Here is a 56473-nt window from a genome sequence, read left to right on the forward strand (position 1 = left end):
AATCCTTCCGCGCTTAGCGCATTGCAATATTTCTGGTGTCACCCAGATGGATAGCGGGTAAAACAAGAAATGCAATTACAGACTGCCGAAAGAATTCGAATGCTTCTGAAACCGTGCTTACTTGCCAACCAACTGCGTCTACCGTGTCATGCTTGGCGGCCCGGGTCAAAGGCTTTCGCCATTTTCTCTTTCGGCACCTCTGTGGGAGGGCTGGCTTCGTGGCTGAAACCTTAACAGGCTATCGATTGTCGCAGACACGACGACATTACTCGTTAAGGAGTCAGCATGAGCCAGGAAACCGAATACGTACCGCCCAGGGTCTGGACCTGGGAGAAAGCCAGCGGCGGCACCTTTGCCAGCATCAACCGCCCAATTGCCGGGCCGACCCACGAGCAGTCGCTGCCGGTGGGCGCTCACCCCCTGCAACTCTATTCGCTGGCCACCCCCAACGGCGTCAAGGTCACGGTGCTGCTCGAGGAGCTGTTGGCGCTGGGGCACACCCAGGCCGAGTATGATGCCTGGCTGATCAAGATCGGTGACGGCGACCAGTTCGGTAGCGGTTTCGTCGAGATCAACCCCAATTCGAAGATCCCCGCTCTGGTGGATTACAGCACGCCCAAGCCGACTCGGGTATTCGAGTCCGGCTCGATTCTGTTCTATCTGGCAGAGCGCTTCGGCGACTTCCTGCCCAGGGATCCGGCCAAGCGCACCGAGGCGCTGAACTGGCTGTTCTGGCAGATGGGGAGTGCCCCCTATCTGGGTGGCGGTTTCGGCCACTTCTACGCTTATGCGCCAGAGAAGCTGGAGTACCCCATCGACCGTTTCACGATGGAGGTCAAGCGGCAGCTCGATGTGCTGGACCGGCGCCTTGCCGAGGTGCCTTACCTGGCCGGCGACACCTACACCATCGCCGATATCGCCAACTGGCCATGGTACGGGCAGCTCGCGCTGGGGCGGCTATATGATGCTGGCGAGTTTCTGCAGGTGCAGGACTACCAGCACGTGCAGCGTTGGGCGAGGGAGATCGATGCACGTCCGGCGGTACAGCGCGGACGCATGGTCAATCGCACCTTCGGCGATCCCGATATGCAGCTCCATGAGCGTCACGACGCCAGCGACTTCAAGCACAAGACCCAAGATAAGCTGACGTCCAGCGTTTAGGCTCGCTTTAAGGCCTCAATGCGACGCGCCCGTCACCTGGACAGGTTGGCGGGCGCGCTGCGTTATCCAGAGCGGCCCGAGGGCCCCAGGTCAATTCGGGGTGGCGATCGGCGTGACTTCGACTCGCGCTACGCCACGGTGGAGCATGTCGAGCTTCCTGGCGGCGCGTTTTGAGAGGTCGATGATGCGACCGTCGATGAAGGGGCCACGGTCGTTGATCAGTACTTCCACTTCCTTGCCGGTGTCGGGGCGGGTGACCACGACGGTGGTGCCAAGCGGCAGCGTGGGGTGCGCGGCGGTCAGTGCCTGCTGATCGAATGGCTCACCGCTGGCAGTGGTGGCACCCTGGAAGCGGTCGCTGTAATAGGAAGCGATGCCTAGCTCGGCGTCGGCAGCTGGCTCGGGCGAATGCGCGTAGGCATGGCCGGCGGCCAGCATGGCTGCCAAGCCGCAGATGAGCAGTAATCGGGATAGGCGTCCCATGATGATACCTCACGGTTCTCGTGTTGGCCGTGTGTCCATCGATGTGATGAGGGGCCATAGGGCCAGTGGATAGTAACCTCCTCGGACTGGCCTGACAACCTATCCTGAAGATCGACGATGATGGCAGCAAAATGGCGATGATCATGCGTGACGCTAAAAATGCTGCAAGTGCGAGATAAGTCCTTGATGCCAGGTGGAGAAAGGCTCAGCCAGTGTGCTCCTGGGCAATCAGGCCATGGGCCAGCAAGTCGTCGGCCAAGGCACGCGAAGCCAGGGAGAACTCGACCCGTGCGCTGGCCAGAGCGGTGTCGTCTCGCGAATGGGGCTGCTGTTCGAGGCGATCAAGACGCGCCTTGGCGTTGGCCAGACGCCGGCCGAGCGTGGCGTCGATCGCCAGTTGTGTAGCATCTAGCAGTTGGCAGTCGGTGACTGCCGGTTCGGCTTGCAGATGGCAAGAGACTTCTGAGATACCCATGTGCAGGTCACTCCTGGGGCAATGCTCTCAATTCTCACTATAGTGTGTAACATTCGGTTTCAGTAGATCCGGCAGACGAAGAGACCGGCGCTACTCCCGGAAGCGTTCGCCGGTCTGTCCCTTGGTCCGATACATGGCGCTGTCGGCCTGGCGCAGCAGCTCCTCGAAGTCGGGCGGGCCGCCGGTGTATCGGCTGCTGCCGATGCTCACGCCGACGCTGACGCGGTGACCGCTGGGCAGGTCGATGGGGGCGGTAATCGTCTCCAATAGACGCTGGCGTATCTCGGCCACATCCTGCTCAGTGCCGCAATTCTCGACCAGGACAATGAACTCGTCGCCGCCAAAGCGTGCGCAGTGGTCACCGGCCCTGGCCTGTTCGGTGATACGGCGGGCCACCTGCTGCAGCACCAGGTCACCGGCGGCATGACCGAAGCGGTCATTGATCGGCTTGAAGTCGTCCAGGTCGAGCATCAATAGTGCCGCAGGCTGCTGCGTCCGACGGCTGCGCTGCAGCGCCGATGATGCAGAGCGTGCCAAGCCAATGCGGTTCAATAGGCCGGTAAGCATATCGCTGGAGGCCATGGCTTCGAGTTTGGCGGTGCGCTCGGCTACCTTCTGTTCGAGTGCTGCTTCGTGACGCTTGAGTGAGGTGAGCATCTCGGCCTGGGCCTGCTCTTTCTGCCGCTTCAGCTTGTTGAAGCGCGCCGCTAAGGCGAAGGAGAGCAGCAACATCTCCAGCGCCGAGCCGATCTGGATGCCGTGCAGGGTAATGAAGTTGGACGGCAGGATACCCAGGTTGCGCAGTGCGAATACCGAGGCGCCAAGCAGCAGGATCGACCAGGCCAGCGTGAAGAGTCGTGCGCCGGGAACATGGCGTAGGCTGCTGCTGACGGCGCAGGCTAGCAGCAGCAGAGCGGCGCTGAAGCCTGTCACGTCCATGACTTGTAACGCAGCCTGCATAGGCAGTATCAGCGCCATGGCCACGGCCAGCCAGCACCATAGGCGGAATAGGCCGAGCATACGGTGCCAGCGAGGGCTGTAGGTGGCGGTGTCCAGGAAACTCTGCGCAAATAGCGTGGCCATCGCCGAGGCCAGGGTGAAACCCAGTGTGACCAGGCGGCCGCTGTGCTCTCCCAGCCCACTCCAGAAGATCAGCGTGCCGGTGCCGTTGAAGGTGAGAATCGCCAGAGTAAAACCGAACACAAACAGTGCGTAGTGCAGGAAGACGCGCTCCCTGAGGCCGAAGAACAGCAGCAAGTTGTAGACGCCTAGCGCCAACAGCATGCCGAAGTAGGTCGCCAGCCAGAAATTCTGACGGTCGTTGCTGGCGTAGAAGCGCTCGGGCTGCAGCACGTTGGCACTGAGCATTTTGCTGCCGTGGGCCTCGATCCGGGTCAGCAGGATGACCGTCTCCCCGGGGGCCAGGGGCAGCGGGAAGACCGCCTGCCGGTGGGGGAGCGCGCGTTGACTCACGGGTACCGCGCTGCCGCTCTCTAACACTTGCGTGTCCTGGTCGCGCACGACATGCAGGCGTACATAGTCGAGGAAGGGGTACTCGAACTGCACAATCCACTGCTGCGGCAGGTCGCTGGCGTTGCGCAGCTCGGCGCGCAGCCACATGGGAGCCGGGGTGTAGCCGAGGTGGAGGTCGCTGCGCTGCTGCGCGGGAGTGAAGACGATGGGGTCGGAAAGCAGCGCCTCGAGTGTCAGAGTGCGGTGCGGGTCGGCCACGTAGGCGGTGTAGGGGTCGAGGGAGTAGCGCTCCTGCTCACTGCTGAGAGCCAGCGTCGGGTGGTCGGCCAACGCCGCTTGGCTAAGCCAGCAGAGCGACAGCAGAACGCCGACGAACAGGCGCGGGGTCAATCGATAGCGCTCAGCGGGCATCAATAAACAGTCTCGCGATGGGGGCACGCAACATATAAGGGTTAACGGTCCCGGATGAACTATCTTTAGCACTTTTTGCTGAAAGACACAGCTTCTTGCATTACCCCTGGGGCCTGGGTGAGAGGTATGCTCTTTGTGCAGGAAGCGAGCGGGCGCGGACCAGAGAGGTGAGGATCAGCATGATCGGCAGTGGCGGCGGTAAGATGCGCGGGGCAAGGGCTCGACGCTGGATGCGGCAGTTAGGGAGCGTCATGTTGATGATGCTGGCAAGCGGTTGCGCGATGATGGCGCCTTCACCGCCCCAGGATCAGAGCAATATCTGTGAAATATTCCGTGAGCAGCCGCGCTGGTATGACTATGCCCGCGAGTCGCAACAGCAGTGGGGCACGCCGATTGCCACCCAGATGGCGTTTATTCAGCAGGAGTCATCGTTTCGTAGTCATGTACGCCCCCCGCGCAATCGCATACTCGGCTTCATTCCCGGCAGTCGCCCCTCCTCGGCGCGCGGCTATGCCCAGGCCCAGGATCCGGTATGGGGAGAGTATCGCGAGCAGGCCGGCAGTACCCTGGCAAGGCGCTCACACATGAAGCATGCGACCGATTTCATCGGCTGGTACAACGCTCGCACGCACCGCCAGGCCGGGGTCTCCTTGAACAACCCGGAACACCTCTACTTTGCCTATCACGAGGGAGTGGGTGGCTACCAGCGCGGCAGCCACCGCGGCAAGCCGCAGGTACTGCGGGCAGCCAGTCAGGTCAGTTCGCGCGCCGGTCGCTACCAGGCGCAGCTGGCCAGCTGCGAGGCGGAATTTCGCTGTCGGCGCTTCTATCAGGTGGGCCCGTTTTGCCGGGCGTGATGCCCAACCAAAACACCCCACGCTGAAGGCAGCGTGGGGTGATGTCACCGCGTTACATCGGATATTGACTGAGGTCAGTGCTGGACGTCTTCCTCGTACAGCTCGGCCTTGGCGTCGCGCATGACGTCTTCGCATGCGGCCTGGTGGGCGAGTTGCATTAACAAGCTCTGAGTGACTTCAAAGCCCTTGCCGAGGCAGCTATCCACGTCCTGACGGCTCACCTTGGGGGTGACGTCGCAGTCAATCTTGATCGTTCTTCCGCTCCCGTCCAGCCTGTCTGCGACATCTCGCATGAACCAGGCGATGCGCTCTTTCCAGCTGGCGGATTCCTCTGCGCTCTCGTTTACGCTAAACGTGCAGTGCCACTCAGGTTTATAGACCTTCATGAGAACCTCCGGTAGGGCTTGGAAAGAATGATCGATCGTGGTGTCTACTCCGTGCTTGACGATGTTGCCCGGCTATCATAGCAGGCTTACGGTCCTGAAACAGGCCCAAGTAGCTAGCGGCAGGTGTCGAGATATTCGCTCAAGGCTTGGGCAGCAGCATGCAGGCACAGTGCCTGGCTGAGCCAGTGTTCGAAGACATCGAGATCTGTCGGGTGGTTGGTAGTCGCGGTAAGCTGCATGGCGTTGACCCTCCTGAGGGTGACACTCTTACTCTAGTCGGGTTTTTGCTGCATTGCAGCATGGTATTGTGTGTCAGACTAAGAAAAATGTGGTTAGCCACGGAGCGTGCATCATGAGGTGTACTCAATGGATGGTGTGGTTGTTGCCGTTGGCGATGGTCTGGCCGGCGATATCAATGGCAGGGGAAGGCGAGGCATCCGTCAGCGGCACCAGTAGTGCAGTGGTCAGCAGTAGTTCATCCACGGGCGGTAGCTCACGGGCACAGAGTACGGTCAGTGGCCAGAATGCCTCGGTCACGGTCAACGGTCACCAGCTGGAGGTGAGCGGTGGTCGCCTGCGCCTGGACGGCGTGGCGTATGGTGAAGTGACGCCGGAACAGGCGGTGACCCTGCGCGTCGAGAACGGTGTGGTCACTCTGCTGGTCGATGGTGTCGAGCGCTTGCCCGACGACTGACGCGGCCGCAAGCTGTCTGCGTCGCCAGCGGCGCCCATGGTAACCTGCCAGGCGAGCGACGCTTGAGGAGCCCGTTAGACGATGATGCCGAACGCCGTGCTGGCCCTGGGGGCGAGTGCATGAATGCCAAGAACCCCTCCTTCGTGAGCCTGGTCAAGGCCGCGTTGCCGACCCTGCACCCCTCCGAGCGCCGGCTGGCCGAGTTTATCCTCACCTTTCCCGGCGAGCTGGCCAGCTATACGGCTACCGAGCTGGCTGGTCTGGCCGGCGTGTCCAATGCCACCGTTACCCGCTTCATCAAGAAGCTGGGGTATCGCTCCTTCGAGGAGGCGCGCCAGCACGTGCGCGACAATCGCGAGGAGGGGGCGGCGCTCCTGCGGGTTGAGGGGCATGCGCAGGCCGCCAGCGATGACCTGCTGCATCGGCATATTCATCAGGCGGTCAAGAACCTCGACCATGCCAGCCAGCACCTGTCCCAGGCGATGCTTGATGAAGTAGCCGCCGCGATGCTCGCGGCCCGCCGGGTGTGGGTGATGGGCTTTCGCAGCAGTCACCCGTTCGCGGAGTATCTTAATTGGCAGATCCTGCAGGTGATCGAGCATACCGCGCTGCTGCCGCGCGCCGGTGAGACCCTGGCCGAGAGCCTGGTCAGCATCACGCCCGACGATTGCGTGATCCTGTTCGGCCTCAAGCGGCGTACGGCGGATCTGGATGCCGTACTGGCACAGCTCGAGCGTAGTGGTGCCGAGGTGTTGTACATCACCGACGAGAGCGCCCCCAGCAACGAACGGGTGCGTTGGCATGCGGTATGTCGTACTGCGGCGGCGGGCCCACTGTTCAACCATGTGGCGGTGCTGGCGCTGTGCCATTTTCTGGCCACGCGGGTGATTGAACTGTCCGGGGCCGAGGGGCGGCGGCGGCTGACCGGCATCGAAGCCATCCATGAAGCCCTCGATGAGTTGCAGTGACCATTTGTGGTGCAGCGTGAGTAGATAATGCTCGTCGAGTGTGCAGATTTTTCCCTGTGTCGATCGATGTGCTCCCCCGCGGGCAAGACGATTTTTTCGCTATGTTGCTGCCGGCAAAGGTGAAAAAATATTTTCTTGATATGGTGGCATGAAAATTGGATTTCTTTTGGTGCTCGGTTACTACGTGCGACACCAACAAGAGGTCATCCCCATGTCCACACTTGCCTGTACTCCCCGCTTTACGCTTAAACAGCTGGTCGCTGCCACCTCCCTGGCGGCGCTGGCCACCGCACCGGCGGCCTTTGCCGACCCCATCGAGATCCAGATCAACAACACCCTGCCCACCGGCTCCTTCGCCCACACCTTTCTCGAGGAGTTCAGCGAGCGCCTGGAAGACGAGGCGCCCGGTCGCTTCAATGTCCGGCTGTTCATGGGCGGCACCCTGGGTACCGAAGAGGATGTACTTCAGGGACTCGGGATGGGGACGCATCACGCTTCCCTGGCGGCCTCGGCGGTGACGCAGTTCAACGCCCGCACCTCGGTGTTCGATCTGCCCTACCTGTTCGAAAATCGCGAAGACGTGGCCCACTTCATCGACAGCGAGGCCGGCGACATGCTGCGTGAGGGCTTCGAGGGCACCGGCATGCGCCTGCTGGCGATGTGGGATAACGGCTTTCGGGTGATCACCAACAATCAGCGCCCGATCGTGGCCCCTGAGGATCTCGACGGTCTGCGCATCCGCACTCCCAACAGTCGCCAGCGGGTGGCGATGTTCAATGCGCTGGGTGCCAATGCCACACCGCTGGCCTTTGGCGAGGTCTACTCGGCCCTTGACCAGGGCGTGATCGATGGACAGGAAAACCCGGCCCACGTTGCCGAGTCGGCGCGGCTCTACGAGGTGCAGGACTACCTGTCGGTGTCCAACCACATCTATCTGCCGACCTTCCTGGTGTTCGGCGAACCCTTCCTCAACCGCCTCGCGGATGAGGACCTCGAGGTGCTCGAACGGGTGGCCCAAGCGATGACCGCCTGGACCTTCGACTGGGGCGATGAGGCCGATGAATCGGTGCTGGCCGAGCTCGAGCAGTACCTGGAGATCAACGAGATCGACTTCACGGCCTTCCAGGAGGCTGCATTGCCGCTCTATGACGACCCGGTGTTCGTCGATGCCATCGGCCAGGACATGATCGATACCACCCTCGATGTCATGAACGCACGCTGAGGATATCGCCATGACACCGTCCGTCTTTACGCTCGTCGACCGCTGGGTGCTGCGGCTACTGGATACGCTAGTGATCCTGCTCGCAGGGCTGCTGCTGGTGCTGCTCAATTACGCCGTGTTCTCACGCTTCGTGCTCAACTCATCGGTGTCATGGGGAGAGGAGCTGCCGGCCAACCTGCTGGCAGTCCTCACCTTCATCGGTGCTGCCTACCTGACGAAAATCAACGAACACCTCGGCTTTGACAGCGTGTTGCGGCTGATGCCGATGCTGTGGCAGCGCATTGTGCTGAGCATCAATCACGCCTTCATGCTGGCCTTTGCCGTGGCCATTCTCTATTACGGCACCTTGGCCAGCCTGGGCTTTCATGGGCGCTCGCTGATCTCCATCGACCTGCCTCTGGCACTGTTTCGCTGGGCCATGCCGGTCGGTTTTGCGCTGATCGCGGTCATCTCAGCCTGGCGGCTACTCGGCCTGGTGAGCGGCAGAGTTCATCCCACCGACCTCTACCCGGAGACCGACTGATGCCCATGGATCCTGCCTATCTCATTCTAATGATGCTGGTGATCTTCCTGTTCAGCGGCATGCCGATCGCTTTTGTGCTGGGTGTGACCGCCATGGTCATGATCCTGCTCGACCCCAATGTCATGCCGCAGATCATGGGCATGGTGCCGTTCGGCGGGGCCAACAACTATCTGCTGGTGGCGGCGCTGCTGTTCATGATCGCCGGTGAGGTGATGAACCAGGGGCGTATCGCCGAGCGCCTGATCAACTTCGCAGGCTCCCTGGTAGGGCATATCCGCGGCGGCCTGGCTCACGTCAATATCCTTACGTCGCTGTTCTTCTCCGAAATCTCCGGCACGGCCACCTCGGATGCGGCGGCGATTGGCTCGGTGATGATCCCGCAGATGAAGAAGCGCGGTTACGACGTGGCGTTCGCCGCGGCGGTCACCGCTACGTCGGCGACCATGGCGATCATCGTGCCGCCGAGTCTTAACCTGATTCTCTACGCCTACGTCTCGGATACCTCCATCGCTCAGCTGTTTGCGGCGGGGATCGTTCCGGGGTTCGTGGTCTGCTTTGCGCTGATGTTTACTGCTTATCTTATCTCGGTGCGCAAGGGCTACCCCATCGAGGGCAAGTTCAACGTCAAGAACGTGCTCAGTACCGGCCGCGAAGCGATTATCCCGATTACCCTGCCGATCCTGATCCTGGGTGGCATCCTGGGCGGCATCTTCACGCCCACCGAGGCGGGGGCCGTGGCGGCGCTCTGGGCGATCCTGCTGGCCACGCTCTACTACCGGTCGCTGACGCTGCGCTCGCTGCTCGACACCCTGCGGGTGGCCGGCAAGCGCAGCGCGATGCTGATGTTCATCGTCGCCACCTCGACGCTGCTGGGCTGGTACATGACCAACCAGGGCATTCCTCAGGAGATTGCTGCCGGGATCCTGGGCATCTCCGATAGCTATTGGGTGGTGCTGCTGGCGATCAACGTCTTCTTTCTGCTGGCCGGCACCATCATTCACGGTACCCCGGCGATCCTGATGCTGGTGCCGATCTTTCTGCCGCTGGCCGACCAGCTGGGCATCGATCGCGTTCACTTCGGCTTGATCGTCACCATCAACCTGGGGATCGGCCAGCAGACCCCGCCGGTGGCGTCGGTCGTGCTGGTCACCTGCTCGATAGCGCGGATCAGCATCGGCGCGATCATCCCGGCGCTGATGTGGTTCCTCGGTGCGATGCTGGTGGTGCTGACGCTGATCAACGTCTTCCCGGCGCTGTCGCTGTGGTTGCCGTCAGTCATTCTTTAAAGGGACAGGGATAGGTCTATGCGACTTCTGGTCATCAACCCCAACTCGTCGTCCGGCGTCACGCGGCATATTGCCGCGGCGGCGCAGCAGGCCGCCGCCCCGGGCGACGAAATACTCGCCATCGAGGCGACTGGCGCACCGGCGCTGATCGTCGATGAGGCCGATGCCCGGCGCGCCGAGCAGGCGGTGGTGAATACCGTGCGCGGCGTCGAATCGCCGCTGGACGGCGTCATCGTCGCCTCCTTCGGCGACACCGGCGCGGATGCACTGCGCGCGTTCATGCCCTGCCCGGTGGTGGGCATTGGTCACGCCTCACTGCTTACCGCTGCGGCGCTGGGCGGCCCCTTCGCCATTGTGTCCTTTGCCCCGGCGGTCGTGCCCTCGATGCGCTGGATGGTCGAGGATTATCGGATGCAGCATCTGCTCAGCGGTATTCATACGGTCGATATTCCGCTGCCGGACGACCCCGGTGAGATCCAGGCCGCCACCGCCGAGGCGCTGGAGAGGCTATGCCGGCAAGTGGCCGAGCAGGGCGATTGTCGCAGCATCATCCTTGCCGGCGGGCCGCTGGCGGGGCTGGCACCACGGCTGGCGCCGGCGCTGCCGCTGCCGCTGATCGACCCGACCCAAGCGGCGGTGATGCTGCAGCACTCGCTGCAGGCGGCGAGGGCCGCTGGCTAGCCTCGCGTATCCGCGCTGGTGGCGGAGAAATATCCCCGCTGGGCGGCACCTGTCGCGCGCTTTCTGGTATTCTCGCCGCCCGCTTTCTCGCTGCAGGTACCAAGCCGTGTCCGACGCTCCCGCCGACGCTGATTTCAGCGCGCTGCCGCTGGCCCCCGAGCTGCTCGCCAACCTCGAGGCGCTGGGCTATCAGCGCATGACGCCGGTGCAGGCCGAGGGCCTGCCGCCGATGCTGGCCGGGCGCGATCTGATCGCCCAGGCCCAGACCGGTTCGGGCAAGACCGCGGCCTTTGGCCTGGGGCTCTTGTCGCGGCTCGATCTGGCGAGCTTTCGCGTCCAGGCGCTGGTGCTGTGTCCGACCCGCGAGCTGGCCGACCAGGTCGCCGAGGAGCTGCGCCGCCTGGCGCGGCTGCTGGCCAACGTCAAGGTGCTGACGCTGTGCGGCGGCGCGGCGCTGGGGCCACAGCTCAGTTCGCTGGCCCACGGCGCGCATATCGTGGTGGGTACCCCGGGGCGGGTCGAGGAGCATCTGCGCAAGGGCTCGTTGCACCTGCGCGGGCTCGAGACGCTGGTGCTGGACGAGGCCGATCGCATGCTCGACATGGGCTTCCAGGCGACGCTCGAGGCGATCATTGCCGAGACCCCACCACGCCGCCAGACCTGGCTGTTCAGCGCTACCTATAGCGATGCCGTGAAGGCGGTTGCCGAGGCGTTGATGCATGACCCGGCCCGGGTCGAGATCGCCTCGAGCCACGACGCCGGCAGCATCGACCAGCGTGTTTATCGCGTCGCCGACGAAGCGGCGCGCTTCGATGCCCTGCGGCGCCTGCTGCTGGCGCTGCGGCCCACGACCAGCGTGGTGTTCTGCAACACCAAGCGCGAGACCGACGAGGTGGCTGCGGCACTCTGCGATGCCGGGTTCAGTGCCCTGGCGCTGCACGGTGACCTCGAGCAGGCGGATCGCGACCGCTTGCTGGTGCTGTTCGCCAACCGCAGTGCGTCGATCCTGGTCGCCACCGACGTGGCTGCCCGCGGCCTCGATATCGACGCGCTGGATGCGGTCTTCAACTACCAGATTGCCCGCGACCTCGAGGTGCACGTCCACCGGGTCGGGCGCACCGGCCGGGCTGGTGGCTCCGGCGTGGCCTGCACGCTGGTCAGCCAGGCGGAAAGCTACCGCCTGGAACGCCTCACGGAATTTCTCGGCGAGCGGCTACACGAGGCGCCACTGCCGCCGCGCAGCGTGCTCGAAGATGAGCCGCTGATGCCGCCAATGGCCACCCTGCAGCTCGGCAGCGGCAAGCAGCAGAAGCTGCGGCCCGGTGATATTCTGGGTGCCCTGACCGGGGAGGGCGGCATCGCCGGTGATCAGGTCGGCAAGATCAAGGTGTTGGCGCGCAGCGCCTACGTGGCGGTCAGCCGCGAGGTGGTCGAGCAGGCGCTGACCAAGCTGAGTGCCGATTCCCTCAAGGGGCGACGCGTTCGCGTGCGCCGAATTCGCCGCTGATATGTCACACTAGGCTCATGAAAATACCTAAACGTCTACAGCCGCTGGTCGAGGACGGGATGATCGATGAGGTCGTCACCCAACTGATGAGCGGTAAGGAAGCCCAGGTCTACGTGGTGCGCTGCGGCGACGCCTTGCGCTGTGCCAAGGTCTTCAAGGAGGCCAAGCAGCGCAGTTTCAAGCAGGCGGTGCAGTATCAGGAGGGGCGCCGCGAGCGCAACACTCGGCGTGCCCGCGCCATGGCCAAGAAGACCCGCTACGGCCAACAGGAGCAGGAGCAGGCCTGGCTGAACGCCGAAGTGGATGCACTCTACCGGCTGGCCGCGGCAGACGTGCGCGTGCCGCAGCCGTATGGCTTCGTCGACGGCGTGCTGCTGATGGAGATGATTGCAGACGCCGAGGGCTACGCCGCGCCGCGGCTCGATGACGTGGAGCTGAGCCCTGAACTGGCCCTCGACTACCACGCCCGGGTGATGCGCGACGTGGTGCGCATGCTGTGTGCCGGCCTGGTGCACGGCGACCTGTCGGAGTTCAACGTGCTGGTCGATGCCCACGGGCCGGTGATCATTGACCTGCCCCAGGCAGTGGACGCGGCGGGCAACAATAGTGCCGCGAGCATGCTCGAGCGTGACGTCGACAACATGCGCCGTTACTTCGGCCGCTTCGCGCCGAGGCTGCTGGAAACCGACTACGGCAAGGAGATCTGGGCGCTGTATGCTGCTGGCGAACTGCAGCCGGACACGCCGCTGACCGGCTGCTTCACGCCCGATACCCGCGAGGTCGACGTCGATCAGTTGCTGGATGTCATCGAAGACGCTCGTGAAGCGCATGCCGAGCGCATGGCGGCGCTGGCCGATGAACAGCGTGACGATAACTAACGGATTATTAAACAGCCGAATAAACTCCCGTCCCAATACGTATAATAAAGTAGTAATGATTTATATAAGTTGGCCCTTGTTTACGGTATGCGGCTAGATTGATCAAGCCGCGTGCCGCCTTCCCTAACATATTCTTTTAACAGTCTTTCCAATACGCCTCTGGTGTGGGCTTAAAGTTTGTGCAGTGTGTGCCGATAGTTCAGGCAAGACCATCACCACGTCATAACAACGCACCCGGCAGCCCGGTCAATCCAGGCCTGCTGGGGCCTCGCCGACTCGCAGGGGAACCACGCCATGAATCAGATGCTGACGCCGTCTCCCGACGGTTATCACGACCATCAGGGTGGAGATAATAAAGTACAGGCTAATAAAACACGTCGACTGGGATTCAGCAGCCGTTTGACATTGATGATCGTGTCACTGGTGCTGGTGTCGGTGATCGTGGTCGCCAGCCTGGTGTATATCCAGTATCGCCAGTCCTATACCCAGGCAACGCTCAATCAGCTCCAGGGCACCGGTGAAATGATGACGGAGTCGTTCAGTCAATGGCTGGATGCCCGTCAGGACGAAATGCGCTATATCGCCGGACTCGATCCGGTGCGCCAGGTCGAGGTCGAGCAGATCGATCACCTGCTGGCGCAGGTCGCTGCCCAGGACGGCTACTACGACACCATCTTCTTCGTCGGTGCGGATGGCCGGGGGGTATCCGGGGTCGGCTACGATGACGGCGTCGAGGTGATGTCGCCGAGCGTGGCCGCGGAGTTCGATGTCGCCGATCGTGCCTGGTTCCAGCAGGCCATTCAGGGCGAGATGGTGTTCTCGCAGCCGCTGGTATCGCGGGCCACCGGCAATCAGGTCAGCAATGTGGTGGTGCCGGTCTATGACGGCGGCGGCGACGTGGTCGGGGTGGTGCGCGCCGCGGTACGTCTGGGGGTACTGTTCGAACGCATGGCCGAGATGTCGCGGGGCGGCAGCTCGGACACCTTCCTGCTAGCCAGCGACGGCACCCCGGTGACCCCGGTCGCCGCACTGGGTGGCGCTGAGGGCACGCTTACCACCCGCGCTGCCGAGGCGGTAGCGGCGGGCGAGGCGGGCGTTGGTCAGTACCGTGATGCGGCCGGCACGCCGGTGATCGGCAGCTTTACCTACCTGCCGCGTCTCGATTGGGGGCTGGTGGTGGAGATGCCCGAGGGCGAGGCACTGGCCGATGTGAACCGGGTGTTCTGGCTGCTGATAGCGATTACCGCGGTGATCGTGGTGGTGGCGGTGCTGTTCAGCCTTGGGGTGGTGCGCTCAGTGGTCAAGACCCTGGGCGGCGACCCCCAGCAGGCCAGCGACGTGGTGCGGCGCGTGGTCGATGGCGACTTGACCATGCGGGTACCGGTCAAGGCCGGTGATACCACCAGCCTGCTGGCGCATATCGACGAGATGCAGACCAATCTGCGGCGCATGATGGCCGACATCAAGGGCACCGCCGAGTCGGTGAGTACCGCCAGTGGCGAGATTGCCCAGGGCAACGAGGACCTGGCCAGCCGCACCGAGGAGCAGTCCTCGTCGCTGGTCGAGACCGCCACCAGCATCGAACAGATGACCGCCACCGTGCGCCAAACCGCCGATTCTGCGGGCCAGGCCGAGCGACTGTCGCGTGAACTGGACGACAAGGCGCGCCAGGCCGGCGGCGTGGGCACCGAAGCGGCAGCCGCCATGCAGGCGATCAAGGACGCCAACCAGCGGGTGGTAAGCATCATCGAGGCCATCGACGCGATCGCTTTCCAGACCAACCTGCTGGCCTTGAATGCCTCAGTGGAGGCGGCGCGTGCCGGCGAACACGGCCGCGGCTTCGCGGTGGTGGCCTCCGAAGTGCGCCAACTGGCCGGGCGCTGCGCCGATGAGGCCAATCAGATTCGCGAGGTGGTCAATACCAGCGTCGAGAAGGTCGACGAGGGCGAGGCGCTGGTCGCCGACGCCAGCCAGCAGCTGCTGGCCATCGCCGACGGCGTCAAGCAGGTCACCAGTTTCGTTGGCGAGATCGCCACCGCGGCCACCGAGCAGTCCACCGGGATCGAGCAGATCAACCAGGCGGTCAGCCAGCTCGAGGAGGTGACGCAGCAGAATGCGGCGCTGGTCGAGCAGGCCTCGACCTCGAGCCAGTCGCTCAAGGACCAGGCCCGCGAACTGGCACGGCTGATTCAGCGCTTCAAGGTCGAGGAGGGCCAGGCGGCGCTGCCGAGCTACTGAGGGAGGCGCGACGGACGGCGGTTTGCTGCTAAGGTGGAATATCACTAAGGGCCATGTCAGTTGCCTCTGAGCGAAGGACGCCGGGGACAGGCCGAAGAGGAGGTTTGCGCCATGGATGGCGCAAGGTAGCGCCCAGGGACGGGTTTACAGCGCCTCCTCGAAGACCTGTCGACGGATCAGTCCGAGCGGAACTGCCTATCTGCCATTGCCCTGTTATTAACTTGCCAACCTTGACAAGGAGCCGCCATGCGACTGCAGCACGCCACCTGGCAGGAGGTCGAGGCCTACCTGACCCGTCACACCGGCATCATCGTGCCGATCGGCTCCACCGAGCAGCATGGTCCCAACGGCCTGGTGGGGACCGATGCGATCTGCCCAGAAGCGATCGCCTGGGCCCTGGGGGAGCGCCACGATGTATTGGTGGCGCCGACCCAGAACATCGGCATGGCCCAGCATCATCTGGCTTTTCCCGGCACGCTGAGTCTGGCCCCCAGCACCCTGATCGCGGTGCTGCGCGACACCATCGTATCGCTGGCCCGCCACGGGTTCACGCATGTGTTCTTCCTCAACGGCCACGGCGGCAACATCGCCACCATCAAGGCGGCCTTCGCCGAGGTCTATACCCAACGCAGTCTGGACGGCGATGATCAGCCACTGAACCTGTCGCTGTACAGCTGGTTCAGCGGCCAACGCGGCCGCGAACTGGCAGCCTCCTTGTACGGCGACGCCGAGGGCAACCACGCCACGGCGTCGGAGGTGGCGCTGTCGTGGTATGCCGCTGGCGTTGAGAAGTCGGTGGCGATGTCGCCACGTCTGGCGCCCAAGGGCAGCGCCGATTGCGATGCCGATACCTTCCGCCGGCGCTTCCCCGACGGCCGCATGGGATCCGATCCCTCACTGGCCAAGGTCGAGCACGGCAAGCGCTTCCTGGAAACCGGGGTCGAGGATGCCTGGGAGGCCTATCGGGCGTTCCTGGCCGGCTGAGCACGCATTGCCAGGTGCCCCGCTTTCATTGGACCATGGCGCTTTACCGCTATCAGGAACACAGCATGCCGATCGTCACCATTCAGCAGTTCCCCCGCGATGTGGAGCAGAAGCGCGAGTTGGCCAAGCGCATTACCGCGGCGTTCGTTGAGGTATATGAGGCCAAGCCGGAGTCGGTACAGGTATTCTTCAGCGAAGTCGAAAGCGAGGATTGGGCCAAGGGCGGAGTGATGGGCTGCGACCTCACGTCGAATTGAGCACTGCGGCACCTAATGGCGCGGCCACGGTCACAGCGGTCATGCTTACCTTGCTAACAGACTCATGAATGTGACCCTCACGCTGGTCGCCCTTACGGTGCTCGTCTCGGCGCTGGGCTGGATGCAGCCTGCGCTCAAGCGGGCGCTGATCTACTGGCCGCCAGGCGTGGCGCAGGGGCAGTGGTGGCGCTTGATCAGCCACGGGCTGCTGCATGCCAATGTCACGCATCTGGCCTTCAACATGGTCACCCTCTACGTGTTTGGCACGGTGATGGAGCTGGTGCTGGTGCCGCATATCGGGGTGCTGGGGTTCGTGCTGTTCTATGTCGCGGGACTGCTGATTGCGATACTGCCAACCCATCTACGCCATCGACGTGATGCCAGTTACTTGAGCCTGGGCGCGTCCGGGGCGGTGGCGGCGGTGCTGTTCGCCTATATTCTGCTGCGGCCGTGGTCGCTGCTGTTCGTGTTCGTGGTGCCGGTGCCGGCGATCGCCTTTGCCGCGCTCTATGTGATCTACTCGCTGTGGGCGCAGCGCCATGCCGATGATAATGTCAATCACAGCGCCCATCTGTGGGGCGGCGCCTGGGGGTTAACGTTCATGCTCGGGCTGATGGCCTCGACCTATCCCAATGAGCTGATCTGATGATACGCGTACTGGTCTCGCTGGCGGCGATATATGGCTTGGTGGTGGTGTTGATGTGGGCTTTTCAGGAGCGCCTGCTGTACCTGCCCCACGCCGGTCGCGAGCACGTCAGCACCCCGGCTGATCGCGGTCTGGCGTGGGAAGAGGTGACCCTGACCACCCAAGACGACCTGGCCCTCGATGCCTGGTGGATCCCCGCCCCCGAACCGCGCGGCAGCCTGCTGTTCTTCCACGGCAACGCCGGCAATATCTCGCATCGTCTGGAGAGCATCGCTCAATTCCAGCGCCTGGGGCTGTCGGTACTGATCATCGATTACCGCGGCTACGGTCGCAGCGAGGGTCGGCCCTCCGAAGACGGTACGGCGCTGGATGCTCGCGCCGCCTGGCAGTGGCTGCGCGACGACGCCGGGCTGGCGGCCGAGGAGATCGTGGTGTTCGGCCGCTCGCTGGGTGCGGCGGTGGCCGCCGAGCTGACGGCGAGTCTCGAGGAGCAGCAGGCGCCCCCCGCGGCGGTGATTCTCGAGTCGCCGTTCCGCTCGGTGCCGGAGCTGGCCCAGCGGCTCTACCCGTTCCTGCCGGCGCGCTGGCTGGCGCGTATCGACTACCCGGTGGAGCGCTATGTGGCCCAGATTTCTGCGCCGCTACTGGTGGTCCACAGCCGTGACGACGAGGTGATTCCGTATGCAGAGGGGGAAGCGGTCTATGCGGCGGCGTCCCCACCCAAGCAGCTGCTGACCATTCGCGGTGGTCACAACACCGGCTTCGTGGATAGCGAAGCCGACTATCTGGCGGGCATCGACGCCTTCCTGGCCGAACAAGCCGACCTGCCCGCTACCCGCTGAGCTTCTACACTCTGGTGATAAGTGACTGGAGACCGCCATGGATTACACCGCCTATCGCCAGATCCTCGCCGAGACGCAGGCGCTCAGCGAGCTGCCGTTCAATGATGACGAGTATGAGGCGCGCCTGAGCAGGGTGCGCGCCGCGATGCAGCACTGGGAACTCGATGCGCTGCTGCTCACCGACCCCGCCGATATCAACTACCTCACCGGTTACCACACCTTCGAAGTCTCGGTGCACGCTTGCCTGGTGTGTACCGCCGAGCGCCTGGTGCTGCAGGTGGCGTCCATCGAGACCGGGGCGGCGGTGGTGACCGCCCGCGCCGACGAGATCCTCGGCTACCGCTGGGAAAATCCCGATGAGGTCATCGCGCCGCTGTGCGATCTGTTGATGCCCTGTGCAGCGGTGGGCATCGATGGCTGGCATGCCGGCTTGCGGCATGGGGTGATGGCGGCGCTGGCGGCGCGACTCGGCAGCGCGCGATTCCAGGAGGCGGGCGCGCTGCTCGACGGCGTACGTATCGTCAAGAGCGACGCCGAGCTTGCCTGTCTCAGGGAGAGCGCACGGATCACATCGGCCGGGCTCGAGGCGGCAATGGCGGTGATCCGTCCCGGAGTGACCGACAACGAGGTGGCCGCCGAAGGTGCCCGGGCGCTGCTGGCCGCGGGTAGCGAGTTCATGAGCCTGCAGCCGATCGTCACCAGCGGCGAGCGCATCGGGGTGATTCACGTCAATCACAAGCGCCGGGTCATTGCGGCGGGGGATCCGGTGTTCCTCGAGTTCGGCGCCGCCTATCAGCGCTACACCGCGCCGATGATGCGCACCGCCGTGGCCGGGCGCGCCAGCACCGAGATGCAGGCCGTCGCCGATCTGTGCCATGAGCTGTACGAGGTGCTGTGCCGGCATATGCAGCCGGGTGACTCCTTCGATGCCGCGGCTCAGGCCGCCGAGGCGGTGCTGTCACCCTGGCAGGCGCGGCTGTTCCACTCGGGGGTGTTTGGCTATGCGGTGGGCGCGCAATTTCCGCCCAGCTGGGTCGAGGGCAGCGGCTATATCGCCCGAGGGCAGGCGCGCCAGTTCGAGGTCGGGATGGTCTTCCACCTGCCGCTATGCCTGCGCCTGCCCGGGCAGTGGGGCGTCGGTCTCAGCGACACCGTGATGGTCACCGAGCGCGGCGGCGTGGCACTGACCGACAATGACTGGCGGCTCCACGAACTGCCTGTCTGAGCGAGACGTCAGGCAGGCGGGTCAGGGTTAGGCCTCGGCGGGCAGCTCGGCGTTATGGAAGACGTTCTGCACGTCGTCGAGGTCGTTGAGCATGTCGAGAAATTTCTCGAACATCGCCACGTCGTCGCCCTCTACCGGGGTGGTGGTCTGAGGGACGAACTGGATCTCGTCGACCTCGAAATCGAGCTCGCCGAAGGCATCGATCAACGCCTGCTTGGCCTTGGCATACTCGGTGTGCGGGGCGAATACGGTGATCTGGCCATCCTCGTTCTCGATGTCGCTGACGTCGACGTCGGCCTCCATTAGCGCTTCCAGGGCGGCTTCTTCGTCCTCACCGCGGTAGGCGAGAATCGCACAGTGGTCGAACATATGGCTGACGCTGCCGGGGGTGCCGATCTTGCACTTGGTCTTGGTGAAGCAGGCGCGCACGTCGCCAAAGGTACGGTTGGGATTGTCGGTCAGGCAGTCGACGATCACCATGCAGTTGCCCGGTCCGAAGCCTTCGTAGCGGGCCGGTGAGAAGTCCTCGCCGCCGGCGCCGCTGGCCTTGTCCAGCGCCTTATCGATGACGTGAGAGGGCACCTGGTCCTTCTTGGCGCGCTCGATCAGGCCGCGCAGGCTCAGGTTGCTGGCGGGATCGGTGCCACCCTGCTTGGCGACCACGTAGATCTCACGACCATACTTGCTGTAGACCTTGGTCTTGGCGGCGGCCGTCTTGGCCATGGATTCCTTGCGGTTCTGAAAGGCCCTGCCCATATCGTTGTCCTGTCTGCTCATCAATACGGCCAGAATGTTACTCAACAAGCCGCAGCGGGAACAGGGTTATTTGCCGCATGGCAGGCCCTGGCAATGAGTGCCATTCTGAACCCGAACACACCTTATGTGGCCTATACGATGACCGAGAGGGCCATCAAGGAGATTGCATGTTGAGGTTGCTACCACGACGCTTGTTGGCATCGCTGCTGACGGGCGTGATGTTGAGTGCCGCCGCCAGCCTGGCGGTGGCCCGAGATCTCGCCGCCGACCCCGATGACATGATCGAGGTGGAGATCGCCACCGTAGGGGTAGCAGGGGCGATGGGGCCGCCGGTGGTGCTGCTGCGTGAACCCGGCGGCGAGGACGTGATTCCGATCTTCATCGGCCCCAACGAGGCTGAGGCCATCCTGCGCGCACTGCGCGGTGATCGGCCGCGGCGGCCGCTGACCCATGAATTGCTCAATGACGTGATCGACGGCCTCGAGGCACGCCTGGCACGGGTCTACGTCGACGCGCTGCAGGACAATACCTTCCTCGGCATGCTCGAGCTGGAGATCGATGGCCGCGACGAGCCAGTACGCATCGACAGCCGCCCCAGTGACGCCCTGGCGCTGGCGCTGCAGGCCGGTGCTACCATCCATGTGGCGCCCGAGGTACGTGAAGCGGCGCGGCAAATCGAGTATGAGGGGCTGGAGGATAGCGTGGTGGCAGCGCTGGGTATCACGGTGACTCGCGTCAGTCAGGATCTACGTGACGCGCTTGGCCTGCCCGACGATGATGGCTTGCTGGTCAGCGACGTCAGCGGTGCCGCCGAGGAGGCGGGCATGGCGCCGGGGGCGCTGCTGCTGTCGGTCAACGATCAGGTGCCGTCGTCGCCGATGAACTTCCTCGAGCTGGTACGCGATACCCCTGCCGATGAAGACGCACAGCTGCGCTACTGGCAGGAGGGTGAGGTGCAGGAAATTGCCCTCTCCACCGACGTGCCAACGCCGCGGCCGCGAGGCCGTGGGGCGCAGGAGCCCGACGAGGAGCCGGGCATCCGGCTATAAACCGCGGCGTCGCGAAACATAGCGCGCTAATATAAACTGTTGACGCTTGGCGGCCGGCCTATGCCGGCCGCATGTCGTTCTCAGGAGTCATCGTGTCGCTGTTCGTCGGCGCGGCCTTTGTGGCCGTGGTATTTCTTACCTCGATGCTGTCGGGGGTATTCGGCATGGCCGGCGGCCTGGTGCTGCTGTGGTTCCTGCTGCTGCTGTTTCCGGCCACCACGGCGATCGCCGTCCACGGGGTGATCCAGATGACTGCCAATGGCGCGCGGGCCTGGCTGTCGAGGCAGTTCATCGTCTGGCGAGTCGTGGTGCTGATGACCCTTGGCGTGCTGGTCGCGGCGGGCCTGCTGCTGTGGATAGGCTACTCGCCGGATACGGCGACGGTGTCGATTCTTATCGGCCTGATGCCGATCCTGGTGTGGATGCCTCGCTACTGGTTCCAGCTCGACGCCAGCCGGCCCAGCCATGCGCTGACCTGCGGAGTGGTCTCCGGCGGCTTGACCATCGCCGCCGGGGTGTCCGGGCCGCTGATCGATATCTTCTTCGTGCGTTCGCGCATGGACCGCCGCCAGATCGTTGCCACCAAGGCGATGATCCAGGTCGTCTCCCACGCCATCAAGATCCTCTTCTATCTCGGTTCGGCGCTGGCCCTGAGCGCCGGCGAGTGGGGCATCATCCTCCTCGCCGCGCCCTTTGCGATGCTCGGCACCAACGCCGGTAACCGCATCCTGGCACGGCTTACCGATGCCAACTTCCGCGCCTGGACGCGCTGGATCGTCACCGCCATCGGCGCTTTCTATCTGGTGCAGGGGCTCTTCCTGATTGCCACGGGCTAAGTCAGTCGCGGACTCGGGTCAGCCCTTCTTGGGCGCTGGAGGCCACCAGCCGGCCGTGGCGGTCGTAGATGCTGCCGCGGGCAAAGCCACGCGCGCCGCCGGCCCAGGGGCTGTCCATGTCGTAGAACAGCCAGTCGTTGACCCTGACGTCCTGATGGAACCACAGCGCATGGTCGAGGCTGGCGATCTGCAGGCGCGGGTCGCCGAACTTGATACCCTGCGGCACCAGGCTGGTGGTCAGCAGGTTGAAGTCGGAGCTGTAGGCGAGCAGATAGCGATTGAGCGCGGCGTCGTCAGGCAGCTCGCCGGCAAGCCGGAACCACAGCTGCTTGTGTGCCGACTGGCCGGGCTGATAGCGATCGTCGAGATGCAGGAATTCGATGGGATGGCCGTCGAAGCTCAGTACCTTGGCGCCGTTGGCGATCAGGGTGTCGGGATCGTCGAGGGCAGGCATCTCGCGCTGGTGGGCGTGGCCCTGCTCCTCGCCGTGGAAAGAGGCACTGCAGAAGAAGATCGGCTTGCCGCGCTGGATGGCGGTGACGCGACGGGTGGTGAAACTGCCACCATCGCGCACCGCGTCGACCTGATAGACCACCGGGCGCTTGGGATCGCCGGGACGCAGGAAGTAGCCGTGCTGGGAGTGCACCCGGCGCGCCGGGTCGACGGTCTGGCTGGCCGCCGACAGTGCCTGGCCAAGGACCTGGCCGCCAAACAGCTGGGGAAAACCGAGGTCCTGGCTGTGGCCTCGGAACAGGTTTTCCTCGATCATTTCCAGGCCTAGCAGGGCAACCAGGTCATCCAGAGCGCGGGACATGTCAGACTCCTCAGGGTGGATCGGGGCGAAATGAGCGGCCGAGGGTGGCGCTCATACGGTTGTTTCATTTTATCAGGATTCGGGTGGCCAATGGCGATGCGCAGCGACGATTTCTACATGCACCGTGCCCTGGACCAGGCGCGCCTGGCGCTGGCGGCGGGCGAAGTGCCGGTGGGGGCGGTAGTGGTGGACCCCGCGGGTGAGATTATCGGTGCCGGCTTCAATGCGCCGATCGCTGAGCATGACCCCAGCGCCCACGCCGAAATGCAGGCGATACGGGCCGCCTGTGAGCGGCTCGGCAACTATCGTCTCGATGGCTGCACGCTCTATGTCACCCTGGAGCCGTGCATGATGTGCAGCGGTGCGCTGATTCATGCGCGCCTGGCACGGGTGGTCTACGGCGCTGCCGAGCCCAAGACCGGCATGGTCGAATCGCGGGCCAACCTGTTCGCGCAGCCCTGGCACAACCATCGGGTCGAGGTCGTGGGTGGACTGCTCGCGGTACAGGCCAAACGGCTGCTGCGCGATTTTTTCGCCGCGCGCCGCGATGCGCCGGACGTCTAGCGGGGTGAGAGCTGGCTGGATGGATCGCCGGGCGTGACCAGGGCGCGCCCGCTGACCACGCGATTGCGGCCCGTCGCCTTGGCGTCGTACAGCGCTTCGTCGGCGACCTGCATCAGCTGGCCGATATCCAGTTCGCCGTGGAACTGGGTAGCAATGCCGATACTGACGCTGAGGCGTTGGCCGTCGTGGTGATGCAAGTCAGCCGCGGTGATCGCCAGTCGCAGCCGTTCAGCGAGTCGCTCGGCCTGTTCGGCGTCTATCCCGGGCAGGCAAGCGACGAACTCCTCGCCGCCGTAGCGCGCGAACAGCCCGTCCCGCTCGGTGATGACCCGGCGGCCGATTTCGCCCAGATGGCGCAGATAGCGGTCTCCCGTCAGGTGGCCGAGGTGGTCGTTGATGCGTTTGAAATGATCGACATCGCAGATCATCACGCTCAGCGGACGTTGTTCGGCGTGGGTGTCGAGGGTCTCCATGAACAGCCGGCGATTGGGCAGTTTGGTGAGATCATCGTGACGCGCCAGCCACTCCACCTCACGCTGCAACACGCTGCGCGCCTGCACCTCACGGCGCAGCTCCTGATTGGCATGGTGCGCGGCGCGGTGCTGGTTGGCGAGGCGCTGGTAGGCAAACAGCACCATATACAGCAGGTAGGCGAAGGTCAGGCCCACCAGCAGCCCGACTTCGGGTAGCCGAGCGCGCTGCATCAGCAGCGTGGTACGCCCTGGCAGGGCATCGAGCTGCAGCGGCTGACCGCCGACGTCGATGGTGAAGCGGTGTCGCCAGGCAACCCGATCGTCGAGGGTGCCGACGCTGGCCAGCAGCTGTTCGCCAGCGTGCAGGCGCAACGCCTGGGCGCGCGTGTCGATGGCATTGAACAGGGTATCGAGCAGTGCCGGCAGGCTGACCACCATGGCGGTGGCGCCGAGGATCTCGTTGCGGGTGTTGCGTACCGGGAGGTAGTGGATGATGCCCGGTACGCCCTGCAGCAGGTCGATGGTGCCGGTGCTGCCCTCACGGCCATGAATCAAGGCCTCGCTGAGGGCGGCGCGCCCCTCAGGCTGATCGTCGAACAAACGCGCGCCGAGGGCATTTTCATTGCCTTGGAGCGGGTAGACGCGGGTGATCTCGCTGCTGGGCACGATGAAGGCGATATTCAGGAAATAGCGATAGTCGCGATGGTAGCGGCTGGCCTGGCGGGCCCAGGCCGCCTCGCTGGGCGGCGTGTCATAGAGCTCCCAGAAACTGACGAAACGTCGCATGGCGGCGAGATGGTCGGCGTTCTCGCGCTCGAAGTCCTCGGCCAGGGCCCGGCTCTGGTCGGCGCTGGCGTGAAACTGCCGGCGGTCCTCGAGGGTGGTCTGCTGGTGCCAGAACAGCAGCGCTACCAGGCTCAGCGTCAGGCCTGCCAGTAGGGGGCGGCGAAGCCGGGGAAGTTGCTGGCGACGGCGCTGAATCAGCAGGCTGGCTTGAGCTACAAGCAGGCAGCCGGCGGCGGCTAGCAGCAGCGGCGTTGCGGCGTGATCGAGTACCCAGATACTGGTTGCCCATTGCTGGTCGAGGGCCTGGGTAAGCAGCGTCAGTCCGGCCAGTGCCAGCAGCAGCGGGGCGCCGAGTGCCAGGCGCAAGTTAATCAGCAGGCTGACGGTGAGCAGGCCCAGACTCAGGACCATCAGCGCCGGTGGGCGCCAGTGGTAGGCATTGGTGCTATCGCCCAGCGCCTCGGGTAGCGGGCTAAGCCAGGCGTTCCAGTGGGCGATACTCAGCCAGTATTCGGGCAGCAGATAGCTGGCCATCGCCAGCAGTTGAACCAGCAGCAGGGGCGCGAGCAGCCAGACGCGGAGGCGCCATGGACGGTCGAAACGCCAGTGGGCCACGGCCAGCAGGGCCAGCAGCAGGGCACTGCTGTGGTGAGCTGGCGCGGTATCCTGGCCCATCAGGCCCAGCAGCGCGAGCGTCAGGGCCAGCAGGGGGGCGATTCGCGTCATGCTCCTCCTCTCGACGTGGTGGTATCAGAGCACCGGAGGGATGACGTCGAACAGATGGCTGTCGTCATCGTCGTCCGGTAGGCGCTCGTTGAGCTGATGAAACTGCTGCTGACTGCGGTCAACGTAGTCGAGAATCTCGTAGTAGCGGCGAATATTGCGCACATAGATCACCGGCTCGCCACCGCGGGCATAGCCGTGGCGGGTCTGGCTGTACCACTCGCTGTTCTGCAATAGCGGCAGCGCCTCGCGTACGTCGGCCCAGCGGTCGGGGTCGCCGCCGCGCTGCTCAGCGATACCCCGGGCATCATACAGATGGCCTAGCCCGACATTATAGGCGGCCATGGCCATCCACAGGCGATCGTCACCGTTGATCGACTCGGGTAGACGTTCCTTCATTTGACGGAGGTAGCGGGCGCCACCGTCGATGCTCTGCTGTGGGTCGAGGCGGTCGCTGACGCCGAGCTCCTCGGCGGTGGGGTTGGTCAGCATCATCAGGCCGCGCACCCCGGTGGGTGAGGTGGCCTCGGGGTCCCAGTGGGATTCCTGGTAACCCAGGGCGGCGAGCAGCTTCCAGTCGAAGCCACTATCACGGGCCGCCTGGCGGAACAGGTCGGCGTACTCGGGAAGCTTGTTGCGCACGTGGCTGATGAAGATCCGCGCCCCGACGTACTCCAGGTAGTCGTCATGACCGAAGTAGCGGTCGATCAGTTCATCGAGGGTGCCGTCCTGCTGCAGCATGTCGAGAAACTCGTGGGCGCGCTGCTGAAGCGCCGCGCCTTGGCCGGCGGGAAAGGCCCAGGCCATCGACAGCGGCTCGCCCAGTGGAAAGCCCAGCTCGACCTCGGGAAAGAACAGCCGATTGATCTTGAACTGGTGCTGATGGACGACCGCGGCGTCGAGGCTGCCGCTCTCGATACGCTGTAGCAGGTCGGCGACTTCCAGCTCATCGGACTCCTTCCAGCTCAGCTCGGGAAGCTCCTGCTGCAGCTCGCGCAGGATCCGCCCGGTACCCGAGCCGCGTAGGCTGGCAATGCTGAGGCCGCGCAGGTCATCGATATCGCGCACCGGTGGCAAACCGCGGCGATAGACCACTAGCGGCTGCAGGGTGAGAATCGGCCGGCTATAGATCAGCTCGGGTTGCTCCAGATCCAGGGGTAGCGCTGCCGCCCCGATGTCGGCGTGCCCCAGGCGCACTGCCTCGAGCACCTGCTCGACGTTGGGCTCGGTATCCATCGACAGGCTGAGTCCGAGGTGCTCGGCGAAGCGCCGCGCCAGATCGTACTCGAACCCGGTGGGACCGTGGCGACCTTCATAGTAGGTGGTGGGGGTATTGCGCGTATGCACGGCCAGGAAGGCGCGGGCCTGGATGGTATCCCACTGGGGGGCGTGCGGTGTCGGTTGGTGCGGCGCTAGCCACATCAGCGCGACACCGATGCACGTCAGCAGATAGCCGCGCGAGTGGCGGCGCAGATGGGACAGTAAGGCCTTGAGCATGCAGGAGCCGATCGGCAACGGGACCCTCCACGATAGCGGGCGCAGAACGCCCTGTCACCTGCGCGGATTTCGCGCCCCGGGTGCTTTCCAGTATCATGTGCGCTCGTTGCCGCCGGCCGCGGCCCTCATTTCGCTTTCACCAGAGGCTCGATCGACCATGCTTGAACTGCGAGGTGCGCCTGCCCTTTCTGCTTTCCGACATGCCAAGCTGCTGGCCACCCTGCGCGACCGGGTCCCCGAGGTCGACACGCTGCACGCCGAGTACGTCCACTTCGTCGACCACGACGGTGACCTCGATGCCGACGAGCGTCGGCTGCTCGAGCGACTCCTCGACTACGGCAGCGAGGCAGGGGCGGCGAGCGAGGGCCATCTATTCCTGGTGGTGCCACGTATCGGCACTCAGTCACCGTGGTCGTCCAAGGCCACCGATATCGCGCGCAACTGCGGCCTGACCAAGGTGCGCCGGGTGGAGCGCGGCGTGGCCTATCGGGTGCGGCTGAACGGCACGCTCTCCGAGGCGGCCTTCGATGCCATTGTCGCTATCCTGCACGACCGCATGACCGAGACGGTGCTGGCCAATGCCAGCGACGCGGCGCGGCTGTTCGCCCACCACGACCCGGCACCGTTGGGCCAGGTGGACATCCTCGAGGGCGGCCGCGCAGCGCTGGCCGAGGCCAACGTCCAGTTGGGCCTGGCGCTGGCTGAGGATGAAATCGACTACCTGCTCGAGGCGTTCCGGGAGCTGGGCCGTAACCCGGCCGACATCGAACTGATGATGTTTGCCCAGGCCAACTCCGAACACTGTCGGCATAAAATCTTCAATGCCGACTGGGTCATCGACGGCGAAGCGCAGTCCCACTCGCTGTTCAAGATGATCAAGAACACCTACCGGGCCTCGCCGGATGACATCCTCTCCGCCTACAGCGATAACGCCGCGGTGATCACCGGCAGCAAGGCGCCGCGCTTCTTCGCCGCGCCGCTGACTGGCAAGGCCGGCGAGCGCGCCCGCTACGCCGCCCATGAGGAGCCGATTCAGATCCTGATGAAGGTGGAGACCCACAATCACCCCACGGCGATCGCGCCGCATCCGGGGGCGGCCACCGGTGCCGGCGGCGAGATCCGTGACGAGGGCGCCACCGGCATCGGCGGCAAGCCCAAGGCGGGCCTGACCGGCTTCAGCGTCTCCAACCTGCGCATCCCCGAGTATGTACAGCCCTGGGAGGCCTTCGACTACGGCAAGCCGGAACGCATCGTCAGTGCCCTTGAGATCATGCTCGAGGCGCCCATCGGCGGTGCCGCCTTCAACAATGAGTTCGGGCGTCCCAATCTGGCCGGCTACTTCCGTACCTACGAGCAGGACGCGCTGGGTCGCGACGGCATCGAGCGGCGCGGCTACCACAAGCCGATCATGCTCGCCGGCGGTTACGGCAACATTCGCGACGGCCACGTGCAGAAGGGCGAGATCCCGGTGGGTGGCAAGCTGATCGTGATGGGCGGTCCGGCGATGCTGATCGGCCTCGGCGGCGGCGCGGCCTCGTCGATGGCCTCGGGCAGCTCCAGTGAAGACCTCGACTACGCCTCGGTACAGCGCGACAACCCCGAGATCGAGCGTCGCGTCCAGGAAGTGATCGACCGCTGCTGGGCACTGGGCGACAGCAATCCCATCCGTTTCATCCATGACGTAGGCGCCGGCGGGCTCTCCAATGCCCTACCCGAACTGGTCAAGGACGGCGGTCGCGGCGGGCGCTTCTCGCTGCGCGCGATTCCCAACGCCGAGCCGGGCATGAGCCCGCTGGAGATCTGGTGCAACGAGGCTCAGGAGCGCTACGTGCTGGCGGTGGCCCCCGACGATCTCGAGGCCTTCGATGCGCTGTGCGAGCGCGAGCGCTGCCCCTATGCGGTGGTCGGCGAGGCCATCGAGGCGCATCACCTGGAAGTGCGCGACGGGCATTTCGAGACCCAGCCGGTCGACCTGCCGATGAGCGTGCTGTTCGGCAAGCCGCCGAAGATGACCCGTGAGTTCCAGCGTGAGTCGCCGGTGTTATCCGCAGTGATGCTCGACAATCTCGACCTTCGCGAAGCGCTAGACCGGGTGCTGCGACTGCCGGCGGTAGCCTCCAAGAGCTTCCTGATCACCATCGGTGACCGCTCGATCACCGGCCAGGTGGCCCGCGATCAGATGGTTGGCCCCTGGCAGGTGCCGGTGGCCGATGTGGCGGTGACCACGGCGAGCTTCGACACCCATGCCGGCGAGGCCATGGCGATGGGCGAGAGGGCGCCGGTGGCACTGGTCGATCCCGCCGCCAGCGCGCGGCTGGCAGTGGCCGAGTCGATCACCAACCTGGCCGCCGCACCGATTGCCAAGCTCGGCGACATCAAGCTCTCGGCCAACTGGATGAGCGCTGCCGACCATCCCGGCGAGAATCAGGCGCTGTATGACGCCGTCCATGCGGTGGGCATGGAGCTCTGCCCGGCACTCGGCATTGCCATTCCGGTGGGCAAGGACTCGATGTCGATGCGTACTGCCTGGCAGGCGGAGAGCGACAAGGGTGACGTCGAAGACAAGAGCGTTACCGCGCCGCTCACTCTCGCCGTCACCGGGTTTGCGCCGGTGACCGATGCGCTCCAGACCCTGACCCCGCAGATCAATCTCGAGCAGGATGAATCCGACCTGATCCTGATCGACCTGGGCGGCGGCCAGAATCGCCTCGGCGGCTCGGCACTGGCCCAGGTCTACGGCCAGGTCGGCGACGAGTGCCCGGACGTCGATGACCCGGAAGACCTCAAAGCCTTCTTCGAGGTGATCCAGGGGCTCAACCGCGACGGCAAGCTGCTGGCCTACCACGACCGCAGCGACGGCGGCCTGCTGGTGACCCTGCTGGAGATGGCCTTCGCCGCCCGCGCCGGCCTCGAGATCAAGCTCGACTGGCTGATCGACGAGCCGGTGGATGCCTTCAATGCGCTGTTTGCCGAAGAGCTCGGCGCGGTGATCCAGGTCAACCGCCAGTACACCGAAGAGGTGCTGACGCAGTTCGCCGCTGCCGGCCTCGAGACCTGCGGGGTGATCGCCCGGCCGCGCTACGATGACCAGGTACGGGTGACGCTGTTCGAGGAGCCGCTGCTGGAAACCACGCGGCTGCTGACTCAGCGGACCTGGTCCGAAACCAGCTACCGGATGCAGGCGCTGCGCGATAACCCTGACTGCGCCAAGAGCGAGTTCGACGGCCTGCTCGACGACCGCGACCCGGGCCTGACGGCACAGCCCAGCTTCGATGTCGACGACGACGTTGCGGCGCCCTTCGTCAATACCGCGCGCCCGGCCATGGCGGTGCTGCGCGAGCAGGGCGTCAACGGCCAGGTGGAGATGGCCTGGGCCTTCGACCGCGCCGGCTTCGAGGCGGTCGACGTGCATATGAGCGATATTCTCGCCGGTCGGGTGTCGCTGGACGACTTCAAGGGCCTGGTGGCCTGCGGCGGCTTCTCCTACGGCGACGTGCTCGGCGCCGGCGGGGGCTGGGCCAAGTCGGTACTGTTCAATGAACGCGCCCGCGAGCAGTTCGCGGCCTTCTTTGGTCGCGACGACAGCTTCGCCCTTGGCGTGTGTAATGGCTGCCAGATGCTCTCCCAGCTCAAGGAGTTGATCCCCGGCGCCGACAACTGGCCGCGCTTCGTGCGCAACGAGTCGGAGCAGTTCGAGGCGCGGGTGTCGATGGTGCAGGTCGAGGAGAGTCCGTCGATCCTGCTGGCCGGTATGCAGGGCTCCAAGCTGCCGATCGCCGTGGCTCACGGCGAGGGGCGCGCCGAGTTCCGCGACAGCGGCCATCTGCGCGCCATGCAGGGCAGCAGCCAGATCGCGCTGCGCTACGTCGACAACTACGGCCAGGTCACTAGCCGCTATCCGGCCAACCCCAACGGCTCGCCGTCGGGGATTACCGGCCTGACCACCCCGGACGGCCGGGTCACCATCATGATGCCGCACCCCGAGCGGGTGGCACGCGCGGTGACCAACTCCTGGCGTCCGGCCGAATGGACCCAGGACGGCGCCTGGCTGCGGCTGTTCCGCAATGCCCGGGTGTGGCTCGGCTGACCCGGCGGCGTGCCAATGCGTGACCCGAACAAGGCGGCCTGCGGGCCGCCTTCGCCGTCTTCACCGCCGGCGCTGCGCCCCTATCAGCAACAGGCGGTGGGCCGAGTGGTCGAGCACTTTCGTGCCAGCGATGAGCCGGCGGTGGTGGTGCTGCCTACCGGCAGCGGCAAGTCGCTGGTCATCGCCGAACTGGCGCGCCTTGCCCGGGGGCGGGTGCTGGTGCTGGCCCACGTGCGCGAACTGGTCGAGCAGAATCATGCCAAGTACCTGGCCTACGGCCTGGAGGCGGATATCTTCAGCGCCGGCTTGGGGCGCAAGGAGAGCGGCCGCCAAGTGGTATTCGGCTCGGTGCAGTCGGTGGTCAGGCATCTGCACGCCTTCGACTCGCCCTCCCAAGGGCACGGCCAGTTCACCCTGTTGGTGATCGACGAGTGCCACCGGGTCTCGCTGGACGAGGGATCGAGCTATCGCCAGGTGATCGAGCACCTGCAGCGGCAAAATCCGCGGCTCAAGGTGCTAGGCCTCACCGCCACGCCCTACCGCCTGGGGCAGGGCTTCATCTACTACCGTCACCATCACGGCATGGTGCGTGGTGACGAGACCTGCTTCTTCCGCGACTGCGTGTTCGAGCAGCCGCTGCGGCTGATGGTCAAGCAGGGCTACCTGGCGCCACCGACGCGGGTTGACGCCGCGGTCGAACGCTACGACTTCTCGACGCTCTCCCCGGCGGCCAGCGGCCTGTATCGTGAAGAGGAACTTAACCGGGTGGTGGCCGGCCACCGTGCCACGCCGGGGATCATCGCCGAGATTGTCGAGCGCGCCGCCGAGCGCCAGGGGGTGATGATCTTCGCCGCTAGTGTCGCCCACGCCGAGGAGGTCCTCGGCTACCTGCCCCGCGCCGCGGCGGCGTTGATCACCGGCGCCACGCCGGGGCGCGAACGCGAGCGCCTCATCGGCGCCTTCAAGGACCGTGAGATCAAGTACCTGGTCAACGTGGCGGTGCTGACCACCGGCTTCGATGCGCCCCACGTCGACCTGATCGCCATCCTGCGCCCCACCGAGTCGGTGGGCCTCTATCAGCAGATCGTCGGTCGCGGCCTGCGCCTGGCCCCAGGCAAAGGGGATTGCCTGATCCTCGACTACGCCGGCAACCCCTGGGATCTCTACGCGCCGGAGGTGGGCTCGCCGAAACCCGCCAGCGACGCCGAGCCGGTACAGGTCGAGTGCCCCGAGTGTGGACACGCCAACCTGTTCTGGGGCAAGCGCGACGGCGAGCTGGTGATCGAGCACTACGGCCGCCGCTGCCAGGGGCTGGTGGAGGACGCGTCGGGCACGCGTCGCCAGTGCGATTTTCGCTTTCGCTTCAAGGTGTGCGGCGAGTGCGGCGTCGAGAACGATATCGCCGCGCGGCGCTGTCACGGCTGCCAGACGCTGCTGGTGGATGCCGACGACAAGCTCAAGGCGGCGCTCAAGCTCAAGGATGCCCGGGTGCTGCGGGTTAGCGGCATGCAGCTCGAGGCCACCCTCAACGGTCGCGGCATGCCGCGGCTCAAGGTCACCTACCACGATGAGGACGGTGCCACTCTGGTCGAGTGGTTCGCCCTCGAGACCCCGGCCCAGCGCGGCGCCTTTCATGCGGTCTTCCTGCGCGACCATCTGCGTGCCCCCGGCCTGCCATGGCGGCCGACCTCACCGGATGACGTGATCGCCGAGCAGCGCCGCCTGCGCGCGCCGGACTTCGTAGTGGGTCGCAAGGTCGGCCGCCACTGGCAGGTGCGCGAGAAGCTGTTCGACTACAGCGGGCGCTATCGCAAGGCTGACACGGCGGAGTAGCAAGCGCTATGTCCCCACAGGTTGATTCGCGAAGTCGAGAGGCTTGCCACCACCATAAAGTTAGTTAGAATAACTAACTTTATGGTGGTGGGGTGTATCATGGCGCTCGAAGCGGACTTGAAGGACTTGGGCTGGGAAATATGGAACCGCTGGCGGGAGCATGGCCGGCGCAGCGGCAGCATGGAGCTGACCGCTGCGGAGCTCGACTACCTCTATGCCTTGCTCTCGACGCCGGATGGGATGCGCCTCACGCAACTGGCCGCTTTGCTGCGGGTGAGCAAGGCCTCGGCGAGCACCATGGTCGGCAAGCTGGAGGCGCGTGGCTACCTCTACCGTTCGGCCTGTCCAGAGGATGGGCGCGCCGTGCTCTTGCATGCCTCGGACAAGGCGCGACACATCGAGAAGGAAGAACACGACGTCTATGCCGAAACCGCCGCTGCACTACGCCAGGGGCTGGATGAGCAGGAGCGGCGTGAGCTGGAGAGGTTGCTGGACAAGGCCTGCAAGGGGCTCAGGAGGGACGACTGATGCATTCCGGCTCGATTACCCGCACCTACTGGCGCTACACCCTACCTGCCGTCATGGCGCTGATGGTCAGCGGCCTGTACCAGGTGGTGGATGGCATTTTCATCGGTCATGCCGTCGGCGAGCCGGGGCTGGCCGGCATCACCATGGCCGTACCAGCCGTCATCGTGCTGCTGGCAGTGGGATTGATGCTGGGCGCTGGCGCAGGTGCCCAGTGCTCCATCGCTCATGGCCGCGGGGACGCGCCGCGGGCGGCATTGATGCTAGGGCAGGGCGGCTGGCTGCTGGTGCTGCTTGGGGCCCCGGTGGGCGTCATCCTGCTGTTTGCTGGAGAAGCCTTCGTGGCCTTCCAGGGGGCCACTGGAGAGGTGGCACAACTCAGCGGCGACTATCTGGCGGTGATGGCCTGGGGGGCACCGCTGGTGATGGCCAGCCTGGCCTTGCCGTTCTGGGTGCGCAACCTTGGCGCACCCCGCCTGGCGACACTGGCCATGGTCACGGGAGGCTTGGCCAATATTGCCTTCGACTACGTCTTTATCCTGTGGCTGGGCTGGGAGCTGCAAGGGGCGGCCCTGGCCACGCTGCTGGCGGAGAGCTTCACTGTCCTGATCTGTGTGGGCTTCCTGGTGAGTCGCAAGCCACCCATCCGGCTGAGTTGGCAGCCGTTGCGTCTCAGCGCTTGCCGATCCGTGCTGAGCACCGGGGGCGCCAGCATGGTGATGTACCTCTATCTCGGGGTGGTGACGGTACTGCACAACATGCTGCTGATGCACTATGGCGGTGCGGTGCAGGTCGCGGCCTATGCCATCACCGGCTATCTATTAGCCTTCTACTACATGTTCGCCGAGGGGGTGGCCAACGGCATGCAGCCCCTGATCAGCTATTTCCACGGTGCGCGACGGCGTCCCGATATCAAGCGAGTCTTTCGGCTCGGCCTTTATACCGGGCTGGGATTCGGTCTCGTGATGGTGGCGGCGCTGATGCTGTGGCCCGGGCGTATCGTCGGCATCTTCATCTCCGACGACGCCAGGCTTCTGGCGGCGACCACCAAGGGGGTTCGTCTGCACCTCTTCGCGCTGTTCCTCGACGGCTTCATCGTGTTGGCGGCCTGCTTCTTCCAGTCGATGGGCATGGGGCGCCAGGCGATGCTGATCACGCTTGGGAATATCGTGATCCAGTTGCCCTTTTTGGCCGTGCTGCCGCTGGTGATGGGGTTGAACGGGGTGTGGTTGGCACTGCCGCTCTCCAATCTGGTGCTGGCTTCCGTGGTACTGGCGATGGTGCGGCGGCGTTGGCAGCATCTCGAAGGAGTTGCCTAGCGGTGCCGGGTCCCCCGGCGCTGTCTGAGCCGGCACCATCTTGCTAGACTGCACGTTTGATTGATGCGCTGTGCCGAGAGTCGCTGCAGGAGCCGAGCCACGCGTGAGCGAGACACCCACCACCGTCGTCGAAGAGAACCAAGCGCCGCAGCAGGGCGAGCTCTTCGCGCGGGTGCTCGACGAGCCGGTCTATGCGCCACCGGAGGATCTGTATATTCCGCCCGAGGCGCTGCGGGTGTTTCTCGAGACCTTCGAGGGGCCGCTCGACCTGCTGCTTTATCTGATCCGCCGTCAGAACTTGGATATCCTGGCCATCGACGTGGCCGCCATCACCCATCAGTACATCGAGTACGTCGAGCTGATGCAGGCGATGGAGATCGAGCTGGCCGGTGAGTACCTGCTGATGGCAGCGATGCTGGCCGAGATCAAGTCGCGTACCCTGCTGCCGCGCCCCCCCAAGGGGGATGATGAGGATGACGAGGGCGATCCGCGCGCCGAGCTGATTCGTCGCCTGCAGGAGTATGAGCGGCTCAAGCATGCCGCCGAGACGCTGGGTGAGCTGCCGCGGCTGGGGCGCGACTGGTTTCCGGCCCAGGCCGGGCTGCCGCCACTGGAGTCGCGGGTCATCCATCCCGACGTCGAGCTCGACGAGCTATTGGCGGCGCTATCGGGTATTCTGCGCCGCGCCGAGCTGACCCAGTCGCACCAGATCAGCCGCGAAGTGCTGTCGACACGTGAGCGCATGCTGGCGATCATGGCCAGGCTCGAGCATCAGCACTACACCCCCTTCGAGGCGCTGTTCACCCTCGAGGAGGGGCGCGCCGGGGTGATCGTGACCTTCATGGCGATTCTCGAGCTGGCCAAGGAGGCAATGATCGAGATCGTGCAGAATGCGCCGCTATCGCCGATTCACGTGCGCGCGCGGCTGGCCAGCGATGCTGGCGAGGCGCCCGATGCCGCCGAGGACGAGGCGGGCGAGAGCCCGTTCGATGACCATGAGGAAGCGTTACCACCATCATGAACACGCGCATCAGCGATCCGGTAAGCCCCCTGGATGAGATCCTCGAGGCGGCGCTGCTGGCCGCCGGCGAGCCGCTCTCGCCGGAGCGGCTTGAGGCGCTGTTCGACGAGCATGAGCGACCGCCGCGGCGCGAGCTGCGCGAGGCGCTGGTACGCCTCGGCGAGCGCATGGAGCACGGCGCGCTTGAACTGATCGAGACCGCCTCGGGCTTCCAACTGCGGATTCGCTCGCGGCTCTCGCCGTGGGTGTCGCGACTGTGGGACGAGCGCCCGCAGCGCTACTCGCGGGCGCTGCTCGAGACCCTGGCGCTGATCGCCTATCGTCAGCCGGTGACCCGTGGCGATATCGAGGAGGTGCGCGGGGTGGCGGTGAGTAGCTCGATCATGCGCACGCTGACCGAGCGCGGCTGGATCCGTGTGGTCGGTCAGCGTGACGTGCCAGGGCGGCCGTCGGTGTATGCCACCACCCGGCAGTTTCTCGACGACTTCGGCCTCAAGACGCTGGACGCGCTGCCGCCGATGCACGAGCTCAAGGATTTCGACGCGTTGCATGCAGCCCTAGAGCAGGGCGCGACGGACGGCGCCGCACAGGAGCGCGAGGCAGCCGAACAAGAGGCACCACAGCAGCAGGCGACGACCGGGACGGTCGACGCCGAATCACACGCCGGGACGGCGTCCACGCGGCCTGGGCTGAGCTTCGCCGATCTCGAAGCCCGCCTGGCCGAACGTGCCCCCGAGAGCGTCGACGATGACGGACACGGGGACGCGAAATCCTCTACAGACGAGATGTCAGAAGACCCATGACGACTACCACTGAAAAATTGCAGAAGGTGCTGGCACGTGCCGGCCTTGGCTCACGCCGCGAGATGGAAACCGCGATCAGCGCCGGGCGCGTCAAGGTCAATGGCAAGTTGGCGACCCTCGGTGACCGTATCGAGATGCGCGACAAGGTCACCTTCGACGACCGGCCCGTGACCCTGCGCGGCGCCGACGAGACCCCGCGCAGGGTGATCATGTACAACAAGCCCGAGGGCGAACTGTGCACGCGCAAGGACCCGGAAGGGCGGCGCACCGTATTCGAACGGCTGCCGCGCCTCAAGGGCGAGCGTTGGATCGCCATCGGTCGCCTGGATATCAATACCAGCGGTTTGCTGCTGTTCACCACCGACGGCGAACTGGCCAACAAGCTGATGCACCCCTCCACCGAGGTGGAGCGCGAATACGCGGTGCGGGTGATGGGCGAGGTGCGTCGCGAGCAGGTGGTGGCGATGGTCGAGGGCGTGATGCTCGACGACGGGCCGGCGCGTTTCAGCGACGTGCAGGAGTTCGGCGGCGAGGGCATCAATACCTGGTTCCACGTGGTGATCCTGGAGGGCCGCAACCGTGAAGTGCGCCGGCTGTGGGAGTCCCAGGGCCTCACCGTTAGCCGCTTGAAGCGGGTGCGTTACGGCAATATCTTCCTCGACAAGCGCGCCAGGGCCGGTGAGTGGACCGAGCTGACCCAGGATGAGGTCGACGATCTCGCGAGCCTTGCGGGGCTTGCCAGCCGCAAAGTCCCGGAGCTGACCCCGGACGAGAAGAACCGCTGGAGCCGCGACAAGAACAAGCGGCGCCCGGTGCAAGCGATGCGCAAGCCCAAGGGCACGCGTAAGTCTTGAGGTAGGAACGAAACGCCCTGTGGTTGGCACAAAAAGGCTTGTCATCATGGGGCGCCATGGGTAATATGTGCGCCCTGTCGGGAGGGGAAACATGACGTGGCCCCTGTCGTCAGATGGCGGCGGGTCGTTAGCTCAGTTGGTAGAGCAGTTGGCTTTTAACCAATTGGTCGTAGGTTCGAATCCTACACGACCCACCATTATCCGCCGCCGCTGCGTAAGCGAGACGCTTACGGTTGCGGGTCGTTAGCTCAGTTGGTAGAGCAGTTGGCTTTTAACCAATTGGTCGTAGGTTCGAATCCTACACGACCCACCAGAACGTGTTCGAAACGCCCCGGTGCCTCAGGCATCGGGGCGTTTTCGCATGTGCAGACTTTCGTGCGCCGTAGGGGAGCAATGGCGGTGCATTGTGGTCTAGAATAGTGCGAGGCAGGTGTGGCGGGAGCCGCCGCACTTAGCCCATCTGGCGTGTGCCGCCGGGCAGAGAGCCCGTCACGGTGCACCTGGTACATGCAGGGGGAGCCCCTGCCAGTCACAGTGGTAGACACGATGACGATCATGACTTCCCGCGCCGAGGTGCAAGAGCACCTGGCCCGCGCCTACTGCCCAACGCGGATTCCCGCCGAAGATGAAGCGCGCGTCGATGAGATCAAGCGACTGCTCGAGGCACACAATGCCGTGCTGGTCGCCCACTATTATACCGATGATGCCATCCAGCAGCTCGCCGAGGAGACCGGTGGCTGCGTCGCCGACTCCCTGGAAATGGCCCGCTTCGGCGCCCGCCACGAGGCCGAGACCCTGGTAGTGGCCGGGGTGCGTTTCATGGGCGAAACCGCCAAGATCCTCTCTCCCGAGAAGCGCGTCCTGATGCCGACCCTGGAGGCGACCTGCTCGCTGGACATCGGCTGCCCGGCCGACGAGTTCGCGGCCTTCTGCGACCAGCACCCGGAGCGCACCGTGGTGGTCTATGCCAACACCTCGGCGGCGGTCAAGGCGCGCGCCGACTGGGTGGTGACCTCGTCCATCGCGGTGGACGTGATCGAACACCTCCAGGCACGTGGTGAGAAGATCCTGTGGGCGCCGGACAAGCACCTGGGCGGCTATATCCAGAAGCAGACCGGTGCCGACATGCTGCTGTGGGACGGTGCTTGCATCGTTCACGAGGAGTTCAAGGCCAAGGGCATCCAAGACTTGAAGGCGCTCTACCCCGATGCGGCGGTGCTGGTGCACCCGGAGTCGCCTGAGCCGGTGGTCGGCCTGGCCGATGTGGCCGGTTCTACCTCACAGCTGATCCAGGCGGCCAAGGAGCTGCCCCAGGACAAGCTGATCGTGGCCACCGACCGCGGCATCTTCTTCAAGATGCAGCAGGCGGTGCCCGGCAAGACGCTGTTCGAGGCACCCACCGCCGGTAACGGCGCGACCTGCAAGAGCTGTGCCCACTGCCCGTGGATGGCGATGAACGCCCTCGACAACCTGGCCGGTGCGCTGCGTCACGGCAGCGGCGAGATCTTCGTCGACGATGCGCTGCGCGCCGCGGCGCTCAAGCCGCTGGAGCGGATGCTGAACTTCAAGGCCTAGAACCTCTCAAGCGCCTCGCGGTACTCCATGAACGCTTCGCGGCGCTGGTCGATGCGGCTCTCCAAGCCACTATCACCGGCCTGGCGGGCGCTGTCGCGGGCTACCTGGAGCTGGCGGATGGCGCTGTCCATGCGCCCGGTCAGCTGCATATGCTCGGCGCGCGCCAGATGCCCCCAGCCGTCGCGACCGCTGCGCCCGGCGGCTTCGGCGAGTAGTGCAAACACCTGTGGATCTTCCTGGCGCCGCTCGCTCAGGTCGCGCAGCACCCGGTAGGCTTCTTCCGGATCGCGCTGCAGCAGCGCTTCACCGAGCACGCGGCTGGCCGGCGCGTAGTCGGGCATCAACCGCAACACGCGGCGGCTGCGCTCGATGGCGGCATCGTAGTCGCCAGCGTCATAGGCGACCTCGGCGGCCGTCACCGGCAGCATCGGCAGGTCGGGAAGCTGGTTGGCAAGGGTATCGAGGATCTCCAGGGCACTGCCGTGATTGCCGCGCTCGGCGGCGATCAGCGCCTCCAGGTAGCGACTGACCTGGGGGTCGGGGTTGCCCTGGGCGAGACGCGCCGAGGCCTGGTCGAGGCTGCTGCGGTTGACCGAGACCAGCGCGCGGGCACGCACCAGGTCGTAGCGCGGCCCGACCTCGCGGCGCTCGCGGGTACTCAACTGGCTGGCACGAGCCTCGGTATCGGTGATCCGCGACTCGGTGACCGGGTGGGTGAGCAGAAACTCCGGCGGATTGCCGCCCTGCAGCGAGGCCATGCGCTGCATGGCGCGGAACATGCGCACCATCGCCTGCGGGTCGTAGCCGGCCCGCGCCATGGCCTGCAGGCCCACGCGGTCGGCTTCCTGCTCGAAGCGTCGCGAATAGGCCAGTTGATCCTGAATAAAGGCGGCCTGGGAGCCCATTGCCACGCCGATGCCGGCATCACCGCCGCCGCCGGCAGCGATCAGCATGCCGGCCAGCATCGCCGCCATGGCCGGTACCTGGGTCTGCTCGGCGCGAGAGACCTGGCGCGCATAGTGGCGCTGGGAGAGATGCCCGAGCTCGTGGGCGATAACCGAAGCGAAGGCGTCCTCCTCCTCGGCAAAAGCGAAGAGGCCGGAATTGACGCCGATCACCCCGCCGGGCACGGCGAAGGCGTTGAGCAGGCGACTATCGACCAGGGTCACGCTGGTACGGTTGTCACCGAGGTCGCTGTGCGGCAGCAGCCGCGAGATCACCGATTCGACGTAGTCCTGGGTAATGGGGTCCTGCCAGGCGGGTGCGCGGGCACGGAACTGGCGCAGCCAAGCGCGACCCAGACGGTACTCTTCTGCCCCGGCGGCACCGGCACCGCCGCTGCCGAGCTGCGGCAGGCCGTAGTCGTCGACGGCGCTGGCAGAGGCCGGCAGCAAGCTGGCCAGTACCAGGCCAGCGGCGGCAAGACAGGGCTTCAAGGCGTGCAACATGACCATCCTCAATGATAGGGGCGGGCGCAATGCTGTTCATCGGACATTGATTCGCTCGGCAAAGTGCCTTTAAATCTCAGGGGTTTCAGACATTTTTCGGGAGAACGCATGGCCCTGCAACCAGATAATCAGCTCGACGCCCGAGGTCTGCCATGCCCCCTGCCGCTGCTCAAGGCCAAGCAGGCGCTGTCACGCCTCGCGCCCGGGCAACTGCTCGAGGTCCAGGCCACCGATGCCGGTTCCTGGCAGGACTTCGAGACGTTCGCCAGTCATAGCGACCACGAGCTAGTCTCCCGCGAGACTCGCGACGACGTCTATATCTACTGGATTCGCAAGGGACCAGGGGCCGCGTCGGTATGACCATGCGTGCGCTGTTCAAGAGCTGGATCGAGCGTTACTTCTCCGACGAAGAGGCGGTGATCCTGCTGATCGTGCTGGTCATTGGCTTTGCCGTGGTGATCTGGCTGGGCAGGATGCTGGCGCCGTTCTTCACCGCGCTGGTGATCGCCTTTCTGCTGCAGGGGGCGGTCAATGCCCTGACCCGTCGCCATGTACCGCACCTGCTGGCGGTGTCGTTGGTGTTCCTGGGTTTCATCGGTCTGCTGTTGGCGATTGCCTTCATCCTGATGCCGCTGATATGGAACCAGCTGGTGGGGCTGGTGCAAGAGACACCGCGAATGTTCGCTGCTGGCCAGCAGCTGCTTGATGGCCTACAGGAGCGCTATCCGCAGCTGGTGACGCCCGACCAGATCCAGAACTGGATCGGCGTGGCCGGACGCGAGATGACCCAGGTCGGCCAGCGCGCGCTGACCCTGTCGCTGGCCTCGCTGGGTAACGTGCTGTCGCTGATCATCTATTTGGTGCTGGTGCCGATTCTGGTGTTCTTCATGCTCAAGGACAAGGACCGTCTGGTCGGTTTCACACTGTCGCTGCTGCCCCAGAAGCGCCTGCTGATGACCCGTATCTGGAACGAGATGGACGATCAGATCGCCAACTACGTGCGCGGCAAGTTCATCGAGATCATCATCGTCGGCACCGTGGCCTTCCTGACCTTTGCCTTCTTCGGGCTACCCTATTCGGCGCTGCTGGCGGTGCTGGTAGGGTTGTCGGTGCTGGTGCCTTACATCGGTGCGGCGGTGGCCACGCTGCCGGTGGCGGCGGTGGCCGGCTTTCACTTCGGCATCAGCGATCAGTTCGTCTACGTGCTGATCGCCTACGGCATCATCCAGGCGCTGGACGGCAACGTGCTGGTGCCGATCCTGTTCTCCGAGGCGGTCAATCTGCACCCGGTGTCGATCATTGTCGCGGTGCTGTTCTTCGGCGGGGTGTGGGGCTTCTGGGGCATCTTCTTCGCGATTCCGCTGGCGACGCTGCTCAAGGCGCTGGTGGTGGCTTGGCCGCGGGGTATCGGCAGCCGCGAGCGGCACGAGGCGCTGGAGACGCTCTCCGAGGAGTGAGCCCCGCCGTGGCGGGGCCTGATGGCTCAGCCGGCGTGTAGCGCCTGGGCCGCCTCGAGCACCTCGTCGACGTGACCCTTGACCTTGACCCCGCGCCACTCCCGGGCAAGATTGCCCTCGGCGTCGATCAGGAAGGTACTGCGTTCGACGCCGAGGTGTTCCTTGCCGTACATCTTCTTGAGCTTGATGACGTCGAACAGTTGGCAGACCGCTTCATCCTTGTCGGAGATCAACGCGAAGTTGAAGCCCTGCTTGGCCTTGAAGTTTTCCTGGGCGCGGATGCCGTCACGGGAGACGCCGAGGATGACGGTGTTGGCGGCGTCGAAGTCTGCCTTGCGGTCGCGAAAGTCGCCGCCCTCGGTGGTGCAACCCGGGGTGCTGGCCTTGGGGTAGAAGTAGATCACCACCTGTTGGCCCTTCAGATCGGATAGGCTGACGCTGGTGTCACCGGTGGCGGTAGCGGTGAAGTCGGGCACGGGTTGGCCGAGGCTGACGCTCATGCAGATCTCCTGGAGGCTGAGTGAAAGGACACGTTACGATTACACGCAACCCGGCGCATGCTGTAAAGCGCTTCAGCGGCAAAGGCGGTCGACGCGCATCCGGTTCTGTACAGACTTTCGCCGCCTGAGTACCATCTAGCCCCTGAATGTCTGCCCCCGACGGGCGAAGCGCTGGCAGGCCACGGTTTTCGAGAGGAACACAGCATGATCACAGGCAGTATGGTCGCCTTGGCGACGCCGATGAAGGTGACCGGCGAGATCGACTGGCCGGCGCTGCGTCGCCTGGTCAACTTCCACCTGGAGAATGGCACCGACGCCATCGTCGCGGCCGGTACCACCGGCGAGCCGACCACCATGTCCTTCGCCGAGCACTTCGACGTGATTCGTACGGTGGTGGAAGAGGTAGCGGGGCGGATTCCGGTGATTGCCGGTACCGGCGCCAATGCCACGTCCGAGGCGGTGGAGCTGGCGCGCTACGCCAAGGAGGTCGGTGCCGACTACTGCCTGTCCGTATGCCCCTACTATAACAAGCCGACCCAGGAAGGCTTGTACCAGCACTTCAAGGCGGTAGCCGAAGGCGCCAATCTGCCGGTGATCCTCTACAACGTACCGGGGCGCACCTGTTCGGATCTCTATAACGAGACCGTGCTGCGCCTGGCCGAGATCGACAACATCATCGGGCTCAAGGATGCCACCGGTAACCTGGAGCGCGCCGAGGACCTGATCGGGCGCCTCGAAGGCAGCGATTTCAAGCTCTACTCCGGTGATGACGCCACTGCCTGCGACTTCATGCTGATGGGCGGCCACGGTGATATTTCGGTGACCGCCAACGTCGCACCCAAGGCCATGCATGAGCTATGCACCGCCGCGGTGGCCGGCGATACCGAGACCGCCCATTCGATCAATACCCGTCTGATGCCGCTGCACACCAACCTGGGAATCGAGTCCAACCCGATTCCGGTGAAGTGGGCGCTGCATCGGATGGGCTACGCCGAGGCCGGCATTCGCCTGCCGATGACCTGGCTGTCCGAGAAATACCACTCCACGGTCAGCGAGGCGCTGCAGCTGGCGGGCGTCATCGACGACTGAACGACGTACCGCTGACAGCTCCCGTGGACTCTCAACAAGGTGGATGCATGAACCCTGCGCTGAAATGGATGCCGCTCGTCGTATCGATCGCTCTGGTAACTGCCGGTTGCGCCCGCGATGGCTATTTTCACGACCGCAACATCGACTATGCCGAGGCGGAGCAGGGGCGGCCGTTGGTGCTGCCCGAGACCCGCGATCAGAGCCGCTATCGCGACATCATGCCGGTACCCGAAGCCCGCGGGGAGTTCGTCGCCAGCGACGGACGCTTCCGTGCACCGCGCCCCGATGCGGTGGCGCGTGGTGGCCAGCGCGACTTCGTCGAGCGCCGCGAGTCGGGTAGTGACCGCTGGCTGCTGGTCAACGCCGAGGCCGGCGATGTCTGGCCGCGGCTCGAGGATTTCAGTCGCCGTCAGGGACTGAGCGTGACCGAGAACAGTCCCCAGCGCGGCGTATTGGCCACCAGCGAGGCGACCTTCACCCTCCAGCCCGGCGTACGCAGCGGTGCTACCGAAGTGCGCTGCGAACAGGGCGGGGCCATTCACACTCAGTGTCTCGATGCCCTCAACGACTTCCTGACTGCCGAGAGCCGCACCGCGAGCGCCTCGGCGCTGGCCACTCAACGTGCCCAGCAGCAGGAGGAGAGCGTACGCCTGGAGCGCAGCGACGACAGCTGGCAGTTGCTGCTGGCCGCCGACATGGAGCGCACTTGGGCCGAGATGGACTACCAACTGTCGCGCAACTTCACCAGCGAGAACCGCGAGCTGCTGCTCGAGAGCGACGCCGCCAATCGCGACTTCCTGCTCGAGTACATGACCGCCAGCGAACGCAATCGCGGCGTGTTCTCCATCGTGTTCAGTCCCGACGTGCGTCAGACCGCCCAGTGGTTGCGCCTGAGCCTCGACCAGGCGCCCAGCGGCGAGACCCGGGTCCGGGTGATCAACGAGAGCGACAAGGAGCTCACCGCCGACGATACCCGCGAGCTGCTCGACCGCGTTGCCGCCCTGCTGCGCTAATGTCGGATGTGGAGGAGGTCGCTACGCAGCATGCTGCCTCGGGGCTGCGTTTCGCCTCGCTGGGCAGCGGTAGCAAGGGTAATGCGACCCTGGTGTGCGATGGCGAAACGCGGCTGCTGATCGATTGCGGTTTCGCTATGCGTGAGGCCGAAAAGCGCCTGGCGCGCCTCGATCTGCACCCGCGCCAGCTCGATGCGATTCTGGTCAGCCATGAACATGGCGACCACATCCGCGGTGTGGGGGCACTGGCGCGCCGCTATGGCGTGCCGGTCTACCTGACTCCGGGAACCTGGCGCAGCGCTCGGCTCGGTACCCTGCCGCAGCACCACTGGGTGACCCCGCAGCAGCGCTTTGCCATCAACGGCCTGGAGATCGACCCGGTGACGGTGCCCCACGATGCCCGCGAGCCGGTGCAGTTTCGCTTCCATGCCCATGGCCGCAGCTTTGGTGTGCTCACCGACCTTGGGCATCCTAGCGCGCATGTGACCGAGGCCTTCCACGGCTGCGACGCGCTGGTGCTGGAGTGCAACCACGACGTGCAGATGCTCGCCGAGGGGCCCTATCCCCCTAGTCTCAAGCGGCGCGTTGGTGGCGACTGGGGGCACCTGGCCAATGCCCAGGCCGCGGCGCTGCTGCCGCGGCTGGGGCTCGACCGCTTGCAGCGCATCGTCTGTTCGCATCTTTCGGAACACAACAACTGCCCCGAGCGCGTGTTGGAAACCCTGACCCCGCTGCTCGACGGCGACGACTCGCGGCTCTCGGTGGCCGCCCAGGACCACGGCCTGGCCTGGCAGCGCATCGCCTGATCGGCCGACCGACTCAACAGTGATTTTTGCGGAGACCGCTCCCATGGAAAAGCGTCAACAGCTCTACGCCGGCAAGGCCAAGTCGGTCTACTACACCGACGATCCCCAACGCATGATCCTGCACTTTCGCGACGACACCAGCGCCTTCGACGGCGAGCGCATGGAGTCGCTGGCGCGCAAGGGCATGGTCAACAACAAGTTCAATGCCTTCATCATGCAGACGCTCGAGGCGGCGGGCATTCCCACTCACTTCGATGGCCTGTTCTCGGACACCGAGTGCGTGGTCAAGAAGCTCGAGATGATCCCGGTGGAGTGCGTGGTACGTAACATCGCCGCGGGTAGCCTGGTTCGGCGTCTCGGGGTCGAAGAGGGCATCGAACTCAATCCGCCGACCTTCGAGCTGTTCCTCAAGAACGATGCCCAGCACGACCCGATGATCAACGAGTCGCTGGCCGAGAGCTTCGGCTGGGCGACGCCCGAGCAGCTCGCCGAGATGAAGGCGCTGACCTTCAAGGTCAACGATGTGCTCAAGGCGCTGTTCGCCGACGGCGGCCTGCTGCTGGTCGACTACAAGCTGGAGTTCGGCCTGTTCGACGGCCAGATCGTGCTGGGTGACGAGTTCTCCCCGGACGGCTGCCGGCTGTGGGACGCCAAGACCCGCGAGAAGCTCGACAAGGACCGCTTCCGCCAGGGCCTGGGCGGCGTGATCGAAGCCTACGAAGAGGTCGGCCGGCGGATTGGCGTCGATTTCGGCTGATCCGGGCGCTTGCTGCGGCTCCTGGCTAGCGAGGAGCGCCGGGGGCAGGTCGAAGCATAGGTCTGCGCCACGGATGCGAGAGCCCTGCAGGACTCAAGGTGGCGTTCTCGAGACCAGCACCGCTCGAGACTGATCCGTCGGCAGGCCTACGAGGGGGCGCTGTAAACCCATCCCTGGGCGCTACCTTGCGCCATCCATGGCGCAAACCCCCTCTCCGGCCTGCCCCCGGCGTCTCTCGCTAACAGCGTCTGCGATGGCTGCATAGCCTCTCAGCTGGCGTTGATCTCCACCACCCGAAATCCCTCCCCCTCGGCGCAGAAGCGCACGTCCATATCGCGTAGCCGCACGCCGTAGACACGCGCGGCATCGCCCTTGTCGCGGTGGTAGGCGGGGCGCGGGTCCTGGGCCAGCACCTGCTCGATCAGGGCGCGTAGCGCGCCGCCGTCGGGGCATCCTTCGAGGGTGGCCTCGGCCTCGGCGGAGAAGCGCACCGCATAGCGCGGCGGCGCTGCCGGCGCCACCCCGGCCCGGGCGTCGGGGAGTGCTTCTGCCCAGGGCAGGTAGGGCTTGATATCCAGCACCGGGGTACCGTCGACCAGGTCGCAGCCGTATAGCTCCAGGGCCACGCCGTGGCGGGTATCGATGCTGCCGAGGGTGGCCAGCGACAGGCCCAGGCGGTTGGGGCGGTGGGTGCTGCGGGTGGCGAAGACCCCTAGCTTGGCGTTGCCGCCCAGCCGCGGCGGTCGCACCAGCGGCGTCCAGCGCTCGGGGCTGTGGTGGAAGATAAAGGTCAGCCACACATGGCTATAGGCATCGAGGCCGCGCACCGTGAGCGGGTCGGCGTAATCGCCGTGGAGCACCAGCCGGGCGCGAGCGGCAGGGGCGAGTCCCGGCTGGCGGGGCACGCCGAACTTGTCCGGGAAGTCGCTCTCGATATGGCCGATAGCCTCGAGGCGGTAGCTTGCCAGTGGCTCGCTCACGCTCAGCGCGACTGCGTCTCGAGGATGCGCATCGACAGGTCGATGGCCCGGATATCCTTGGTCAGGGCGCCGCTTGAGATGCAGTCGACACCGGTTTCGGCGATGGCGCGCAGGGTGGTCTCGTCGACGTTGCCGGAGGCCTCCAGCGTAGCGCGGCCCGCGGTGCGGGCCACCGCGTCACGCATCGCGTCCAGGGTGAAGTTGTCGAGCATGATCACGTCGGCACCGGCGGCCAGCGCCTGGTCGAGCTCGTCGGCCGTCTCGACTTCGACCTCCACTGGGAGGTCACGGGCGATATCGCGTGCTTCCCTGACCGCCGCGGCGATCCCACCACAGGCGGCAATGTGGTTCTCCTTGATCAGGAAGGCGTCATACAGGCCGATGCGGTGGTTGTGGCCACCGCCGCAGGTCACCGCGTACTTCTGTGCCAGACGCAGGTTGGGCAGCGTCTTGCGGGTGTCGAGCAGGCGCACGCCGGTACCGTCGAGCAGGTCGACGTAGTGGCGGGTGCGGGTGGCAGTGGCCGACAGCGTCTGCAGCAGGTTGAGCGCGGCGCGCTCGCCGGTCAGCAGGCTGCGTGCCGGGCCTTCCAGCTCGAGGAAGGGCTGGCCGGCAGCGAGGCGGTCACCGTCGGCGGCCAGCCAGTGCAGACTGACCCTGGCGTCGAGGCGGCGAAACACCTCATCGACCCAGGCCACACCACACAGCACGGCGTCTTCGCGACTGATCACGTTGGCCTTGGCCCACTGGCTGGCGGGGATTAGCTGGGCGGTGATGTCGCCGGGGCCGACGTCTTCGGCGAGCAGCCGGGCGGCGGCTTGGCGGATCTCTTCGGCAAGGGCTTGCTGATAGTGCATGACGGGCCTTGATGAGGGTGAACGTGGTCGGTCGGGGTGTGCGACAATGCTGCCAGTATAGGCAATTCAGCCAGAGGAATCAGCCGTGATGCTTGCTGCCGCCGGCATTCGTGAGGGCTGGCTTGAGGCCGTCCGACAGGTGCCGTCACCCAACTGCAACGCGCGTCCCACAGGCGAGGTGTCAGCACTGGTGCTGCACTCGATCAGCCTGCCGCCGGGGCGGTTCGGCGGCGCCGACATCGAGCGGTTGTTCACTAACTGTCTCGACCCTCAGGCGCACCCGTACTTTGCGGCCATCGCCGGGCTCAGGGTCTCGGCGCATGTGCTGATTCGCCGCGACGGCGAGTGCACCCAGTTCGTGTCATTCGACGAGCGTGCCTGGCATGCCGGCCGTTCGCGCTGGTTCGATCCTCACAGCGGCTGCGAACGGGGTGAGCTCAATGACTTCAGCATCGGCATCGAGCTCGAGGGCGATGAGATATCGCCCTACCGTGAGGCGCAATATCGTGCCCTGGCGCGGGTCATCATGGCACTCTGCGAGCACTATCCGGCGCTGACGCCGGGGCGTATCACCGGCCACGCGCATATCGCGCCGCTGCGCAAGACTGACCCTGGTCCGGCCTTCGATTGGGCCTTTCTGCGGCGCTGTATGCTGGATTGCATGTAGTAACACTACATTGCCGGGCTTTTCGTCTAGGCTTGGGGTAAGTCGCGCAACGCCTTGTGTTGCGGTGCAATATTGGATGTGAAAACAATTTCCATGACGGTTACAATTGGCAGGAGCCAGGCTTTGCGGTATCTTCAACGGCCTGCGACGGGCTTTCTGCACGCCCCGCTGTAATCAAATTACAGCAAGATTTTCCGGAGATATGACCCATAGAAGGTCATGCCCGCACTGAAGAGCGCCACATGCCCCTCCACCAACGGCGGTGAGGGCAGACCGACACAATATCTTCATTCGGAGAGACGTCTATGAGTCTGGAGGCAAGAGAAGATTTCGATCCGGTCGAAACCACGGAATGGATGGAATCCCTGGAATCGGTCCTGGATCGCGAGGGCGAAGATCGCGCCCAGTACCTGTTGAGCCGTCTGGCCGACCGCCTGCGCCGCGATGGCATGCAGGTGCCCTTCTCGGTGACGACCCCTCATCGCAACAGCATCCCGGTGCATCGCGAAGCGCACATGCCCGGCGATCTGTTCATGGAACGCAAGATCCGCTCGCTGATTCGCTATAACGCCATTGCTCAGGTGATCCGTAACAACAGCGCTAACCCGGGGCTGGGTGGTCATATCGCCAGTTTCATGTCGGCGGCGACGCTGTATGACGTGGGCTTCAACCACTTCTTCCGCGCCCCCAATGGCGACTTTGAGGGCGATCTGGTTTACATCCAGGGCCACGTGGCGCCGGGCGTCTACGCGCGTGCCTTCCTCGAGGGGCGCCTCACCCAGGACCAGATGGACAAGTTCCGCCAGGAAGTCGACGGTGATGGCCTGTCGTCCTACCCGCACCCCTGGCTGATGCCAGACTTCTGGCAGTTCCCCACGGTGTCGATGGGGCTGGGGCCGATCCAGGCGATCTATCAAGCCCACGTCATGAAGTACCTGCACTCCCGCGAAATGAAGGACATGCATGATCGCAAGATCTGGTGCTTCATGGGCGACGGCGAGTGCGATGAGCCGGAATCGCTGGGTGCCATTCACCTGGCCAGCCGTGAGCGGCTCGACAACCTGATCTTCGTCATCAACTGCAACCTGCAGCGCCTTGACGGTCCGGTGCGCGGTAATTCGCGGATCATGGACGAGCTCGAGGGCGTGTTCCGCGGTGCCGGCTGGAACGTGCAGAAGGTGGTCTGGGGCCGCTTCTGGGATCCGCTGTTCGAGCAGGACAAGAAGGGCGTGCTGCAGAAGCGCATGGACGAGGCGGTCGATGGCGACTACCAGAACTACAAGGCCAACGGCGGCGCTTACACCCGCGAGCACTTCTTCGGCAAGTACCCGGAGACCGCCGAGCTGGTCAAGGACATGTCCGACGAGGACATCTGGAAGCTCAACCGCGGTGGCCACGACCCGTACAAGGTCTACGCGGCCTACCACGCGGCGGTAAATAACACCAACGGACGACCCACCGTGATCCTGGCGCATACCGTCAAGGGTTACGGCATGGGCGGCGGCGACGGTGAGGCTGCCAACGAGGCGCACCAGCTCAAGAGCATGGAGTACGATGCGCTCAAGCGCTTCCGCGATCGCTTCGGCATTCCGCTTTCCGACGAGCAGCTCAAGGAGATGCCGTACTACAAGCCCGACGACGAATCGCCGGAAATGAAGTACATGCATCTGCAGCGTGAGCGCCTGGGTGGCTACCTGCCGCAACGCCGCAACGACTTCGAGGCGCTCGAGATTCCGTCGCTGGAGGACAAGACCTTTGCCTCCCAGATGGGGGGCTCCAAGGGGCGTGAAGTCTCCACCACCATGGCTTTCGTGCGGGTCCTCAACGGTCTGGTCAAGGACAAGAAGATCGGCAAGCAGGTGGTGCCGATCATCCCCGATGAAGCGCGCACCTTCGGCATGGAGGGCATGTTCCGCCAGCTCGGCATCTACACCTCCGAGGGCCAGAAGTACGAGCCGGTGGATAAAGGCCAGATCATGTTCTATCGCGAGGATCAGAAAGGCCAGATCCTCGAAGAGGGCATCACTGAGGCGGGCGCCATGTCGGCGTGGATCGCCGCGGCCACCTCGTACAGCAACCACAACCTGCCGCTGCTGCCGTTCTACGTCTACTACTCGATGTTCGGTTTCCAGCGCATCGGCGACCTGGCGTGGGCGGCCGGCGATCTGCAGGCGCGTGGCTTCCTGGTCGGCGGTACCGCCGGGCGCACCACCCTCAACGGCGAGGGCCTGCAGCACCAGGATGGTCATAGCCATATTCTGGCCTCGACCATCCCCAACTGCCGCAGCTACGACCCGACCTATGCCCACGAGGTAGCGGTCATCGTGCATGACGGCTTGAAGCGGATGTTCGTCGACAAGGAGAACTGCTTCTACTATCTGGCAGTGATGAACGAGAACTATGAGCAGCCCGAGCTCGAGACGGTGCCCAGCGAAGACATCATCAAGGGCATGTACCTGCTGCGCGAGACCCAGGGCAAGAAGGGCAAGGGCCATGTTCAGCTGCTGGGCTCGGGTACCATTCTGCGCGAGGTCGAGGCAGCCGCCGAGATGCTCGCCGAGGAGTGGGGCGTCGGCTCGGACATCTGGAGCGTGACCAGCTTCAACGAGCTGCGCCGCGAAGCGCTCGAGGTTGACCGTCAGGCCTTCCTCAACCCCGAGGACGAGCCGGGCAAGCCGCACGTCACCACCTGCCTGGAAGGGCGCAAGGGCCCGGCCATCGCGTCCACCGACTACATGAAGTTGTTCGCCGATCAGGTCCGTGCCTGGGTGCCGACCGACTACCATGTACTGGGTACCGATGGCTTCGGGCGTTCCGACACCCGTGAGAAGCTGCGTCACTTCTTCGAGGTCGACCGCAAGTTCGTTACCGTGGCCGCGCTCAAGGCGCTGGCCGACCGCGGCGAGCTGGACCGCAAGGTGGTCAGCGAAGCGATCAAGAAGTACGGCATCGATCCCAAGAAGCCTAATCCGCTGATGGTGTGAGCCGTTGACCCGCTGATCTGGAACCGGCGGCTTGCCGCCCGATGGCCCGCCGGTTTCGAGCACGATTTGGAAGGAGCGCGACCTTGAGTAGCGAAATCATCAAAGTCCCCGACATCGGCGGTAGCACCGATGTCGAAATCATCGAGATCGCGGTGTCCGAAGGCGACGTCATCGAGGCCGAAGACACCCTGATCACTCTCGAGTCCGACAAGGCCAGCATGGATGTGCCGTCGCCCAAAGGCGGCAAGGTGCTGAGCGTCCTGGTCAAGGAGGGCGATACCGTCTCCGAAGGTGACGACATCGTTGAGCTAGAGGCCGAAGGCAGCGGCGACAGCGATGCCGGCAGTGCCGATCAAGGTGCCAGCCAGGCGTCTGACACTGGCCAGGCCGCGGCCGAGCCGGCACCTGCCAAGGACGACAAACCGGCGGCCAAGTCTGGCGGTGGTGGCAAGCAGACCGTCGAGATCAAGGTGCCGGATCTGGGTGGCTCCAGCGATGTGGAAATCATCGAGGTGGCGGTAGCCCCAGGCGACGAGGTCGCTGAGGAAGACACCCTGATCACCCTGGAGTCCGACAAGGCCTCCATGGACGTGCCCAGCCCGCATGCCGGCACCCTGGTCAAGCTCAGTGTCAAGGAGGGCGATACGGTCTCCGAAGGCGACGTGATCGGCACCATGGAGATTGCCGGCGAGGGAGGCGATGAGGCCCCCGCCGAGCCGGCTGCCGCCGAGTCAGCGCCGCAGGCCGCCGAGCCCGAACCCGCGCCCCAGGAACAAGCTGCGTCAGGCGAGCCGGAGCGCAAGGAAATTCGCGTGCCGGATCTATCCGGTTCCTCTGATGTGCCGATCATCGAGATCGGCGTCAGCGCTGGTGACGAGGTCGACGAGGAAGACCCGCTGATCACCCTTGAGTCCGACAAGGCCTCGATGGACGTGCCGAGCCCCTACAAGGGCAAGCTGCTGGAGCTCACCGTCAAGGAGGGCGATACGGTCTCCGAAGGCGATCTGATCGGTTATATCGAGGTGGCGGGTAGCAAGCCGGCACCCAAGGCCGAGCAACCTGCCCCCAAGGCTGACGCCCCCAAGGCCGACAAGCCTGCCCCCGCGGCGGCCGGAACGCCGAGCCCCGAAGCCCAGATGGCGGCCCACAAGCCGCGCGACGGCAAGCTGGTGCACGCCGGTCCGGCGGTGCGCATGCTGGCCCGCGAGCTGGGCGTCGACCTGGGGCTGGTCAAGCCCAGCGGCCCCAAGGACCGGGTGCTCAAGGAGGACGTCCAGGCCTACGTCAAGCAGGTCATGGCCGGCAAGGCCGAGACGCCGGCAGCGGCGGCTCCTGCCGCGGGTGGCAGTGGCATTCCGCCGATCCCCGATCAGGACTTCAGCCAGTTCGGCGAGATTGAAGAGAAGCCGATGGGTCGCCTGATGAAGATGGGCGCCACCAACCTGCACCGCAGCTGGGTCAACCTGCCCCATGTGACGCAGTTCGACGAAGCCGATATCACCGAGCTGGAAGCCTTCCGCAAGTCGATGAAGGCCGAGGCGGAAGCTCAGGGCGCCAAGCTCACACCGCTGCCGTTCCTGATCAAGGCGTGTGCCTTCGCCCTGCGTCAGTATCCGCAGTTCAATGTCAGCCTCAAGGACAACGGCGAGACCGTAGTGTGGAAGAAGTATGTCCACATCGGCGTCGCCGTGGATACACCGGACGGCCTGATGGTGCCGGTGATCCGCAACGCTGACCAGAAATCGCTGATCGAACTGGCCAAGGAGAGCGTCGAGCTGGCCAAGAAGGCGCAGACCAAGAAGCTCAAGCGTGAGGAGATGACCGGTGGCTGTTTCACCATCTCCAGCCTGGGCTCGATTGGGGGCACCGCCTTCACGCCCATCGTCAACGCACCGGAGGTCGCCATCCTGGGGATCTCCAAGGCGCAGATGAAGCCGGTATGGGACGGTGGAGCATTCCAGCCGCGGTTGATGATGCCGCTGTGCCTGTCCTACGACCACCGGGCGGTCAACGGTGCCGATGCGGCGCGCTTCACGGCGCTGCTGGGGCAGCTGCTGACCGATATCCGCCGCCTGCTGATGTAAAGCGGGCTGTGCGGTAGCCGAGACGGCGCCTACGGGCGCCGTCTTGCGTATGGGCCAGCGTCACGGGCCATGCCGTGCGCCAGACCAAAGTGCAATTTTTCATCTAACTGCATGTATTGAAATGGTTTTTATAAATGGTAGTAAGGTCGGCTGACGGATGGTCGGCTTGTCTGGGCGGGCCGCGCGGGGTATTGTCGCGCTAATTGTGCTTACCTATCGATGATTACCCACATTTATAAAAACGTTTTCAACTCGTTCAAGGAGCAGTACCCATGCGTTTGATCCTGTTGGGCGCCCCGGGTGCCGGCAAAGGCACCCAGGCCCAGTTCATCTGCGAGCGTTTCAAGATTCCGCAGATCTCCACCGGCGACATGCTGCGTGCGGCGGTCAAGGAAGGCAGTGAGCTGGGGCTCAAGGTCAAGGAGATCATGACCAGCGGTGGACTGGTGTCCGACGACATCATCATCGCCCTGGTCAAGGAGCGCATCGCTCAGAAGGACTGCGAAAACGGCTTCCTGTTCGATGGGTTCCCGCGCACCATCCCCCAGGCCGATGCCATGAAGGAGGCCGGGGTCAAGCTCGACCATGTGCTGGAGATTGCCGTGGCCGACGAGGAGATCGTCAAGCGTCTGGCCGGACGTCGCGTGCACCCCGGCTCCGGGCGTGTCTACCACGTCGAGTACAATCCGCCCAAGGAAGACGCCAAGGACGATGTCACCGGTGAAGCGCTGATCCAGCGCGACGACGACCGCGAGTCGACGGTGCGCAACCGTTTGGCGGTCTATCACGAACAGACTGCCCCGCTGGTCGATTACTATCAGTCGTGGGCCGAGCAGGATCCTGCCACCGCGCCGGCCTATCATCGTGTGGAAGGGGTGGGCAGCGTCGACGATATCACCCGCCAGGTGATCGACGCCCTGGAAACCTGATCTCCGCCTGGCATCGATGATTGCAGCGGCCCGCATTTTGCGGGCCGTTGGCGTATAATCCCGGCGTCCGATCTGCCGACCGTGAGCGATACCCATGCCGACTCTGCTGGCCCTAGACGCCTCCTCGACCGCTTGTTCCGTCGCCCTCTGGCATCAGCCTGCCGGGCGTGAGGCCGAGGTCGTGGCGCGCTATGTCGAGGCGCCCCGTGAACATACCCGCCGGCTGATGCCGATGATCGACGAGGTGCTGGCCGAAGCGGGCGTGGCGCTGGCCGACCTCGACGCCCTGGCCTATGGCCACGGTCCCGGCTCCTTCACCGGGCTGCGCATCGCCGCCGGCACCGCTCAGGGACTGGCCTACGGGCTCGACAAGCCCCTGCTTGGCGTATCGACCCTGGCGGCTCTGGCGCTGGCCGCGCATCGCCGCCTGCACCTGCGCCATGTGCTACCGGCCCTCGACGCGCGCATGGGTGAGATCTACGTTGGTGCCTATCGCTGCCAGGACGGTGACATTACCCCGCTCGGCGCTGAGGCGGTGATGCCGCCCGAGCGGTTGACGCTGCCGCCTGGCCAGGAGGAGGTCGACTGGGTCGGCGTCGGCTCGGGATGGACGCTGTGGCCGTCGATGAACGCCAACCTGCAGGCCGGCGTCAGCCAGCATCTCGATGACTGGCAGCCCGCCGCCGAGGAGCTGGTGAGGCTGGCGGCCCAGCGCTACGCCGCCGGCGAGCGCACGGCACCTGCCCAGGCCCAGCCGGTCTACCTGCGCGACCAGGTGGCGTGGCAGAAGCGTCGTTGAGCACGATGCCTAAGACTGGCGTGGTGGTGTGCGGAGCGGGACTCGAGGAGCTCGCCGCGCGTTATGGGCTGCCCTGGCAGCGCGATGACGCGGCCGCGGGGCTGAGGCTGCTGCGCGACGGCGATACGCTGGTGCTGGCGGGCGATGAACGCCGCTACGGCAAGCCGCTCGAGGTCGACTTCGTGGACGGCAAGGCGGGCCATCGGCGCCGCTTCGGCGGTGGGCGCGGCCAGCTGGTGGCCAAGGCCTGTGGGCTTGGCAAGGCGGCGGCACCGTCGATCGTCGACGCTACCGCAGGGCTGGGCCGCGACGCTTTCGTCTTGGCCAGCCTAGGCGCGAGGGTGCTGATGATCGAGCGCGTCGCCGCGATTGCCGCGCTGCTCGAGGATGGCCTGAAACGCGCTGGCGCCGCGTCGGAGCTCGCCGAGATCGCCACGCGCCTGACGCTGACGCACGGCGACGCTGCCTGCGATCTGGCGTCGTTAATCGCCGGGGCGGGCGTTGCGCCCCAGGTGATCCACCTCGATCCGATGTTTCCTCACCGCGACAAGTCGGCGCTGGTCAAGAAAGAGATGCGGGTATTCCGCGAGCTGGCCGGCGACGATGCCGATGCGCCGCGCCTGCTCGAGGCAGCGCTGGACGTTGCCACTCACCGGGTGGCGGTCAAGCGGCCGCGCAAGGCGCCGCCCATCGATGGCCCCGCGCCGGGGCATACCATCGAAGGCAAGACCAGCCGCTACGACCTCTACGTTCATCGTTCGCTGTCGACGTGATCGTCACGCCCGGCGCCGAGCTGCATCAGGCGCTGGCGCAGTGCCGGGTCGAACAGCTCGCGGGCGCGCTGGGCGGCCTCGACCAGGCGGGCGTCGTAGCACAGACGATCCTCCTGCTGCCATAGCCAGCCCTCCTCGATCAGGCTGTCGACCAGCCCAGCGAACAGCCGCGGGTCGAAGAATTCCGGCGCATCGAGCCCCGACAGCAGCGCCAGGCGTTCGGCGAGCTGGCGACCCTGCTCGGCAAGATCATCCCGGCTCAGCTGGCCGCTGGGGGCGTCGAGCAGCAGGCTGAGCAGCAGATAGCCGCGCTCCAGGGTCGGCTGGATCAATTGGCTGAGCAGGCGCAGCTGCTCGAAGGCTTCGAGGTGGGCAGCCGGGCGCTGCCAGCGGTCACCATCGTGGCTCAGCAGTCCCAGCCTGGATAGCTGCGTCAGGCTCGCCTCCAGGGGCTCATCAAGGGCTTCGGGCACGGCCAGGTAAAGCTCACGGGCGATGATTGGCCAGCCCGGCGCGAGGCGTTCGAATACCTCCCCCTGCGACAGCGAAGCGTGATTGCGAAAGGCGAAGGCCACCAGCGCTGGATAGGCGAACAGGTGCAGCACATTGTTGCGATAC

Annotated in this window: 53 protein-coding genes and 2 tRNA genes (1 of these 55 running past the window's edge); 41 read left to right on the top strand and 14 right to left on the bottom strand. The window is 65.0% G+C overall.

Translation table 11 applies throughout. From position 1 onward, the window contains the following. Positions 1–285: 285 nt before the first annotated feature. Entirely contained in the window at positions 286–1161 is an 876-nt protein-coding gene (yghU, locus tag BLT16_RS11380; RefSeq protein WP_089658640.1) for a glutathione-dependent disulfide-bond oxidoreductase, read from the top strand. A gap of 90 nt (positions 1162–1251) precedes the next feature. Here the strand turns inward: yghU and BLT16_RS11385 are convergent, their stop codons facing one another. The 3 genes from BLT16_RS11385 to BLT16_RS11395 all read right to left on the bottom strand — a co-directional run bounded on the left by BLT16_RS11385 (position 1252) and on the right by BLT16_RS11395 (position 4003). Further along, positions 1252–1644 carry a septal ring lytic transglycosylase RlpA family protein gene (locus BLT16_RS11385; protein ID WP_176817223.1) on the bottom strand — a complete coding sequence of 131 codons (393 nt, stop codon included), beginning with the start codon at positions 1642–1644 and terminating at the stop codon, positions 1252–1254. Between the two features lie 205 nt (positions 1645–1849). After that, positions 1850–2119 carry a hypothetical protein gene (locus tag BLT16_RS11390; RefSeq protein WP_089658641.1) on the bottom strand — a complete coding sequence of 90 codons (270 nt, stop codon included), beginning with the start codon at positions 2117–2119 and terminating at the stop codon, positions 1850–1852. Between the two features lie 90 nt (positions 2120–2209). Continuing rightward, entirely contained in the window at positions 2210–4003 is a 1794-nt protein-coding gene (locus tag BLT16_RS11395) for a 7TM diverse intracellular signaling domain-containing protein (RefSeq protein ID WP_089658642.1), read from the bottom strand. Between the two features lie 251 nt (positions 4004–4254). Between BLT16_RS11395 and BLT16_RS11400 the strand changes: the two genes are divergently transcribed. Next, entirely contained in the window at positions 4255–4860 is a 606-nt protein-coding gene (locus tag BLT16_RS11400; protein ID WP_340148258.1) for a transglycosylase SLT domain-containing protein, read from the top strand. 74 nt (positions 4861–4934) lie between these two features. Here the strand turns inward: BLT16_RS11400 and BLT16_RS11405 are convergent, their stop codons facing one another. Continuing rightward, the gene (locus BLT16_RS11405) at positions 4935–5246 is read right to left on the bottom strand and encodes a hypothetical protein (RefSeq protein WP_089658643.1); all 312 of its coding nucleotides are present in this window, start codon (positions 5244–5246) and stop codon (positions 4935–4937) included. A gap of 113 nt (positions 5247–5359) precedes the next feature. Continuing rightward, a complete protein-coding gene (locus tag BLT16_RS21115) occupies positions 5360–5485 on the bottom strand; it encodes a hypothetical protein (protein ID WP_281243307.1) in 126 nt (41 codons plus the stop codon). A gap of 113 nt (positions 5486–5598) precedes the next feature. Here BLT16_RS21115 and BLT16_RS20835 point away from each other — a divergent pair, with 113 nt between their 5' ends. The 14 genes from BLT16_RS20835 to BLT16_RS11475 all read left to right on the top strand — a co-directional run bounded on the left by BLT16_RS20835 (position 5599) and on the right by BLT16_RS11475 (position 19197). Beyond that, entirely contained in the window at positions 5599–5940 is a 342-nt protein-coding gene (locus BLT16_RS20835) for a hypothetical protein (protein WP_176817224.1), read from the top strand. Positions 5941–6059: 119 nt separating this feature from the next. Beyond that, positions 6060–6908: a MurR/RpiR family transcriptional regulator gene (locus tag BLT16_RS11415; protein ID WP_089658645.1), complete on the top strand. Its 849-nt coding sequence runs from the start codon at positions 6060–6062 to the stop codon at positions 6906–6908. Between the two features lie 211 nt (positions 6909–7119). Continuing rightward, positions 7120–8130 carry a TRAP transporter substrate-binding protein gene (locus tag BLT16_RS11420; protein WP_089658646.1) on the top strand — a complete coding sequence of 337 codons (1011 nt, stop codon included), beginning with the start codon at positions 7120–7122 and terminating at the stop codon, positions 8128–8130. A 10-nt stretch (positions 8131–8140) separates the two neighbouring features. Then, positions 8141–8653 carry a TRAP transporter small permease gene (locus BLT16_RS11425; RefSeq protein ID WP_089658647.1) on the top strand — a complete coding sequence of 171 codons (513 nt, stop codon included), beginning with the start codon at positions 8141–8143 and terminating at the stop codon, positions 8651–8653. Further along, positions 8653–9939, top strand: a complete 1287-nt coding sequence (locus BLT16_RS11430; RefSeq protein WP_089658648.1) for a TRAP transporter large permease — start codon at positions 8653–8655, stop codon at positions 9937–9939. The genes BLT16_RS11425 and BLT16_RS11430 overlap by 1 nt, the downstream gene beginning before the upstream one ends. Before the next feature lie 18 nt (positions 9940–9957). Then, positions 9958–10620: an aspartate/glutamate racemase family protein gene (locus BLT16_RS11435; RefSeq protein WP_089658649.1), complete on the top strand. Its 663-nt coding sequence runs from the start codon at positions 9958–9960 to the stop codon at positions 10618–10620. A 106-nt stretch (positions 10621–10726) separates the two neighbouring features. Continuing rightward, positions 10727–12127 (top strand): ATP-dependent RNA helicase DbpA, encoded by a 1401-nt coding sequence (gene dbpA / locus BLT16_RS11440; RefSeq protein ID WP_245701614.1) that lies wholly within the window; start codon positions 10727–10729, stop codon positions 12125–12127. Between the two features lie 17 nt (positions 12128–12144). Then, positions 12145–13005, top strand: a complete 861-nt coding sequence (locus BLT16_RS11445) for a PA4780 family RIO1-like protein kinase (protein WP_089658651.1) — start codon at positions 12145–12147, stop codon at positions 13003–13005. A 294-nt stretch (positions 13006–13299) separates the two neighbouring features. Then, positions 13300–15243, top strand: coding sequence for a methyl-accepting chemotaxis protein (locus BLT16_RS11450; protein WP_089658652.1), 1944 nt, complete (start codon positions 13300–13302; stop codon positions 15241–15243). A gap of 246 nt (positions 15244–15489) precedes the next feature. After that, the gene (locus BLT16_RS11455; protein WP_089658653.1) at positions 15490–16227 is read left to right on the top strand and encodes a creatininase family protein; all 738 of its coding nucleotides are present in this window, start codon (positions 15490–15492) and stop codon (positions 16225–16227) included. 65 nt (positions 16228–16292) lie between these two features. Next, positions 16293–16484 (top strand): tautomerase family protein, encoded by a 192-nt coding sequence (locus tag BLT16_RS11460; RefSeq protein WP_089658654.1) that lies wholly within the window; start codon positions 16293–16295, stop codon positions 16482–16484. A gap of 64 nt (positions 16485–16548) precedes the next feature. After that, positions 16549–17130: a rhomboid family intramembrane serine protease gene (locus BLT16_RS11465; protein ID WP_089658655.1), complete on the top strand. Its 582-nt coding sequence runs from the start codon at positions 16549–16551 to the stop codon at positions 17128–17130. Beyond that, on the top strand, positions 17130–17972 hold the full coding sequence (locus BLT16_RS11470) for an alpha/beta hydrolase (protein WP_089658656.1): 843 nt from the start codon (positions 17130–17132) through the stop codon (positions 17970–17972). The genes BLT16_RS11465 and BLT16_RS11470 overlap by 1 nt, the downstream gene beginning before the upstream one ends. Positions 17973–18009: 37 nt before the next feature. Next, positions 18010–19197, top strand: coding sequence for a M24 family metallopeptidase (locus tag BLT16_RS11475; RefSeq protein WP_089658657.1), 1188 nt, complete (start codon positions 18010–18012; stop codon positions 19195–19197). Between the two features lie 27 nt (positions 19198–19224). On the opposite strand, the gene BLT16_RS11480 is transcribed toward BLT16_RS11475, so the two are convergent. Beyond that, complete coding sequence (locus tag BLT16_RS11480) at positions 19225–19953, bottom strand: YebC/PmpR family DNA-binding transcriptional regulator (RefSeq protein ID WP_089658658.1); 729 nt, start codon at positions 19951–19953, stop codon at positions 19225–19227. Positions 19954–20120: 167 nt separating this feature from the next. Between BLT16_RS11480 and BLT16_RS11485 the strand changes: the two genes are divergently transcribed. Next, on the top strand, positions 20121–21002 hold the full coding sequence (locus BLT16_RS11485; RefSeq protein WP_089658659.1) for a bifunctional nuclease domain-containing protein: 882 nt from the start codon (positions 20121–20123) through the stop codon (positions 21000–21002). A 92-nt stretch (positions 21003–21094) separates the two neighbouring features. Beyond that, positions 21095–21838, top strand: a complete 744-nt coding sequence (locus BLT16_RS11490) for a sulfite exporter TauE/SafE family protein (protein WP_089658660.1) — start codon at positions 21095–21097, stop codon at positions 21836–21838. A gap of 1 nt (position 21839) precedes the next feature. Here BLT16_RS11490 and BLT16_RS11495 read toward each other — a convergent pair whose 3' ends face one another. Continuing rightward, a complete protein-coding gene (locus BLT16_RS11495) occupies positions 21840–22652 on the bottom strand; it encodes an acyl-CoA thioesterase (RefSeq protein WP_089658661.1) in 813 nt (270 codons plus the stop codon). A 96-nt stretch (positions 22653–22748) separates the two neighbouring features. On the opposite strand from BLT16_RS11495, the gene tadA reads away from it, so the two are divergent. Further along, on the top strand, positions 22749–23216 hold the full coding sequence (gene tadA / locus BLT16_RS11500) for a tRNA adenosine(34) deaminase TadA (RefSeq protein ID WP_089658790.1): 468 nt from the start codon (positions 22749–22751) through the stop codon (positions 23214–23216). Here tadA and BLT16_RS11505 read toward each other — a convergent pair. After that, complete coding sequence (locus BLT16_RS11505; protein WP_089658662.1) at positions 23213–25201, bottom strand: GGDEF domain-containing protein; 1989 nt, start codon at positions 25199–25201, stop codon at positions 23213–23215. The genes tadA and BLT16_RS11505 overlap by 4 nt on opposite strands. Before the next feature lie 24 nt (positions 25202–25225). After that, complete coding sequence (mltF, locus tag BLT16_RS11510; RefSeq protein WP_089658791.1) at positions 25226–26695, bottom strand: membrane-bound lytic murein transglycosylase MltF; 1470 nt, start codon at positions 26693–26695, stop codon at positions 25226–25228. A 157-nt stretch (positions 26696–26852) separates the two neighbouring features. Here mltF and purL point away from each other — a divergent pair, with 157 nt between their 5' ends. From purL to nadA, 10 genes are all read left to right on the top strand, one after another. Continuing rightward, positions 26853–30782: a phosphoribosylformylglycinamidine synthase gene (gene purL, locus BLT16_RS11515; RefSeq protein WP_089658663.1), complete on the top strand. Its 3930-nt coding sequence runs from the start codon at positions 26853–26855 to the stop codon at positions 30780–30782. A 15-nt stretch (positions 30783–30797) separates the two neighbouring features. Then, a complete protein-coding gene (gene radD, locus BLT16_RS11520; protein ID WP_089658664.1) occupies positions 30798–32615 on the top strand; it encodes a DNA repair helicase RadD in 1818 nt (605 codons plus the stop codon). Between the two features lie 99 nt (positions 32616–32714). Continuing rightward, positions 32715–33143 carry a MarR family winged helix-turn-helix transcriptional regulator gene (locus BLT16_RS11525; protein ID WP_089658792.1) on the top strand — a complete coding sequence of 143 codons (429 nt, stop codon included), beginning with the start codon at positions 32715–32717 and terminating at the stop codon, positions 33141–33143. Then, positions 33143–34459, top strand: coding sequence for an MATE family efflux transporter (locus BLT16_RS11530; RefSeq protein ID WP_089658665.1), 1317 nt, complete (start codon positions 33143–33145; stop codon positions 34457–34459). The genes BLT16_RS11525 and BLT16_RS11530 overlap by 1 nt, the downstream gene beginning before the upstream one ends. Before the next feature lie 103 nt (positions 34460–34562). Beyond that, positions 34563–35480, top strand: a complete 918-nt coding sequence (locus BLT16_RS11535) for a segregation and condensation protein A (RefSeq protein WP_089658666.1) — start codon at positions 34563–34565, stop codon at positions 35478–35480. Continuing rightward, positions 35477–36283, top strand: a complete 807-nt coding sequence (scpB, locus tag BLT16_RS11540) for an SMC-Scp complex subunit ScpB (RefSeq protein WP_089658667.1) — start codon at positions 35477–35479, stop codon at positions 36281–36283. The genes BLT16_RS11535 and scpB overlap by 4 nt, the downstream gene beginning before the upstream one ends. Beyond that, complete coding sequence (gene rluB / locus BLT16_RS11545; RefSeq protein WP_089658668.1) at positions 36280–37137, top strand: 23S rRNA pseudouridine(2605) synthase RluB; 858 nt, start codon at positions 36280–36282, stop codon at positions 37135–37137. The genes scpB and rluB overlap by 4 nt, the downstream gene beginning before the upstream one ends. A gap of 121 nt (positions 37138–37258) precedes the next feature. Continuing rightward, positions 37259–37334 (top strand) — tRNA-Lys (locus tag BLT16_RS11550). Positions 37335–37374: 40 nt separating this feature from the next. Then, positions 37375–37450, top strand: a tRNA-Lys gene (locus BLT16_RS11555). 233 nt (positions 37451–37683) lie between these two features. Next, entirely contained in the window at positions 37684–38712 is a 1029-nt protein-coding gene (gene nadA / locus BLT16_RS11560) for a quinolinate synthase NadA (protein WP_089658669.1), read from the top strand. Here the strand turns inward: nadA and BLT16_RS11565 are convergent. Continuing rightward, positions 38709–40160, bottom strand: coding sequence for a M48 family metalloprotease (locus BLT16_RS11565; protein WP_089658670.1), 1452 nt, complete (start codon positions 40158–40160; stop codon positions 38709–38711). The two genes, nadA and BLT16_RS11565, sit on opposite strands and share 4 nt — an antisense overlap. A 108-nt stretch (positions 40161–40268) precedes the next feature. Between BLT16_RS11565 and BLT16_RS11570 the strand changes: the two genes are divergently transcribed. Further along, complete coding sequence (locus BLT16_RS11570; protein WP_089658671.1) at positions 40269–40520, top strand: sulfurtransferase TusA family protein; 252 nt, start codon at positions 40269–40271, stop codon at positions 40518–40520. Beyond that, a complete protein-coding gene (locus tag BLT16_RS11575) occupies positions 40517–41617 on the top strand; it encodes an AI-2E family transporter (RefSeq protein WP_089658672.1) in 1101 nt (366 codons plus the stop codon). The genes BLT16_RS11570 and BLT16_RS11575 overlap by 4 nt, the downstream gene beginning before the upstream one ends. 26 nt (positions 41618–41643) lie before the next feature. Here the strand turns inward: BLT16_RS11575 and BLT16_RS11580 are convergent, their stop codons facing one another. Further along, the gene (locus BLT16_RS11580) at positions 41644–42117 is read right to left on the bottom strand and encodes a peroxiredoxin (RefSeq protein ID WP_089658673.1); all 474 of its coding nucleotides are present in this window, start codon (positions 42115–42117) and stop codon (positions 41644–41646) included. 204 nt (positions 42118–42321) lie between these two features. On the opposite strand from BLT16_RS11580, the gene dapA reads away from it, so the two are divergent. The 4 genes from dapA to purC are packed head-to-tail and all read left to right on the top strand — an operon-like array spanning position 42322 to position 45782. After that, positions 42322–43206 carry a 4-hydroxy-tetrahydrodipicolinate synthase gene (gene dapA, locus BLT16_RS11585; protein ID WP_089658674.1) on the top strand — a complete coding sequence of 295 codons (885 nt, stop codon included), beginning with the start codon at positions 42322–42324 and terminating at the stop codon, positions 43204–43206. Between the two features lie 47 nt (positions 43207–43253). Further along, positions 43254–44219, top strand: coding sequence for a hypothetical protein (locus BLT16_RS11590; protein ID WP_089658675.1), 966 nt, complete (start codon positions 43254–43256; stop codon positions 44217–44219). Next, positions 44219–45025 carry an MBL fold metallo-hydrolase gene (locus tag BLT16_RS11595; protein WP_089658676.1) on the top strand — a complete coding sequence of 269 codons (807 nt, stop codon included), beginning with the start codon at positions 44219–44221 and terminating at the stop codon, positions 45023–45025. Before BLT16_RS11590 ends, BLT16_RS11595 begins: the two co-directional genes overlap by 1 nt. 43 nt (positions 45026–45068) lie before the next feature. Then, a complete protein-coding gene (purC, locus tag BLT16_RS11600; RefSeq protein WP_089658677.1) occupies positions 45069–45782 on the top strand; it encodes a phosphoribosylaminoimidazolesuccinocarboxamide synthase in 714 nt (237 codons plus the stop codon). A gap of 269 nt (positions 45783–46051) precedes the next feature. Here the strand turns inward: purC and tsaA are convergent, their stop codons facing one another. Together tsaA and nadC are read right to left on the bottom strand one after the other, a co-directional pair. Further along, positions 46052–46762, bottom strand: a complete 711-nt coding sequence (gene tsaA, locus BLT16_RS11605) for a tRNA (N6-threonylcarbamoyladenosine(37)-N6)-methyltransferase TrmO (RefSeq protein WP_089658678.1) — start codon at positions 46760–46762, stop codon at positions 46052–46054. Between the two features lie 2 nt (positions 46763–46764). Further along, on the bottom strand, positions 46765–47619 hold the full coding sequence (gene nadC, locus BLT16_RS11610; protein WP_089658679.1) for a carboxylating nicotinate-nucleotide diphosphorylase: 855 nt from the start codon (positions 47617–47619) through the stop codon (positions 46765–46767). 88 nt (positions 47620–47707) lie between these two features. On the opposite strand from nadC, the gene ampD reads away from it, so the two are divergent. From ampD to BLT16_RS11640, 6 genes are all read left to right on the top strand, one after another. After that, positions 47708–48286 (top strand): 1,6-anhydro-N-acetylmuramyl-L-alanine amidase AmpD, encoded by a 579-nt coding sequence (gene ampD, locus BLT16_RS11615; protein ID WP_089658680.1) that lies wholly within the window; start codon positions 47708–47710, stop codon positions 48284–48286. 305 nt (positions 48287–48591) lie between these two features. Continuing rightward, a complete protein-coding gene (gene aceE / locus BLT16_RS11620) occupies positions 48592–51270 on the top strand; it encodes a pyruvate dehydrogenase (acetyl-transferring), homodimeric type (protein WP_089658681.1) in 2679 nt (892 codons plus the stop codon). 83 nt (positions 51271–51353) lie between these two features. Next, positions 51354–53354, top strand: a complete 2001-nt coding sequence (gene aceF / locus BLT16_RS11625; RefSeq protein WP_089658682.1) for a pyruvate dehydrogenase complex dihydrolipoyllysine-residue acetyltransferase — start codon at positions 51354–51356, stop codon at positions 53352–53354. 272 nt (positions 53355–53626) lie between these two features. Beyond that, positions 53627–54283, top strand: coding sequence for an adenylate kinase (gene adk, locus BLT16_RS11630; RefSeq protein WP_089658683.1), 657 nt, complete (start codon positions 53627–53629; stop codon positions 54281–54283). Between the two features lie 94 nt (positions 54284–54377). Next, positions 54378–55082, top strand: coding sequence for a tRNA (adenosine(37)-N6)-threonylcarbamoyltransferase complex dimerization subunit type 1 TsaB (gene tsaB / locus BLT16_RS11635; protein WP_089658684.1), 705 nt, complete (start codon positions 54378–54380; stop codon positions 55080–55082). Positions 55083–55087: 5 nt separating this feature from the next. Further along, positions 55088–55855, top strand: coding sequence for a class I SAM-dependent methyltransferase (locus tag BLT16_RS11640; protein WP_089658685.1), 768 nt, complete (start codon positions 55088–55090; stop codon positions 55853–55855). Here the strand turns inward: BLT16_RS11640 and plsB are convergent. Further along, on the bottom strand, positions 55834–56473 hold the final stretch of the coding sequence (gene plsB, locus BLT16_RS11645) for a glycerol-3-phosphate 1-O-acyltransferase PlsB (protein WP_089658686.1). 1781 nt of this gene lie beyond the right edge of the window; only the last 640 of its 2421 coding nucleotides appear in the window; its start codon lies beyond the right edge, outside the window; the stop codon is at positions 55834–55836. The two genes, BLT16_RS11640 and plsB, sit on opposite strands and share 22 nt — an antisense overlap.

The organism is Franzmannia pantelleriensis (genome assembly GCF_900102875.1).
Classification (GTDB): Bacteria; Pseudomonadota; Gammaproteobacteria; order Pseudomonadales; family Halomonadaceae; genus Franzmannia; species Franzmannia pantelleriensis.

Bases quoted from the DNA above. Each gene is read 5' to 3' on its own strand.
- BLT16_RS11525 (WP_089658792.1), top strand. From the start codon at position 32,715: ATGGCGCTCGAAGCGGACTTGAAGGACTTGGGCTGGGAAATATGGAAC.
- mltF (WP_089658791.1), bottom strand. From the start codon at position 26,695: ATGCTCAAGGCCTTACTGTCCCATCTGCGCCGCCACTCGCGCGGCTAT.
- BLT16_RS11405 (WP_089658643.1), bottom strand. From the start codon at position 5,246: ATGAAGGTCTATAAACCTGAGTGGCACTGCACGTTTAGCGTAAACGAG.
- BLT16_RS11460 (WP_089658654.1), top strand. From the start codon at position 16,293: ATGCCGATCGTCACCATTCAGCAGTTCCCCCGCGATGTGGAGCAGAAG.
- yghU (WP_089658640.1), top strand. From the start codon at position 286: ATGAGCCAGGAAACCGAATACGTACCGCCCAGGGTCTGGACCTGGGAG.
- dapA (WP_089658674.1), top strand. From the start codon at position 42,322: ATGATCACAGGCAGTATGGTCGCCTTGGCGACGCCGATGAAGGTGACC.
- adk (WP_089658683.1), top strand. From the start codon at position 53,627: ATGCGTTTGATCCTGTTGGGCGCCCCGGGTGCCGGCAAAGGCACCCAG.
- BLT16_RS11450 (WP_089658652.1), top strand. From the start codon at position 13,300: ATGAATCAGATGCTGACGCCGTCTCCCGACGGTTATCACGACCATCAG.
- BLT16_RS11435 (WP_089658649.1), top strand. From the start codon at position 9,958: ATGCGACTTCTGGTCATCAACCCCAACTCGTCGTCCGGCGTCACGCGG.
- BLT16_RS11390 (WP_089658641.1), bottom strand. From the start codon at position 2,119: ATGGGTATCTCAGAAGTCTCTTGCCATCTGCAAGCCGAACCGGCAGTC.
- BLT16_RS11430 (WP_089658648.1), top strand. From the start codon at position 8,653: ATGCCCATGGATCCTGCCTATCTCATTCTAATGATGCTGGTGATCTTC.
- BLT16_RS11455 (WP_089658653.1), top strand. From the start codon at position 15,490: ATGCGACTGCAGCACGCCACCTGGCAGGAGGTCGAGGCCTACCTGACC.
- BLT16_RS11590 (WP_089658675.1), top strand. From the start codon at position 43,254: ATGAACCCTGCGCTGAAATGGATGCCGCTCGTCGTATCGATCGCTCTG.
- BLT16_RS11565 (WP_089658670.1), bottom strand. From the start codon at position 40,160: ATGTTGCACGCCTTGAAGCCCTGTCTTGCCGCCGCTGGCCTGGTACTG.
- BLT16_RS20835 (WP_176817224.1), top strand. From the start codon at position 5,599: ATGAGGTGTACTCAATGGATGGTGTGGTTGTTGCCGTTGGCGATGGTC.
- BLT16_RS11505 (WP_089658662.1), bottom strand. From the start codon at position 25,201: ATGACGCGAATCGCCCCCCTGCTGGCCCTGACGCTCGCGCTGCTGGGC.
- BLT16_RS11465 (WP_089658655.1), top strand. From the start codon at position 16,549: ATGAATGTGACCCTCACGCTGGTCGCCCTTACGGTGCTCGTCTCGGCG.
- BLT16_RS11530 (WP_089658665.1), top strand. From the start codon at position 33,143: ATGCATTCCGGCTCGATTACCCGCACCTACTGGCGCTACACCCTACCT.
- BLT16_RS11595 (WP_089658676.1), top strand. From the start codon at position 44,219: ATGTCGGATGTGGAGGAGGTCGCTACGCAGCATGCTGCCTCGGGGCTG.
- BLT16_RS11570 (WP_089658671.1), top strand. From the start codon at position 40,269: ATGGCCCTGCAACCAGATAATCAGCTCGACGCCCGAGGTCTGCCATGC.
- ampD (WP_089658680.1), top strand. From the start codon at position 47,708: ATGCTTGCTGCCGCCGGCATTCGTGAGGGCTGGCTTGAGGCCGTCCGA.
- BLT16_RS11580 (WP_089658673.1), bottom strand. From the start codon at position 42,117: ATGAGCGTCAGCCTCGGCCAACCCGTGCCCGACTTCACCGCTACCGCC.
- BLT16_RS11485 (WP_089658659.1), top strand. From the start codon at position 20,121: ATGTTGAGGTTGCTACCACGACGCTTGTTGGCATCGCTGCTGACGGGC.
- purC (WP_089658677.1), top strand. From the start codon at position 45,069: ATGGAAAAGCGTCAACAGCTCTACGCCGGCAAGGCCAAGTCGGTCTAC.
- rluB (WP_089658668.1), top strand. From the start codon at position 36,280: ATGACGACTACCACTGAAAAATTGCAGAAGGTGCTGGCACGTGCCGGC.
- tsaB (WP_089658684.1), top strand. From the start codon at position 54,378: ATGCCGACTCTGCTGGCCCTAGACGCCTCCTCGACCGCTTGTTCCGTC.
- BLT16_RS11420 (WP_089658646.1), top strand. From the start codon at position 7,120: ATGTCCACACTTGCCTGTACTCCCCGCTTTACGCTTAAACAGCTGGTC.
- BLT16_RS11475 (WP_089658657.1), top strand. From the start codon at position 18,010: ATGGATTACACCGCCTATCGCCAGATCCTCGCCGAGACGCAGGCGCTC.
- BLT16_RS11495 (WP_089658661.1), bottom strand. From the start codon at position 22,652: ATGTCCCGCGCTCTGGATGACCTGGTTGCCCTGCTAGGCCTGGAAATG.
- BLT16_RS11640 (WP_089658685.1), top strand. From the start codon at position 55,088: ATGCCTAAGACTGGCGTGGTGGTGTGCGGAGCGGGACTCGAGGAGCTC.
- BLT16_RS21115 (WP_281243307.1), bottom strand. From the start codon at position 5,485: ATGCAGCTTACCGCGACTACCAACCACCCGACAGATCTCGATGTCTTC.
- purL (WP_089658663.1), top strand. From the start codon at position 26,853: ATGCTTGAACTGCGAGGTGCGCCTGCCCTTTCTGCTTTCCGACATGCC.
- BLT16_RS11385 (WP_176817223.1), bottom strand. From the start codon at position 1,644: ATGGGACGCCTATCCCGATTACTGCTCATCTGCGGCTTGGCAGCCATG.
- radD (WP_089658664.1), top strand. From the start codon at position 30,798: ATGCGTGACCCGAACAAGGCGGCCTGCGGGCCGCCTTCGCCGTCTTCA.
- BLT16_RS11400 (WP_340148258.1), top strand. From the start codon at position 4,255: ATGTTGATGATGCTGGCAAGCGGTTGCGCGATGATGGCGCCTTCACCG.
- BLT16_RS11575 (WP_089658672.1), top strand. From the start codon at position 40,517: ATGACCATGCGTGCGCTGTTCAAGAGCTGGATCGAGCGTTACTTCTCC.
- nadC (WP_089658679.1), bottom strand. From the start codon at position 47,619: ATGCACTATCAGCAAGCCCTTGCCGAAGAGATCCGCCAAGCCGCCGCC.
- tadA (WP_089658790.1), top strand. From the start codon at position 22,749: ATGCGCAGCGACGATTTCTACATGCACCGTGCCCTGGACCAGGCGCGC.
- BLT16_RS11445 (WP_089658651.1), top strand. From the start codon at position 12,145: ATGAAAATACCTAAACGTCTACAGCCGCTGGTCGAGGACGGGATGATC.
- aceE (WP_089658681.1), top strand. From the start codon at position 48,592: ATGAGTCTGGAGGCAAGAGAAGATTTCGATCCGGTCGAAACCACGGAA.
- BLT16_RS11425 (WP_089658647.1), top strand. From the start codon at position 8,141: ATGACACCGTCCGTCTTTACGCTCGTCGACCGCTGGGTGCTGCGGCTA.
- BLT16_RS11480 (WP_089658658.1), bottom strand. From the start codon at position 19,953: ATGGGCAGGGCCTTTCAGAACCGCAAGGAATCCATGGCCAAGACGGCC.
- BLT16_RS11415 (WP_089658645.1), top strand. From the start codon at position 6,060: ATGAATGCCAAGAACCCCTCCTTCGTGAGCCTGGTCAAGGCCGCGTTG.
- scpB (WP_089658667.1), top strand. From the start codon at position 35,477: ATGAACACGCGCATCAGCGATCCGGTAAGCCCCCTGGATGAGATCCTC.
- nadA (WP_089658669.1), top strand. From the start codon at position 37,684: ATGACGATCATGACTTCCCGCGCCGAGGTGCAAGAGCACCTGGCCCGC.
- BLT16_RS11395 (WP_089658642.1), bottom strand. From the start codon at position 4,003: ATGCCCGCTGAGCGCTATCGATTGACCCCGCGCCTGTTCGTCGGCGTT.
- BLT16_RS11470 (WP_089658656.1), top strand. From the start codon at position 17,130: ATGATACGCGTACTGGTCTCGCTGGCGGCGATATATGGCTTGGTGGTG.